44 protein-coding genes and 16 pseudogenes (1 of these 60 running past the window's edge) are annotated in these 57,671 nt (G+C 60.9%); 21 read left to right on the forward strand and 39 right to left on the reverse strand.

Annotated elements, in window-relative coordinates; all coding sequences use genetic code 11:
• The first annotated feature begins 632 nt into the window (after positions 1-632).
• A complete protein-coding gene (locus WDM24_RS43460; protein WP_176396404.1) occupies positions 633-1,355 on the forward strand; it encodes a 4'-phosphopantetheinyl transferase family protein in 723 nt (240 codons plus the stop codon).
• A 255-nt stretch (positions 1,356-1,610) separates the two neighbouring features.
• Here the strand turns inward: WDM24_RS43460 and WDM24_RS43465 are convergent.
• From WDM24_RS43465 to WDM24_RS44650, 4 genes and pseudogenes are all read right to left on the reverse strand, one after another.
• Positions 1,611-1,930 (reverse strand): annotated as a pseudogene (locus WDM24_RS43465) (ISL3 family transposase); the annotation flags it as partial.
• A 25-nt stretch (positions 1,931-1,955) separates the two neighbouring features.
• Positions 1,956-2,291, reverse strand: coding sequence for a hypothetical protein (locus tag WDM24_RS43470; RefSeq protein WP_176396405.1), 336 nt, complete (start codon positions 2,289-2,291; stop codon positions 1,956-1,958).
• Between the two features lie 146 nt (positions 2,292-2,437).
• Complete coding sequence (locus WDM24_RS43475) at positions 2,438-2,623, reverse strand: hypothetical protein (RefSeq protein WP_224944521.1); 186 nt, start codon at positions 2,621-2,623, stop codon at positions 2,438-2,440.
• A gap of 311 nt (positions 2,624-2,934) precedes the next feature.
• Positions 2,935-3,157: pseudogene (locus WDM24_RS44650) on the reverse strand (IS110 family transposase); the annotation flags it as partial.
• 150 nt (positions 3,158-3,307) lie between these two features.
• Between WDM24_RS44650 and WDM24_RS43480 the strand changes: the two are divergent.
• Positions 3,308-4,673: pseudogene (locus tag WDM24_RS43480) on the forward strand (IS701 family transposase).
• 878 nt (positions 4,674-5,551) lie between these two features.
• Here the strand turns inward: WDM24_RS43480 and WDM24_RS43485 are convergent.
• Positions 5,552-5,853 (reverse strand): annotated as a pseudogene (locus WDM24_RS43485) (integrase core domain-containing protein); the annotation flags it as partial.
• Positions 5,854-6,074: 221 nt separating this feature from the next.
• Between WDM24_RS43485 and WDM24_RS43490 the strand changes: the two are divergent.
• A pseudogene (locus WDM24_RS43490) lies at positions 6,075-6,284 on the forward strand (integrase core domain-containing protein); the annotation flags it as partial.
• Here WDM24_RS43490 and WDM24_RS43495 read toward each other — a convergent pair.
• Positions 6,254-8,324 (reverse strand): annotated as a pseudogene (locus WDM24_RS43495) (recombinase family protein). The pseudogenes WDM24_RS43490 and WDM24_RS43495 sit on opposite strands and share 31 nt — an antisense overlap.
• Complete coding sequence (locus tag WDM24_RS43500; RefSeq protein ID WP_176396409.1) at positions 8,314-8,553, reverse strand: hypothetical protein; 240 nt, start codon at positions 8,551-8,553, stop codon at positions 8,314-8,316. The pseudogene WDM24_RS43495 and the gene WDM24_RS43500 overlap by 11 nt, the downstream one beginning before the upstream one ends.
• 357 nt (positions 8,554-8,910) lie before the next feature.
• On the opposite strand from WDM24_RS43500, the pseudogene WDM24_RS43505 reads away from it, so the two are divergent.
• Positions 8,911-9,090: pseudogene (locus WDM24_RS43505) on the forward strand (IS3 family transposase); the annotation flags it as partial.
• A gap of 83 nt (positions 9,091-9,173) precedes the next feature.
• On the opposite strand, the pseudogene WDM24_RS43510 reads toward WDM24_RS43505, so the two are convergent.
• Together WDM24_RS43510 and WDM24_RS43515 are read right to left on the reverse strand one after the other, a co-directional pair.
• Positions 9,174-9,533, reverse strand: a pseudogene (locus WDM24_RS43510) (ATP-binding cassette domain-containing protein); the annotation flags it as partial.
• Positions 9,534-9,540: 7 nt separating this feature from the next.
• Complete coding sequence (locus WDM24_RS43515; RefSeq protein ID WP_166106965.1) at positions 9,541-9,822, reverse strand: LexA family protein; 282 nt, start codon at positions 9,820-9,822, stop codon at positions 9,541-9,543.
• Between the two features lie 39 nt (positions 9,823-9,861).
• On the opposite strand from WDM24_RS43515, the pseudogene WDM24_RS43520 reads away from it, so the two are divergent.
• Positions 9,862-10,992 (forward strand): annotated as a pseudogene (locus WDM24_RS43520) (IS630 family transposase).
• On the opposite strand, the gene WDM24_RS43525 reads toward WDM24_RS43520, so the two are convergent.
• A complete protein-coding gene (locus tag WDM24_RS43525) occupies positions 10,956-12,068 on the reverse strand; it encodes an ABC transporter ATP-binding protein (RefSeq protein WP_338702147.1) in 1,113 nt (370 codons plus the stop codon). The pseudogene WDM24_RS43520 and the gene WDM24_RS43525 overlap by 37 nt on opposite strands.
• Before the next feature lie 735 nt (positions 12,069-12,803).
• Here WDM24_RS43525 and WDM24_RS43530 point away from each other — a divergent pair.
• The 4 genes and pseudogenes from WDM24_RS43530 (at position 12,804) to WDM24_RS43545 (ending at position 17,520) form a co-directional block, all read left to right on the forward strand.
• Complete coding sequence (locus WDM24_RS43530) at positions 12,804-14,390, forward strand: hypothetical protein (RefSeq protein ID WP_338702149.1); 1,587 nt, start codon at positions 12,804-12,806, stop codon at positions 14,388-14,390.
• Between the two features lie 212 nt (positions 14,391-14,602).
• Positions 14,603-15,802: pseudogene (locus WDM24_RS43535) on the forward strand (IS3 family transposase).
• A gap of 1,085 nt (positions 15,803-16,887) precedes the next feature.
• The gene (locus tag WDM24_RS43540) at positions 16,888-17,196 is read left to right on the forward strand and encodes a hypothetical protein (RefSeq protein ID WP_224944639.1); all 309 of its coding nucleotides are present in this window, start codon (positions 16,888-16,890) and stop codon (positions 17,194-17,196) included.
• A 135-nt stretch (positions 17,197-17,331) separates the two neighbouring features.
• A complete protein-coding gene (locus tag WDM24_RS43545; RefSeq protein WP_224944638.1) occupies positions 17,332-17,520 on the forward strand; it encodes a hypothetical protein in 189 nt (62 codons plus the stop codon).
• 66 nt (positions 17,521-17,586) lie between these two features.
• On the opposite strand, the pseudogene tnpC reads toward WDM24_RS43545, so the two are convergent.
• Positions 17,587-19,029: pseudogene (tnpC, locus tag WDM24_RS43550) on the reverse strand (IS66 family transposase); the annotation flags it as partial.
• 111 nt (positions 19,030-19,140) lie between these two features.
• Positions 19,141-19,644: pseudogene (locus tag WDM24_RS43555) on the reverse strand (ATP-binding protein); the annotation flags it as partial.
• Between the two features lie 306 nt (positions 19,645-19,950).
• Here WDM24_RS43555 and WDM24_RS43560 point away from each other — a divergent pair.
• Together WDM24_RS43560 and WDM24_RS43565 are read left to right on the forward strand one after the other, a co-directional pair.
• Positions 19,951-20,139: a hypothetical protein gene (locus WDM24_RS43560; RefSeq protein ID WP_207835012.1), complete on the forward strand. Its 189-nt coding sequence runs from the start codon at positions 19,951-19,953 to the stop codon at positions 20,137-20,139.
• Entirely contained in the window at positions 20,120-22,189 is a 2,070-nt protein-coding gene (locus WDM24_RS43565) for a recombinase family protein (protein ID WP_173640842.1), read from the forward strand. The genes WDM24_RS43560 and WDM24_RS43565 overlap by 20 nt, the downstream gene beginning before the upstream one ends.
• Before the next feature lie 34 nt (positions 22,190-22,223).
• Here WDM24_RS43565 and WDM24_RS43570 read toward each other — a convergent pair.
• The 26 genes and pseudogenes from WDM24_RS43570 to WDM24_RS43695 form a co-directional block, all read right to left on the reverse strand.
• Positions 22,224-22,571 (reverse strand): annotated as a pseudogene (locus WDM24_RS43570) (ATP-binding protein); the annotation flags it as partial.
• Complete coding sequence (gene istA / locus WDM24_RS43575; RefSeq protein WP_422389058.1) at positions 22,568-24,100, reverse strand: IS21 family transposase; 1,533 nt, start codon at positions 24,098-24,100, stop codon at positions 22,568-22,570. The gene istA and the pseudogene WDM24_RS43570, both read right to left, overlap by 4 nt.
• Before the next feature lie 148 nt (positions 24,101-24,248).
• Positions 24,249-24,437 (reverse strand): hypothetical protein, encoded by a 189-nt coding sequence (locus tag WDM24_RS43580; RefSeq protein WP_338702274.1) that lies wholly within the window; start codon positions 24,435-24,437, stop codon positions 24,249-24,251.
• A 52-nt stretch (positions 24,438-24,489) separates the two neighbouring features.
• Positions 24,490-24,843, reverse strand: coding sequence for an IS66 family insertion sequence element accessory protein TnpB (tnpB, locus tag WDM24_RS43585; RefSeq protein ID WP_166073804.1), 354 nt, complete (start codon positions 24,841-24,843; stop codon positions 24,490-24,492).
• Positions 24,836-25,294, reverse strand: a complete 459-nt coding sequence (gene tnpA, locus WDM24_RS43590; RefSeq protein ID WP_166073826.1) for an IS66-like element accessory protein TnpA — start codon at positions 25,292-25,294, stop codon at positions 24,836-24,838. The genes tnpB and tnpA overlap by 8 nt, the downstream gene beginning before the upstream one ends.
• Positions 25,295-25,325: 31 nt before the next feature.
• Complete coding sequence (locus WDM24_RS43595) at positions 25,326-25,670, reverse strand: transposase family protein (protein WP_338702159.1); 345 nt, start codon at positions 25,668-25,670, stop codon at positions 25,326-25,328.
• A gap of 626 nt (positions 25,671-26,296) precedes the next feature.
• Complete coding sequence (locus WDM24_RS43600) at positions 26,297-28,453, reverse strand: peptidase domain-containing ABC transporter (protein WP_338702161.1); 2,157 nt, start codon at positions 28,451-28,453, stop codon at positions 26,297-26,299.
• Positions 28,454-28,482: 29 nt separating this feature from the next.
• Positions 28,483-29,646: an HlyD family secretion protein gene (locus WDM24_RS43605; protein WP_166217175.1), complete on the reverse strand. Its 1,164-nt coding sequence runs from the start codon at positions 29,644-29,646 to the stop codon at positions 28,483-28,485.
• A gap of 466 nt (positions 29,647-30,112) precedes the next feature.
• Positions 30,113-30,274: a hypothetical protein gene (locus WDM24_RS43610; protein ID WP_208073971.1), complete on the reverse strand. Its 162-nt coding sequence runs from the start codon at positions 30,272-30,274 to the stop codon at positions 30,113-30,115.
• Between the two features lie 237 nt (positions 30,275-30,511).
• Positions 30,512-30,814, reverse strand: a complete 303-nt coding sequence (locus WDM24_RS43615) for a hypothetical protein (protein WP_175612443.1) — start codon at positions 30,812-30,814, stop codon at positions 30,512-30,514.
• Positions 30,811-31,380, reverse strand: a complete 570-nt coding sequence (locus tag WDM24_RS43620; RefSeq protein ID WP_175612442.1) for a hypothetical protein — start codon at positions 31,378-31,380, stop codon at positions 30,811-30,813. The genes WDM24_RS43615 and WDM24_RS43620 overlap by 4 nt, the downstream gene beginning before the upstream one ends.
• Before the next feature lie 531 nt (positions 31,381-31,911).
• Positions 31,912-32,154, reverse strand: coding sequence for a transposase (locus tag WDM24_RS44620; protein ID WP_173644000.1), 243 nt, complete (start codon positions 32,152-32,154; stop codon positions 31,912-31,914).
• A 166-nt stretch (positions 32,155-32,320) separates the two neighbouring features.
• The gene (locus WDM24_RS43630) at positions 32,321-33,487 is read right to left on the reverse strand and encodes an LPD7 domain-containing protein (protein WP_176396325.1); all 1,167 of its coding nucleotides are present in this window, start codon (positions 33,485-33,487) and stop codon (positions 32,321-32,323) included.
• Positions 33,471-35,417 carry a type IV secretory system conjugative DNA transfer family protein gene (locus tag WDM24_RS43635; RefSeq protein WP_166217499.1) on the reverse strand — a complete coding sequence of 649 codons (1,947 nt, stop codon included), beginning with the start codon at positions 35,415-35,417 and terminating at the stop codon, positions 33,471-33,473. The genes WDM24_RS43630 and WDM24_RS43635 overlap by 17 nt, the downstream gene beginning before the upstream one ends.
• On the reverse strand, positions 35,383-36,414 hold the full coding sequence (virB11, locus tag WDM24_RS43640; protein WP_338832677.1) for a P-type DNA transfer ATPase VirB11: 1,032 nt from the start codon (positions 36,412-36,414) through the stop codon (positions 35,383-35,385). Before virB11 ends, WDM24_RS43635 begins: the two co-directional genes overlap by 35 nt.
• Positions 36,411-37,556, reverse strand: coding sequence for a type IV secretion system protein VirB10 (gene virB10, locus WDM24_RS43645; protein ID WP_166217169.1), 1,146 nt, complete (start codon positions 37,554-37,556; stop codon positions 36,411-36,413). Before virB10 ends, virB11 begins: the two co-directional genes overlap by 4 nt.
• Positions 37,557-37,567: 11 nt before the next feature.
• Positions 37,568-38,419: a P-type conjugative transfer protein VirB9 gene (gene virB9 / locus WDM24_RS43650; RefSeq protein ID WP_207841067.1), complete on the reverse strand. Its 852-nt coding sequence runs from the start codon at positions 38,417-38,419 to the stop codon at positions 37,568-37,570.
• The gene (locus WDM24_RS43655; RefSeq protein WP_166217509.1) at positions 38,416-39,087 is read right to left on the reverse strand and encodes a virB8 family protein; all 672 of its coding nucleotides are present in this window, start codon (positions 39,085-39,087) and stop codon (positions 38,416-38,418) included. Before WDM24_RS43655 ends, virB9 begins: the two co-directional genes overlap by 4 nt.
• Before the next feature lie 351 nt (positions 39,088-39,438).
• On the reverse strand, positions 39,439-40,425 hold the full coding sequence (locus WDM24_RS43660; RefSeq protein ID WP_207841069.1) for a type IV secretion system protein: 987 nt from the start codon (positions 40,423-40,425) through the stop codon (positions 39,439-39,441).
• 11 nt (positions 40,426-40,436) lie between these two features.
• The gene (locus WDM24_RS43665) at positions 40,437-40,682 is read right to left on the reverse strand and encodes an EexN family lipoprotein (RefSeq protein WP_207841071.1); all 246 of its coding nucleotides are present in this window, start codon (positions 40,680-40,682) and stop codon (positions 40,437-40,439) included.
• On the reverse strand, positions 40,679-41,401 hold the full coding sequence (virB5, locus tag WDM24_RS43670; protein WP_176396331.1) for a P-type DNA transfer protein VirB5: 723 nt from the start codon (positions 41,399-41,401) through the stop codon (positions 40,679-40,681). The genes WDM24_RS43665 and virB5 overlap by 4 nt, the downstream gene beginning before the upstream one ends.
• Entirely contained in the window at positions 41,398-43,764 is a 2,367-nt protein-coding gene (locus WDM24_RS43675; RefSeq protein WP_208074048.1) for a VirB4 family type IV secretion/conjugal transfer ATPase, read from the reverse strand. The genes virB5 and WDM24_RS43675 overlap by 4 nt, the downstream gene beginning before the upstream one ends.
• Positions 43,757-44,095 carry a type IV secretion system protein VirB3 gene (locus WDM24_RS43680; RefSeq protein WP_176396332.1) on the reverse strand — a complete coding sequence of 113 codons (339 nt, stop codon included), beginning with the start codon at positions 44,093-44,095 and terminating at the stop codon, positions 43,757-43,759. Before WDM24_RS43680 ends, WDM24_RS43675 begins: the two co-directional genes overlap by 8 nt.
• On the reverse strand, positions 44,095-44,391 hold the full coding sequence (locus tag WDM24_RS43685) for a TrbC/VirB2 family protein (RefSeq protein WP_025038371.1): 297 nt from the start codon (positions 44,389-44,391) through the stop codon (positions 44,095-44,097). Before WDM24_RS43685 ends, WDM24_RS43680 begins: the two co-directional genes overlap by 1 nt.
• 77 nt (positions 44,392-44,468) lie before the next feature.
• Positions 44,469-45,038, reverse strand: a complete 570-nt coding sequence (locus WDM24_RS43690) for a lytic transglycosylase domain-containing protein (protein ID WP_166217530.1) — start codon at positions 45,036-45,038, stop codon at positions 44,469-44,471.
• A 38-nt stretch (positions 45,039-45,076) separates the two neighbouring features.
• Positions 45,077-45,712, reverse strand: coding sequence for an acyl-homoserine-lactone synthase (locus tag WDM24_RS43695; protein ID WP_338832678.1), 636 nt, complete (start codon positions 45,710-45,712; stop codon positions 45,077-45,079).
• A gap of 206 nt (positions 45,713-45,918) precedes the next feature.
• On the opposite strand from WDM24_RS43695, the gene WDM24_RS43700 reads away from it, so the two are divergent.
• The 6 genes and pseudogenes from WDM24_RS43700 to WDM24_RS43725 all read left to right on the forward strand — a co-directional run bounded on the left by WDM24_RS43700 (position 45,919) and on the right by WDM24_RS43725 (position 52,316).
• Positions 45,919-46,644 (forward strand): helix-turn-helix transcriptional regulator, encoded by a 726-nt coding sequence (locus WDM24_RS43700; protein WP_166217536.1) that lies wholly within the window; start codon positions 45,919-45,921, stop codon positions 46,642-46,644.
• Between the two features lie 400 nt (positions 46,645-47,044).
• Entirely contained in the window at positions 47,045-47,959 is a 915-nt protein-coding gene (locus tag WDM24_RS43705) for a tyrosine-type recombinase/integrase (protein ID WP_176396335.1), read from the forward strand.
• Positions 47,956-48,924 (forward strand): tyrosine-type recombinase/integrase, encoded by a 969-nt coding sequence (locus WDM24_RS43710; protein WP_338832679.1) that lies wholly within the window; start codon positions 47,956-47,958, stop codon positions 48,922-48,924. Before WDM24_RS43705 ends, WDM24_RS43710 begins: the two co-directional genes overlap by 4 nt.
• Complete coding sequence (locus tag WDM24_RS43715) at positions 48,921-49,925, forward strand: site-specific integrase (RefSeq protein ID WP_207841077.1); 1,005 nt, start codon at positions 48,921-48,923, stop codon at positions 49,923-49,925. Before WDM24_RS43710 ends, WDM24_RS43715 begins: the two co-directional genes overlap by 4 nt.
• A gap of 287 nt (positions 49,926-50,212) precedes the next feature.
• Positions 50,213-51,099: pseudogene (locus WDM24_RS43720) on the forward strand (tyrosine-type recombinase/integrase).
• 11 nt (positions 51,100-51,110) lie between these two features.
• Positions 51,111-52,316: an IS91 family transposase gene (locus tag WDM24_RS43725; protein WP_176396338.1), complete on the forward strand. Its 1,206-nt coding sequence runs from the start codon at positions 51,111-51,113 to the stop codon at positions 52,314-52,316.
• A gap of 685 nt (positions 52,317-53,001) precedes the next feature.
• On the opposite strand, the pseudogene WDM24_RS43730 reads toward WDM24_RS43725, so the two are convergent.
• Positions 53,002-54,291 (reverse strand): annotated as a pseudogene (locus WDM24_RS43730) (IS256 family transposase).
• Between the two features lie 235 nt (positions 54,292-54,526).
• On the opposite strand from WDM24_RS43730, the gene WDM24_RS43735 reads away from it, so the two are divergent.
• The 4 genes and pseudogenes from WDM24_RS43735 to WDM24_RS43750 form a co-directional block, all read left to right on the forward strand.
• Positions 54,527-54,703, forward strand: coding sequence for a hypothetical protein (locus WDM24_RS43735; protein WP_176396339.1), 177 nt, complete (start codon positions 54,527-54,529; stop codon positions 54,701-54,703).
• A gap of 203 nt (positions 54,704-54,906) precedes the next feature.
• Positions 54,907-55,887: a DUF3991 and toprim domain-containing protein gene (locus WDM24_RS43740; RefSeq protein ID WP_338832680.1), complete on the forward strand. Its 981-nt coding sequence runs from the start codon at positions 54,907-54,909 to the stop codon at positions 55,885-55,887.
• A 255-nt stretch (positions 55,888-56,142) separates the two neighbouring features.
• Complete coding sequence (locus WDM24_RS43745; RefSeq protein ID WP_338832700.1) at positions 56,143-56,748, forward strand: DUF1419 domain-containing protein; 606 nt, start codon at positions 56,143-56,145, stop codon at positions 56,746-56,748.
• Positions 56,749-56,915: 167 nt separating this feature from the next.
• Positions 56,916-57,671: pseudogene (locus WDM24_RS43750) on the forward strand (helicase-related protein) (it continues 4,345 nt past the right edge of the window).

Below are 57,671 nucleotides of genomic sequence, written 5' to 3' on the forward strand. Positions count from 1 at the left end.
TCAATCGGCGTTTGACTGGGACCCCCCTATCGGCATCCATGCCGAAACACAGCCCGGTGAACGTTATTCCCGTCGACTATGCGAGCAAAGCCATCGTCACCTGTCGCTTGGCAGCTTTTGTCCGGACAGACATTCCACTTGCCAACGGCGCGTCTGTCGCTGGATCTCGATCCTCGAGGTGCTCGGTAGCTACGGGTATCAGTTTCAGTTGTCCCGTTCGCAACGTGGTGTGAGCGCGGCCTTTTTTGGATCGCGCCGTTGCTCGGAGGAATACCCCCAAGGTGCGGATCTTCCGGTCACCATCAGCTGCCAGAATACGTTGGCCGGCCTCTTTGGCAGTGATATCTCGTGTCCGTCAATCGATCGAGGTTTGCTCTCAACCTGCGTATCACATTTCATCGACAATGAATTTCTTCCTCGGGTCAGATCCTTCCATTGAGCCGCCAATACGACAATTTCTCCTGGCTCGGCATTCGGGCTTGACCGGATTTCCGAAAATGACGTTTTGCTGTTATCGACGTATCTGACCGGTTGCCGGGATTCGCACTCGAACGGCGGGCACCTCCAGACGCCTGCGGCCGGAAGTGCGGCGTGATCGTGGCGGGCCGGTCCCGCTCGCGTCAGGTGAAGTAATGATCTGCACCTCGAGATCGACCGAAGTCGCGGTGTGGTGGATGAGGCTGGGCTCTCCTTCGGCCGCAGCTGTCAAGCAATGGCGTGCTTGTCTGGACCCTTCTGAGCAGGCACAGGCGGACAAGTTCTATGTCCAGGCCGATCGATCGACATACGTCGCAGCACATTGGCTGGTTCGTAGCGCGCTTGCATCGGTAGGCAACTTGCCGCCCGCGAACTGGCGTTTCATCGTCGAAGAGCATGGCAAGCCCAAGATCGATCGAGCCCTCGGCCGGTCCGAACTTCGGTTCAATCTGTCGCATACCAGGGGCTTCGTTGCCTGTGCGGTCAGCGTGGGCGTCGACGTCGGGATCGACGTTGAGACGCTCACGCCGAGCCGGGCGAGCCTCGATATCGCTGAACGCTATTTCAGCCCGTCGGAGGTCGCCATCTTGCGCGGCGCACCGCCAGACGAGCAAGCCGAATGCTTCTTCCGTCTCTGGACCCTGAAGGAGGCTTTCATCAAGGCGACCGGCGAGGGATTGAGTCGCCCACTCGACAGTTTTTCCTTCTCGCTGAATCCGGCTTCCATCTCGTTTAGCCAGGGCGAGGCCGATGATGCGCCTCAATGGCAGTTCATCGAGCAGCGGCCGAGTCCGCAGCATGTGCTGGCCCTCGCGGTCCGAAAGCCAGCATCTTGTCCGCTGACCCTATCTGTTTGTCAAGTACGCTCGCCCGAATGAGCGTAAGCCCGTATGTCCGCCTCTGCCGATGAGGTGGCTCGCCCTACGCTGCGCGTCCGAGGGTTGCTCGGGCGGTCCGAGCCAATCCTCATCACAGGATGAGAGCCGTAGCAGATTTATACGGGAAGCATCGCGAAGCTGAGAAACGCCATCGCTATTGCGGAAACGGCGAAGGAGCCGAGTGGAGGTTTGACGCGAATTCCGGGTCGGACGACGCTAATCGAGCAGCCTCTATCTTCCTTGTGCTCCGTCAAGAGTTCGGCGAACGATCTGCTTGATTGGCGTTCCGCTTTTCGACAGGGTGCGGATTTCACGGATCGTGAGCAGTTTGGATCGATTGTTGTCGCTCCGATTGACTGCGGAATCTGGCGCCTCGATTTGCGGACGGCATCGAGGAATGCTCGAGTGGCGTTCTCCCAAGGATCTGCGACTTGAACCGCGTGCAGCAGAGCCTTTGCCGCAGCTTCGCCATATCCCCGCCGCGATCGCGGGCGACGATCGCGCGTGTGGGATGAACGTCGAGCCAGGCTTGTGCGGTTCGCTGGCTCACGCTCTGGCAGCAGGGTGACGATCCGGGTATCCGTCCGGTGAAGCTTTCAATTACACATTTCCAGCCGCGCCGAGTTCGATATCGGTGAGTCTTGAGAGGCCGCGCCAGATGACAACATTCCTGGCCAGGTGGCCACCCAATCGGGCAAGTTTGGTAAGGTAGAATGCCAGGGTCCCAGGGCGACATCGTCGATTGTCGGCGTCGCTGATGAGTTCATCGAATGCGATCTCGGTGTCCGTCAACACCATCTCGGCAATCCGCTTGAACTTAATTTCCAGCGCGGCTTTCATCATCGCACCCTTGTCGTCCCGAACGTCGATGTAATGCAGGCCTTTGACGCTGGTCTCTTCCATCTCGGCCGTAATCGTATGGCCGCCATCGCTCACCAACGAATCGACGCAGGCGCGGAGAAGGAAGTGAGCGCCAAGGTCTTGCGTCAGGTAAATTCACAGATGTCGCTTTCGCGGTCACCGATATGAATGCAATACTCCGGTTGTCCGAACCGATCGATCGATTGTCTGAGACTGTCGAGTCAACGAATGCTCTCCTTCTTCTCGATGAGAACGCGGGTCGGGTTGATCTTGTTCTTGCGCTGCGCCGTGTGTTCCTGAATGAGGAGAATCGGGCCTGCACAATCATCGTAACGCGTGCGCGTGGCGGCGAAGTGGCCGCTGAGAATGTCGGCTTTCTCTACGCGCCCGTTGGCGGGTGCTTTCATCACGATCATTCTGGCGACTATTCGAGCCGGTCGATCGACGAATGTCGCACCGCTTGAACACATGAAAGCACCTCGCCGTCGCGATTCAGGTGTTCAACAATGAATCACAAGCGATTCATCTGATTCAAGAGTCTTCGATCGAAGCCCCCGCAATTAAAGCAAGCACTTGTGGGTCGTTTAATCGGTCTCCGTTCAAGGTCAATTTGATCTGTCTTCGGTCTCTGCATTCGTTTCGGCGTAGGCGTGGCCGGTTTGTATGCACTCCTCCAGCTTCTGCTGCGCTGACGATTTCCGCTTGTCGGGCGTCACGAACTGATCAGTCGGACCTGATGGCCAAGCTCCGTGAGCACGCGAGCCAATAACGCGCCCCGTTGGAAGCCTCCATGCCGACCAGGCAGGCCGGTAACCTGGCGAAAAAGCTGGCCATCATCGCGACGCAACCTCTTTCGCACAACGACGTTCCCGTGGTTGTTCGACGCCGTGAACTTCGAAGACATACTTCGCCAGATCTAGACCTATCCGAACGACCTGCATGTGGCGTCGCGGACGTAGCGAGCGTGAATAGTCCGGCACCCGTTTTTCCACCGAATCTGCGCGGCCTCCTAATCTTACTGAGTCAGAAAGTCGCGGACGTTTTTGACGACGAATCGGCTACCCGAGGGACTCACGCGAGGGGGAGCTGGAATGGGTAGCCGAAGCGGTAACCAGGGTGAATCGCGATTTACGGCCTAATGTCGAGGGTTTGGCGAGCGTGATCGGGCACGCGGATCGGACGAGACCGCTGAGGGACTACTGTGTTGGCCTGATGCTGCCCGGGGATCGCAAAAGCGTCGAGCCGATGGCGGCGATAACAGCCCCGGAGCGAACGGCGGCCCAGCATCAATCATTATTGCATTTCGTCGGCGCGGGCGGATGGTCGGACGAGAAGGTCTTGAGCAAGGTGCGAGAGATGGTCCAGCCCAAGATCGAGCGACACGGTCCGATCGAGGCCTGGATCATCGATGATACTGGCTTTCCCAAGAAAGGGCGGCATTCGGTTGGCGTGGCACGGCAATACTGCGGTCAGCTTGGCAAGCAGGACAATTGCCAAGTGGCGGTCTCGCTATCGATTGCCAATCATCATGCGAGTTTGCCGATCGCCTACCGTTTGTACCTGCCGGAAAGTTGGGCCGAGGATGAGGATCGCCGAGAGAAGGCGGGCGTACCAAAGGATGTCACCTTCAAGACCAAGCCTGAGATCGCGCTGGAGCAGATCCGGTCGGCGTGTGCAGCGGGCATTGCACGCGGTGTTGTGCTGATGGATGCGGGATATGGGGCCGATACCGCGCTGCGCGGGGAAGTGACGGCACTGGGGTTGCGCTATGTTGCCGGTATCTTGCCGCACACCTCTGTCTGGCCACCAGGCACGAGACCGCTGCCACCAAAGCGATGGTCTGGGAATGGGCGGCCGCCAAAGCTGATCCGGCGCGACGACAAAAATAAGCCCTGCTCAGTCAAGGCGCTCGCGCTCGCGCTGCCGAGAACGGCCTGGCGCAATGTCAGATGGCGCGAAGGCAGTGCTGATTGGCTGACCTCGCGCTTTGCACGCGTTCGGGTCCGTCCCGCTAATCGCGATTACTGGCTGAGCGAGCCCCGTGCGGAGGAATGGCTGTTGATCGAATGGCCTGACGGCGAGGCGGAGCCGACCAAATACTGGTTCTCGACACTGCCTGAAAACATCTCCTTCCGCGCCCTGGTCAACTTCGCCAAGCTCAGATGGCGCATCGAACGCGACTACCAAGAGCTCAAGCAGGAGGTCGGCCTGGGGCATTATGAAGGGCGTGGTTGGCGCGGCTTCCATCACCACGCCACGTTATGCATCGCCGCCTACGGCTTCCTGATCTCCGAAAGGGAGACGATTCCCCCCTCACGACCTCGTCGGCCCGCGTTCGTCAAAGAATTTGCGCTTCCCAAAAATCAAAAGCCGCGGGGCGCTACCGCTCAGAACCGAGCGTCATATTCCGAATTCGATCGCTACCATGCGGCGGCGCCTTACCAGCGCATTGGTTAGCCGGCTACGTAGATGTCCGTGCTGCGCAGTCCAAATCCAGGTCGATGCGCCGTCATGATTTGTGACGCAGTAAGACTAAGCGGCTGCCGGTCTGCCCTATCCATCTGACGACTGGCCCGGGAAAGCGGGGGATTGCCGGCGAAAAATGCGGTATTATGGCGCAAACGCACAAGCTAAATTTGTCTGGCTGAAGCCAGCTTTTAAGTGAACGGTCCCGGTCGGGGCTGGGGGGCAAAAACCGGGACCGCCCCGGGCACGCCCCAGCGCGGGAAGGCACCCAACAATTCTAATGGTTCCGGTTCATCGATGGTTCCAAGCGCCCATTGCTCTCCGCCAACAATCTTTTTCTGGCGATGAGCAATTTTATACAGACGGCCCCGATCTATCCTGTCGTTGGCCACGGTTTTCCGCTGTACGACTTCCGTCGCCCACGTGGGGCATCTGTCTCCGCCAATCCCCTTGGATCGGCCTGATCGCGCGGCTCGATTGACCCCTCCCCTGGGCGTAGCGAACTTTGCGCCACCGTATTGATGTTGATGTTGGCACGTTCCGCGCCTCTGGCCTTGGGTGTCTCCAATCGACAAGTGAACTGCTCGTTCGAAAGTACCGAGCCGGGCCAAGAACGACTCGCTCGACGACGGTGAATGAGGCGTATCACTGCCTCTATCAAACTGAGCCGTGGCATCATCATATGAAACGGGGGGGCCTGGTGCTTCTAAGCTTGACCGAATGCGCTGATCCGAGTGTGCGGGGTTGCAGATTGATTGCGCGCTTACGCGCGACTGCAACCCTGACACCTGCAAAACTCGAATCGGAATTTAAGTTGTGCATCTATCGAACCACAATGTCGGCTTCTAACCAATCTGGAGGAGCGATCATGGATTCACGAATGGACCTGCCACTGAACTTTCATCCAGCGGCATTAGAGTGTCGGGATCTTGGACGCCAAGTGGCGCGGTTGGAGCAACGAACGATCGGCGAAGCTGGTCGGGGTTGCGTAGCCGATCGTCCGTTGCGGTGAGGTGGGCTGCATAGGCCGCGGAGGGTAACATATTACAGCGACGAGTGAGGCTGCCGGAGATTGTCATCGTCGACCCTGTTCTTCGATCTTGGCGCGGGCGCCGCCAAGATCGAAGAACAGGGTCTCGTTGAGCAGCTCATCGCGCATCCGGCCATTGATGGGGAAGACGGCCCCGCTCCCTCGGCGCCGGCGATATGCTGGCGATGGACGAACCCGCTAACAGCAGCAGTTCACCAATGGAAGTCGCGACAATTGGGTTGGACGTTTCGAAGCACGTATTTCACATCCATGCCGTTGATGGCCAAGGCCAAGTGGCCTGTCGCCAACGCCTCCGGCCAGGCGAGATCGTGTCGTTCTTCTCCTCGCTCGTACCTTGCCTAGTCGCCATCAGTATGGACGGCCGGGGCGCCTGGCGGGACAACGTGTTCGTCGAGCGGCTGTGGCGCAGCGTCAAATACGAGGAGGTTTATCTGCGGGCCTACGAGAACGTCAGCGAAGCTCGAGCCTCGATTGGCCGATACCTCAACTTCTACAACCGCGCATCAGAACACCCATCTGTCTATGTTGTTGAAGAGAAGAGAGTTTGCTGATCGGGATGCGATCCTGTGGGGTATCTTGGGTTCTGTCGCGCTCGTTCGGCGATAGACTGAGCGGCAGCTGTTATCAGCGAGGCGCGAGCAAAGATCCACGGGCCGTCCGATAGCGGATGGATGGCTGCGATTTCGCCTGCTTCCGCGGCCAGCCGGAGCGTCTTGGGCGCGACCTTCAGGAGCTTTGCGGCGTTGCTCAGGTTGAGCCAGGGTTCGATCCCGTCATCGGCGGGCTTGAACACCGGGAGGTGGTAGCTCGAGCGCATCGATGTGACGCGCTCGCGGGTCCAGCGATTGCCGTTGCCCGTCTTGAGGCCGTTTCGGTTGAGGAGGCCGGCAATCAGATCGTCGCTGGCGATCAGCACCAGTTGATCGCACGGCTTGGATAATATCGGCGGAAGTGCTGTTGCGCTGTCCGCGCCGGCGCTTGGGCAAGCGCAACTCGCTGTGAGCGCCACCCACCCAGTGGACGATGAGAACGATCTCGGACGCCGCGTCGTCTATATCGGCCACGACCTCATGGACGAGGGTGCGTACAATGCGCTTCTTGAGACGAGCATCCGTCGTCGGCGCATCCCAGACCGTTTTGAGGTTCGAGGCCAGTACGCCGAGCGAAGCTGGATCGGCAATGGGTGCGGGCGTGGCCGCATCATGCATGGCGATCTTGCCCTCGACCTCCGCCGCGTGAGCGAGTGCCCTGTTCCAGCGCGCTTCCAGCTCACTCGCCACCAACCGGTTCGCGGGGTCAGCGGCATCGTATTGCCAGAAAGCCCGGTCGGCGGCATAGCGCGCCGCTTCCAGATCGCGACTGAGCGCATCGCGCACCTGATCCCGCCGTTCCCTGGCTTCCTTGGCGGCAGCGGTTGCAGCGGCGATAGCGCCCGGACCGACGACGCCAAGCAGTGCTTCCTCGATTGCATCATCGACACGCAATCCGCCGAAGGCGATGCAGTGAGGACCGCCATTGTCCATCCAGGCGCGGCTGCAGCTGTAGCGTGGGATATGGTGCTTCATGCCGGAGTACCGGAGTGTGAGCTTGCGGCCGCAGCGCTTGCACCGGATCAGACCGGCCAGCAGCGCGTCACCATGCTTGGGTGCGCCGTGATGCCGACCGGTGGGAACGTTGCTGCTGACCATGGTGCGGATCGCCTCGAACCTCTCCCAGCTCACATACCCGTCGTGGGTGTTGGGCTTCAGCGCCAGCCATTCGTTCCGTGTCTTGCGGCGGATCTTCACGCTCACGCCCCCGGCGCTGTATCCCGCCGCCACAGCCGTCTTACCATAGGCATAGGCGCCGCCGTAGACCGGGGTCTCAATGATCCGGTGGATGGCGGAGTAACTCGGTCGCCGCCAGGCTGTGTCGCCGTTGGACTGCTTCACTGGTAGATCGAGATTGTACTCGTGGAGCCAGCAGAGCGCCTGTCGCGCGCTGCCCAGTTCGTCGACCTTGTCGAACACCAGCTTGATCGCTTCCTGGACACGCCGATCCGGATCTTTCTCATAATGGTCGCCGGCCTTCACGAAGCCGACGGGCGCCGCCACAACCAACTCGCCCCGGCGCGCCTTCTCGTAGCGGGCCGAGAGCGAGCGTTGGCGCAACAAATCCAGTTCGTACTCGTTGAGGCTGCCCTTGAGCCCGAGCAGCAGGCGGTCGTTGCCGTGCCTTGGCGCATAGATAGTCTCCTGATCGACCAGAACGGTATCGACCACGCGGCACATCTCGATGAGTTGCTGCCAATCCCGGCTGTTGCGGGCGAAGCGCGAGACCTCGCGGGCGCAAACGGCACCGACCTTACCGAGGCAAACCTCCGCTACCATTCGCTCGAAACCGGCGCGTTGCACGCCACCGGCGGCTGAACGACCGAGATCATCATCGATCACTTCGATCTCTGACCACCCGAGTGCCGTCAGCCGGTCCCGCATGGCGTATTGCAATGCGCTGCTCTCGCGATTGTGCAACACCTGATGTGCTGAGGATTGGCGCACGTAAAGAATCGCCTTACGCTCCAGATGATGAGGCCTGACCTTGTCAGAGATCATGATCGCCCCCCTTCGCGGGCGGCGTCGCTGTCATCGCAGCATGGTCGAGCATCAACTGCGTCATCAGGCTTGTGAGGGCCGCCCGCGCTTCCCCCGGCAGCTCCGACCATGCCGGCGCGCCGAGGGCGCCGTTCGACAGGCCGCCCCCGAACAGATCCATCTGCTGCTGCAACCGCGGTTGTCGATTGTGTCGGTATCCGCTCCCTGGCATTGCCGTCTCGCGTGACATGAGTCGCTCCCCGATTCTGGTCGTGAGAGCCTCTGGATGCGCCAGAAAGCGGGGCTGCTGATGGCGTTCGATCCTTCAACGCCAGATCGAGAAGCGCAGCGAGCGCCGCAAGTGCATCGATGCTAACAAACGGCTGAGCTGTCAGAAGCTCGGCGTCAGGGCAGGCCGTCCGGTCGAACATCCATGCTGGAACTTCCAGCCAACGGTCTGCTTGCGATCCGTCCAGGGTGCAGCGAAAAACGACATCGTCAACCTTGTCGACCGCCCCATGAACGCAAACTCGGCGACCAAACCAGGGATGATGCCGATAAAGAACCTCGCGAAGAACGGTCCTGTGGGCGTTCTTGAGCCTTGTTGTATAACTACACACGACCGCACTCACAGCTCGGATGGAAGACACCCTCCGAGTTCGCCTTCACCTGCCACCCGCGCCGGGATCTGGCGCTGCGCTATGCCGATGGCTCCGCGCCAGCTCCCGTCGCTACCACCGCCCAACTGGGCAAATCCAATGGCTTGAGCGAACTCAGAACTGGATAAAATCTGGGGGCAAGGTCACATCTCGTCCAGCAATGCGCCTGCAGTGCAGACAATCAACGCGCCGGGCTGATCATCCCCTTCGCCTATGTCAAGGACAAGCCGCAGTCGGTCAGCTCGACCACGACGTCGGTTGTAGAAATGACCCCTTTGCGATGAGTGATTGCCAGCACGGTCACATCTTCCGCTAGGCTGCGAATATGGTCCAAAATGTCCCGCTCGGCTCGTTCGTCAAGCGCGGAGCTGGCCTCGTCGAGAAGAAGGATCGCCGGCTCGCCATAGAGCGCGCGGGCAATAGCAATACGCTGGCGCTCCCCGCCTGAAAGCTTCAAACCGCGTTCTCCAACGGTTGTTTCAAATCCTTCCGGCAGAGCCTCGATAATGGGGAGAATAGCGGCTTTTTCCGATGCACCGCGAAGGCGCACCTCGTCGCGGGGCCGTCCTAGTGGTTCATCACAGTGATTTTGACGTTTTTATTCCGAGCCATTCGAGGATCGGCAAGCTTTCCGGCGGCACGAGAATTTCGATGCTCCTTGGGACGCCGGGTTGACGACGGATGCATCCGTTTCGTTCGAGAGTTACGATCATTTGGTGGACCGAAGGCGGGCTGACGCGGAAGTGGCGCTGGATGTCTTTCTCGGCGGGCGGCTGTCCGAACATGTTGGAATATGTGTAGATGAAAGCGAGGTAGTGCCCCTGCTTCTGGGTGAAGCGCGCGCCTGATTTTTGACTCATGGATCGATTCGTCCCGGTCTTCCGACAAGGAGGCAAAGGATGAATGTCCGTTATCGGGTCGAATTGAGCCAAGCCGAGCGAGACGAACTGACGGCGATGCTCGGCGGCGGCAAGTGCGCCGCCCGCAAGCTCAAGCGGGCGCAGATTTTGCTGGCGGCCGATGGAGGGCGCCGCGACGAGGGGATTGCCCGGACCGTAAGTGTCAGCCTCTCCACCGTCTATCGGACCAAGCGCCGCTTCGTGGAAGGCAATCTGGAGCGGGCCCTGAGCGAGGAGCCGCGTCCAGGGGCGGAACGCAAGCTGACGGGCAAGGAGGAGGCCCTGCTGGTGGCGACCGCATGCGCCAAGCCGCCGGCCGGCCGCAAACGCTGGACGCTGACGCTGCTGGCCAACGCGATGGTCAAGCTCACCGATCACGACAGCTTGTCGGGCGAGACCGTGCGCCGCCGGCTGGCGGAGAACGACCTCAAGCCATGGCGCAGGGACATGTGGTGCATTCCTCATGTCGATGGCGAATACGTCGCCCGCATGGAGGACGTGCTTGACCTCTACGCCGAGAGGCCGGATCCGGCCCGGCCGCTGGTCTGCTTCGACGAGACCCCGGTCCAGCTGATCGGCGAGGTGCGCCAGCCGGTCTCCGCCAAGCCCGGACAGCGCGAGCGCTACGATTACGAGTACCGCCGCAATGGCACCGTCAATCTCTTCGTTACCTTCGATCCACATCGGGGGTGACGCAACGTGAAGGCGACCGAGCGCCGCGCCGCCGTCGACTACGCCCATTGCATGCGTGAACTCGTCGACGTCCATTATCCCGAAGCCGCCTGCATCCGTGTCGTGCAGGACAATCTGTCGATCCATACCGCCGGTGCGCTGTATCAAGCATTTGCGCCCGCCGAAGCCCGGCGCATCCTGCGCCGCCTCGAATTCCACTACACCCCGAAACACGCCAGTTGGCCCAACATGGTTGAGTGCGAGATCAGCGTGCTGCAGCGCCAGTGTCTCGGCCGCCGCATCGACGACCCCAAAAAGCTCCGAAACGAGATCGCGGCATGGCAACGGCAGCGAAACAAGGCGCAAGACCGCATCAAGTGGATGTTCACAACCGACAAAGCCCGCGCCAAACTCCGCCGCGCCTATCCGGCCGTCGTCAAAGAGTCAAAATCACTGTGATGAACCACTAGCAGAATGTTGTCGGCTAGCGACTCATTGAGCAACATCACCTCCTGCGGCACAACAGCAACTGCGGCATACCAATCCGTGTGATCGATGGTCGCTATATCGGTTCCATCGACCAGAATACGGCCGCAGTCTGGCTCAATCGATTTCAGGACGAGCTTGAATATTGTCGACTTCCCCGATCCGGATTCGCCGACAAGGAAGGTAATGGCGCCGCGCCTAGCCAGAAACGAGACATTCGTAACGCCACGACCGTTGTTGTAGGCATAACCAATGCCCTCGAAGGATAGCTGGCCAGCGGAGGGCGTGAAATCATGAGCATGAGATGTTCGCCGCTCTTCTGGTGCGACCCACAGTCTGGCGAGAGGAATGAGGTCGGCTCGCGACCGCGCCGCGTCAGAGATCGCGCGCGCGACCATCTCGAAGGGCATATTGAGTTGGAGTAGAAGCGTGTTGAATAGCACAATATCGCCGATCGTGACCGCGCCGGCCCGGTATTCAGGTATTAGAAGGAGAAGTGTGACGGCAAATTGTAGCGCGATGGCTAAGCCGAGCACGGCTATGTAGGCCAATCGTTGAAACACGTAGGTTCGCCAGTTATCGCGCACTTCCCGCGCCTTCATCGTAAAGCGCTGGCTCGTCCAGGAATGACTGCCGAAATGGCGCAACGTGTCCATGGAGTTCATGACGTTGCCGACGAAACGCGCATTCTCCTGTCCGGCTTCGATGGCCCGGTCCAGAAACACGCGCGCCCGACGCGTGGAACTCCACCCCAATGTAATCGCGACAGCCCCATAAGCGACGACGATTGCAGCGATCTGGATATTGACGAGCACACCGAGAATAGCGAGCGTAAGCAGAAGCTGCGCTGCAGCCGGGATGAATATCATAATTCCAAGCTGGACCAACGTCGTCAACGCGCTGCACCCGCGCGCAGCCGCACTCTGTATCTCCACGGGATTGTGCTCAAGAAGAAAGGCTGAGGTTTTTCTCAGGATGCGATCGAAAAAGCGAGTTGCAGCGATGAAGCCCAGGTTCTCGGCTGTCATGAAGAAAAGATACTGCAGCATGCGCTGCAATGCGGAGGCTATGCCGAGCAGGACCGCATAGCCGGCGAATCCCCAGGCAAACGCGACATGCCTTCCCCCCGCGGGAGGCGATCAATGAGACCCGAAAATACATAGGGGGCTGCGACGCTGCTCGTGCTGGAGATCAGCACCACTGTGGCAACGATGAGAAGCAAGCGCCGATCGGATCGCCAGTACGCATGCAGAAGTTCGGAAACCGGCGACAATGTGCTGTCGTTGACCTGATCTGCGGCGGATCCAGGGAATGGGGCTTTGCTTGCACTGAGAGAGCCGACATGGCCTTGCGATCTGGATTCCATACGATCTCACGTAAAGATGCGGCTCTGCGGAATTTGCTGCCGTTTACCGTTACTAAGCTCCAACCCAATTCTGTCCAGCACCGTCATCCAACCCGCAAATCTTGGTAGGTTGTCGCCCGGCTTCTCACATGAGAGACGCTATAGAGTGGCTCGACACGCTGCCGCGCCACACGACGAGAAGCCCGATCACGCTATCAATAGGAACACGACATGAAGAGCGCAACTGCAGACACGTCTAAGCGGCCATCGCGGCCCGATACAACTGACCTCCCCTTACCGGTGCTGCCACCTCCCACTACTTCGTATCCGAAGGGCCCCTTCCCTAGCGACAGCGCTAACGAAGGTTACCTTTAAGATCATTCTTCACTCTGTTACCGCCTCTCACACGAGAGGCGGTAACGTTTAAGTCGAGGAACAAATGCTCAAGGCCACTCTGAAAATAGCCGACCTGGAAAACTTCGATCCTGTTGTCAAAGGCTGTTCGATAGAGTTTGGTGAAAGCTGCATCTGGCCTTTCCAACATAAGAGTCTTGAGAGCTCGTTAGTGAAGAGCACTGAGCAATGGTTCTTCGTCATACGTGAGCGTCAAGGAGCGGCGGACGGGGCTGGCGTTCATTCGGTCGTAATAGACCATGCGTCTACAGATCAGTTTCGTCAGCACTACCAGAAATGCATGCACTGGCCGCTCGATTTTATCGTGATCGAGGCCGCTCGCCGGGGTCCTCGGTTGCGTGTACGAGCAGGCCATATTGGCAGCCTCCCAATTTACTTCCACGTGGAGGAGCGCGCTCGCACGGTTACGCTCTCCTGGGATTTTGTCGAGTTTTTGGATAAATCGCGAGCGATTGATGCAGAGATTATAGCGCATCACCTGTCGATGAGAACGTTCTACTCTGCGCGACAGGCCTGCGTTGGCGTTAACCTGCTGACTGCTGGCTCCACCTTGTACGTCGACAGATCGGAAACGTCATTTGAGTACGGCGCGACAACTTCATCAGCTCCTGAGCTCTCCGGACGAGAGGAGGGCGATCATGTCCTTGAGTTTTCTGATACTCTTCAGGCGGTTGTTCGTTCGCGGCCGACGACCTTCTGCGCAAGCGCTGTGGAGCTGAGCGGAGGAATGGACTCCGCTTCCGTCGCAATTGCTGTTGGCGAGAGCGTAGCATCGCTAGCATGTGGCGGGATACTATTGGGCGACGGGAGTAGCCCCAAGCAGATTGATCGCCGAGCGAGCACTTTGAGCGCACTGAACTGCCGCGATCACAAAGTTGAAATGTGCGCCCACATGCCGGCGATTGATCTAGATCTTGACCTGAAAGGACGCCTGCCACTCAATTCAGAGTATTACCTTGAGGCGTTCGGGTCACTCTGGGATCGGTTTCGCGGCGATGGCTGCGAAATAATCTGGTCCGGCATAGGAGGAGACGAGCTTTGCGCTCGCTTCAGCAGCGACGAGGGGGAACCCAGATCTCCCTCTTCACCGCATCTGGATATCGCGCTTGGGGTTGCAGAAGACCTGTTGACGAAACGTGGGCTCGACGCCGCTCGTTCATCCTTCCTTTTTAGCGCCCCCCTCAGCGCCACTCTATCCACAACTCTGCTCGCAAGTCTTTGTCATGCTCGCCCACTCGCGACGCGAGGTCTTTGGCCCGTCCGCCCATTCGGCGATCCGAGATTGATCAATTTTGGAGCGAAGCTTCCGTTTGCACTTCGCTCGGGCAAGGAACTCCTCCGTTCTTACTTGCGTGAGCGCTTGGGCTCTGACGTATTTCCACACGGATACGCAAAGGAGACTTTCGCGCTTGTACTGCCAAAGGCGATTGCGGCTCGTGCGGACATAATTTCATCACAGCTTGCTTCTTGCGCCTTGGCCGACTTCGGCTTGGTTTCGCAAGAGGCTGTCATGGCGCTCTTGAACAGGGTGATAACAACACACGAATTTTCCGCAACAAGCACCTTGGCTCGCTTTTTATGGGCGGAACGTTTCGTTCGACAACTCTGTTGATTGCGTTATGACGAACGATCACGCGTCAGAACACCTGCTACAGTGGAGAAGGGTTGCAATTGGGCGTTCTCGCTAGTGGTTCATCACAGTGATTTTGACGTTTTTATTCCGAGCCATTCGAGGATTGAGCCGGTCCCGCAAATCTGAACAGTGCGATAAGTGGAGTTTCTGCCTGACGGCGGGCAAGATTGACCCGCGAATCAGGAGAGACGATGAGCAGACGAGCACGGCGGAACCACACTCCGGCTTTCAAGGCGAAGGTGGCGCTTGCCGCCGTCAAGGGTGACCGCACGCTGGCGCAACTAGCGGAGCAGTTCGACGTTCACCCCAATCAGATCACATCGTGGAAGGGCCAGCTCGAAGGCCGCGCTGCCGATGTTTTCGGTCCGGGCGGCGGGAGTCGGATCGCCGAACCCACCGTCGACGTGAAGTCGCTGCATGCCAAGATCGGCGAGTTGACGCCCGTTTATATCCCACAGGGGGCGCGCAGCGCCCGCTCAGTTTTTTAGAAGGAGCGCTCACCAAGGCGGGATTGCTGAGCGCAAAGCGATGATCGACCGTGAACACGATCTGCCGATCGGCAAGCAGGCGGAAGCTCTGAACATCAGCCGCGGCAGCGTCTACTATCTGCCGCGTCCAGTGCCGCCCAAAGACCTCGCGCTGATGCAAAGGCTCGACCGGATGCATCTGGAGTTTCCCTTCGCCGGTTCGCGAATGCTGCGAGGCCTGCTGGCTGCCGAGGGGTGCAAGATCGGCCGCCGGCATGTCAAAACGCTAATGCGGCGGATGGGGATAGAGGCGCTCTATCGCCGTCCGCGCACCACGCAACCCGAGCCCGGCCACAAGATCTATCCGTACCTGCTGCGTGGTATGGAGATCACGCGTCCGAACCAGGTCTGGGCGATGGACATCACCTACATCCCGATGGCGCAAGGCTTCGTCTATCTGGCCGTGGCGCTGGAGCTGGACTGGGCGACCCGCCGGGTTCTGTCGTGGCGGCTGTCGATCACCATGGAGGCTGCATGATGATGTCGCGCTCTTGACCGCTGAATCGACAAGCGACGACAACGCGTTGAGCGCTTCCAGGCTGACAAAGGGCTCTGCCGTTAGGCTGCCACCGCGAGCACATGCCGCGCGGTCGAACATCCAGGATGGGATCTCCAGAAAACGCCGCGTCTCCGATCCATCCAGCGTGCAGCGGAAAACAACGCCGTCCGCCTTGTCGATCACACCATGGACGAAAACCTCGCGGCCTGCCCAAGGGTGATGCCGGTACAGAACCTCACGGCATACGGTCCCGTGGGCGTTCTCAAGCCTTGTTGTACAATGGCCGGCGTCCCCACTCGAGCCTTGACCGCGGCGCTCCGGATCAAGCCTACTTCAACTCGCTGCCGCTCCGCATGGCAGCCTAACCACGGCAGACGCTCCACCTATCAACGCGGAAATTCTGTCCAAACAACCGGGGCCAGCTCTGTCATTGATCGGCAGGCGTTTGAGGCCAGCTTCTACGCATTGTTGGAAAAGTGGAGGCTGCGTCGGTACACGCCGTGATCAAAATAGACGTCAGTGCAAATCAAGGCGCTTGAGCCGGCCTTACGATCAATTGCAGACCGATGCGTGATCACCATTCCTATTTGGTGGCGCCTGCTCCGGCGCGATCGATGACCCAGGCCACCATGTTGCCCTTGGCCTCTTGAGCCTGCACGTGCCGGAGGGCCTCGGAGTAGGTTAGTAAGGGCGTTTTGTCGCGTCCGTGACACGGTGATGTTCGGCGGCGTGCCGCCGCACTCAGTTAAGCCGTTGAATAGATAGCAGAACGCTTTTCTGGGCTGTTCCTATGCAGTTGGCACGATTCTTGATTTTCTTGCCAGCATCGCTCACTCATCCTAAGATTTGGAAAGGACACAGCAATGAAGGCCGATATCTCAGCCTTGGGTCTAACTGAACTAACTCCTGAGGAAGCATCTGCTACTTCGGGAGGCGTGCTTTGGGGGGTTGTGTTTGCAATTGTCGGCGTTGTTGGGATGGCAGCTGCCGCAATAGGTGGATATATAGGGGGCGGTCCACGTTGAGGATAAGCTCGGGACGCTTACAGGCGAAATCGTTGCCAAAACCGCATTGCCTCAAACGGCGTTGATGACGGTAAGCCGGTCCCTCTTATCCACGCGGGAACGACAGAAGGACGTTCGCTTTGTCAATCGGCGTGTCCAATTTTGGCTCGCGTATTGCCGCATTAGCGAATGTTACCCTCATGGCGCCATCGTACTGGTCGATACGACCTTGAAGGATTGGCCGCGCCAAGTGGCTTTTCCGGCTTGCTCGACGACCGGCTTGCTCGACGAGAGGGGCTGTGGGCGGGTCGGGGCCCTACATAGCCCGGGCCGTCCACAGCCCCGGGCCATGGGGCAGCGGTTGTGGCGTCGTCGAGCGGGCCCTGGGCGACCAACCGTTCGGCAGCCCTTCGTCTGAGCGCCCTCAGCAGACGTTGCACAATCGAATGCTGTCTCTTTCCGAACTCCTCGGGGTGTTTCTCGCGCAGCCGGCCGACAATTGCGAGTGCCGTCAGCTGCGGCTGCTCTGCGAGCCACGCTTCGATCGCGGCAATATGCGGGTCGAGCTTGGACGGCATGCGAACTCTGGTCTTATAGGGTCGACGAGTTCGCCGGTGTGTAGCACGCGGCTCGCCGACCGTCACGCTCTTGCCGAGCGTCTTCGCGAACGTCGCTGCGGTCGCTGGCAGGATGCTAGTGTGAGCGGGTTGCGGGCCGCGCGCCTGTCCGGCACGACGATCGACGCGATTGCCTAGTTCCTCTTGGATCGCGCGAATCTCTGCCAACAGCGCGACCGGATCGAGCGAGCGATACTGATCGCGTAGCCGTTTCTTCACGGCCGCGGTCACCTTGGGATGCGCTAAGGCACGCTCTTAGGGCGTCGATGGGAGATGATAGCGCTTGATCACTTTAGCTCCTTCGCGACGCTTCTCCTTCAGCTTGAACGACGGTTGGAAGAAGTTGATGTGGCCCATCATACGCGCCGTCTCGACGCCATCGAAGCGGCCATAGCCCATGAGGCGGCGGACGACGGCACCACTCTTCTGCTCGACAAACGCCTGATCATTCTTCTTGTGTAAGCGCGATTTTCTTCGCACGCCGGCGGTTTTGATGGATTGCCCTGGTATCGGGCGATACCGAGCCGTTCAGGCAGTGGCGGCTTTGTGGAAGTTGAAGGGCAGCAGGTCTGTAATATCGGCGTCGCCGGCGCGCTGAGGCAATTCGGTGAGGACGTGGCGCAACCACGCTAACGGCTCGACACGTGAGGCGCGGCAGGTCAGCATCAGGCTATAGACGACGGCACTGGCCTTGGCTCCGTCCACGGTATCGCTGAACAACCAACTCTTCCTGCCAGTTGCAAAAACCCTGATGTCGCGCTCCAGAAGATTGTTGTCAATCGGCATGCTGCCGTCCCCGGTGTAGCGCGTCAGATATTCCCATTGGTTTCGGGTGTAGGATACGGCGTCGCCGAGCTTGCTGTCAGGCAAGACCTTCGGGGCCATGTCATCGAGCCATACTTTGAGAGCATTGAGGATGGGGACACTATGTTGCTGGCGGAAGCGGCGAATGCAGTAGGCCTGTGTTTCACCCTTCTCCGGTATTCCGTCCCACGCCCGCCTTTCAACCCGGTAGAGCTGTTCAAAGAACCGCAGCGCTTGCTCGGGCGGACCGCCGCCCTTCTTCCTGGCTTTGAGGGCATCGACAAAGCGCCGCCGGGAGTGGGCCATGCATCCAATGTGGGTGGCCCCTTCCAGCGTGCGCCATGCGGTATAGCCGTCACTCATTACAATGCCACGGTAATCGCCGAGGAAGGCTTGCGGGTGGATTTGGCCGCGGCCCGGCTGATAATCCAGAAGAACGATCGGCTCGTGGCTGCCCTTGCCGCTGCGATAAGCCCACATGTACGATGTGCTGGTGGCCCGTTTGTCCTTCTCCTTGAGGACCTGAACCGTTGTCTCGTCGCCATGGATGAGAGGTTGTGATCTGAGCCGCAGCTTCAGGGCGTCGTAGATGCGATGCAGATGCTTCTCGCTCGAACCAATCACCCAGTGGCCCAAAGCGCCGCGGCTGACAGGAACACCTGCACGTTCGAAGGCCTGCGCCAGGCGGTAGAGCGGCGTGCCATCGACATATTTGTGAACCAGCGCGAACGCCAGCGTCGAGGGCGTGGCAACGCTGCCCGGCAATGGTTGCGGCGGCATCGGCGCGGTCACGACAGGGGCGTGGATCCCGGTGCGATCGCAATGGCGGCACGCATATTTGAAGCGCACATTCTGTAAAACCTTCGCCTTCACCTCGATATGAAGTTGCTCGGTGACAGCCTCGCCCATGCGATGCATCTGGCCACGGCAGCAAGGACACGCCTTCTGATCGTCGGACAGGTCATACTCGACGCGCTCACGAGGTAGGTTCCCCGGCAGCGGCTTGCGGCCGCGCTTCTTTCCCATTGTGTTTTCGACGGGTGGCAAGCCCGTGTCCGGAAGTTCGGCGATATTGTTCGTTTCACTGCCGGCGTCCTCCTCATCGGAGGCCTGCTCGGCTTCATTGAAGAGACGATCAACATGCTTTTCGCTGCGCGGTATAGCGCGACAATCAGGATGAGAGCGGCGCGTCAATCAAGATGAGACGAGGCGGCCGAGTCAGGAGATAATTGACGCTGGCCGCCTACTTGGCAAGCGTTGATTGACGCTGCGCGACAATCAAGCGGCGCTGCCAGCGTCAATCACAGTCTTGTCGAGTTCGTTGGGGGTCGTGTGAACAGGTGGCCGGCCTGGACCGCGCTTGCGATCGAGGGCAACTTTTCGACGGTAACTTTCGACGTTCATCTCGAGGATCGTGGCGTGGTGGACCAAACGATCGATGGCAGCCAACGTCATTGCCTGGTCCGGGAAGATACGCCCCCATTCGCCAAATGGCTGATTGGCCGTGATCAGCAGCGAGCGTCGTTCGTAGCGGGCGGCGATCAACTCGAACAGCACACTGGTTTCCGCCTGATCCTTGCTCACATATGTGATGTCGTCGAGGATCAGGAGGTCATAGCGATCGAGTTTGGCGATCGCGGACTCCAGCGCCAGCTCGCGCCGCGCGACCTGCAGCCGTTGCACCAGATCAGTGGTGCGCGCGAAGAGAACGCGCCAACCGTTCTCGACGAGAGCCAGGCCGATCGCCGTGCCGAGATGGGTCTTGCCGCCGCCCGGCGGGCCAGCGTCATAATGCCGGGTGTCTGGGATCTGAGGTTGAGATCCTCTACCCATTTCATCCGCGATGTGGAGCGTTAGTCGTCGTTGTCGCCCGCAAGCGGCTCGGGAGTGAGACGCATTTTGTTATCAGACAACCTGATGCGACGTTAACGCTTCTGCCGGCATGGATGACGGCCCCCGCCGCCGCTTCCTTCCGACTGACGGCTGATCCGCGGCTTCCGGTGGATCGTCTGCTGGAGGCGCGCGTTCTTGCCGACGCGGTCTTAGCCTCCTCTCCCAGGGAATCGTCCCAATCGCGAGGAGGCGGTCATGGCGGACGCATCACGTCGTCAGGGGGATCTTTTCGGGAGCCCTCCAAAATACAGCAGCATTCCAATCGAAGCCCACCAGCAAATGTTGGAGCTGTTGAAGGAGCTTCTGACCGAAGCACTCACCGACAGCGCGGTCGACGCAAACGACGTGAACCGGGAGGACAGCGGTGAGCAAGATCACGCCTGAGCACCTTGCTCGCCAGGCCGTCGTGTACGTTCGTCAGTCGACGGCCGACCAGGTTATCAACAACCGAGAGAGCCAGCGCCGCCAGTACGGCTTGGCCGACCGTGCGCGGCAGCTGGGCTGGAGCGAGGTGGTCGTGATCGACGATGATCTCGGTCGCTCTGGTGGCGGCACCACGCGTCCCGGGTTCGAGAAGCTGCTTGCCGCCATTTGCGAAGGGCGAGTTGGCGCTGTGGTCTCGATTGAGGCCTCTCGGCTGGCCCGCAACGGCAGGGATTGGCATACGCTCCTGGAGTTCTGCGGGCTCGTCGGAACACTGATCGCCGATGAGGACGGCGTCTATGATCCGCGCCACCCCAATGATCGCCTTCTGCTCGGCATGAAGGGCACAATGAGCGAGATGGAGCTGTCTATCTTTCGGCAGCGCTCGCTTGAAGCCTTGAAGCAGAAGGCCCGCAGGGGGGAGCTCTTCCTCAACGTTGCAATCGGTTATCTCAAAGTCTCCCACGATCGGATCGAGAAGGACCCTGATCGGCGCATTCAGGAGGCGCTCGCACTCGTGTTCACCAGGTTTGCTGAGATGCAGACACTTCGCCAGGTCCACCTGTGGTTACGGCAAGAACGAATCACTTTGCCCGCGGTCAGCCATGGCCCCGAGGGTCGCCACGTCGAGTGGAAGTTACCAGTCTACAATACGATCTATCACATCCTTACCAATCCCATCTATGCTGGCGCCTACGCCTTCGGGCGCTCGGGCAGTCGGGTGACGATCGAGGCCGGCCGCAAGAGGATCGTGCGGGGCTTCCGGCGGGAGCGCAGCGACTGGGAAGTTTTGATCAAGGATCACCATGAGGGCTACATTACGTGGGCGGAGTTCGAGAGGAATCAGCGCTTGATCACCGATAACGCCAATGGGAAGAGCTTCATGAGTCGTGGCTCGGTCCGCTGCGGCGAGGCCCTTCTTGCAGGGCTCCTTCGTTGCGGTCACTGCGGTCGCAAACTTCACGTTGCCTACAGTGGCACGCACGGCACTGTTGGGCGTTATCATTGCCGCGGTAGCCAGATCAACCATGGCGGAGATCCGTGCATCTCATTCGGCGGCCTGCGCGTGGATCGCGCAATCAGCGCGGAAGTCATCGCACGTTTGCAGCCGCTCGGTGTCAAGGCTGCGCTGGCTGCCATGGAGGCTCGCGGCCGTGAGCACGCCGAGAAGCTGCGCCAACTTGAACTGGCTCTGGAGCAAGCGCGCTATGAGGCCACTCGTGCTCGTCGGCACTATGAGGCCGTCGATCCCGACCATCGCTTGGTAGCTGGCGAGTTGGAGCGGCGTTGGAATGAACGCCTGCTGGCTGTCCGCGCGCTCGAGGATGAGCGCGGGGCGTTTTTAGCCAAGCCGGAGACGACTCTGAGCGAGGCGGATCGCGAGCGGTTACTCGCGCTTGGCTCCGATTTGGAGCGAGCCTGGAACAGCCCTGGGGCGACGCCTGCGACGCGCAAGCGGATCATCCGAACTGTGATCCGCGAGATCGTTGTGCGCGTCCACGATGAGGCGATCGAGCTTGTCATCCACTGGCAGGGCGGCGATCATACAGCACTGAAGACCAGGAAGAACCGTACGGGTCAACACCGCTGGAGGACGTCCGCGGATGCCATCGATCTCGTGCGTGTTCTGGCACGGCAGATGCCCGACAACACGATCGCGGCAGTCCTCAACCGGGCCGGCAAGTCGACGGGGCGGGGTAACAATTGGACCCGCGCCCGCGTTTGCCACTTGCGCAACCAGCAGGCTATCGCGCCCTACCGAGAGGGCGAACGCAAGGAGAGAGGAGAAATCACTCTGGATGAAGCCGCCGCAGCCTTGCAGGTCAGCCCATCGACGGTTCACCGTCTGATCGCGGAGCAGAGCTTACCTGCGCACCAGCTGTGCAAAGGCGCACCTTGGGTGATCAAAGCGCTTGATCTGGAGCAACCCGAGGTCAAGAAGGCCGCGCAGGCGCGACGCTTCCGGCGGCCGCCGTCCGACGATCTGCGCCAAAGAGAGCTTGAACTATAACGGCATAGCGAGGTGAGCAGTATGAATCGGACTCGGGTGGACCGAACAAGAGCAAATTGGCGCCGGCCTTCAACCAGGCGTCGCCAGCGGCGAGCGCCATCGCCTGTGCCTTTGATAGCATCGGCACGCTTTCGAAGTCGAAGGTGGCGAGCGTCTTGCCGGCGGGCAAACGCGCTTCCACCATGTGTCGCTCGATCCGACGGCGGGTGCGATCGGCCGCCTCGTGCTCGGCAAGGGCGGCGAGGAAGCGGGCGGCAGGCCACCCTTCCTTGTCCGACTGTGCGGCGAGCTTCGGCCAGATCGCCTTGACGCCCGGCAGGCGGAGCTCATTGAGAAGCAGCTCGACACGGGCAGCATCGACGGAGGTAGCGATACCGGTCATGCTGCCTCTCCCAGGTTCGAGCGGCCCGACATGACGCTGACGGAGGCGAGTTCATCGTAGACGTCGAGCGGCGCCAGCTTGACGGCGACACGCGGGATCGAGGCCGCCTCGGGTCGGAAGCGGTCGCGCAGCGCGGCAAGATCGGGTAACTGTCCGGCGTCCAGATCCATCGCGATCACCTCGGCGAGTTCTGCTTCGCAGGCGCGCTCGTGAGCCAGCGCCAGAAGCTCGACCGTCACCTTGCAGGCGCGCCGGTCATCACCATGCTCCCGCAAGGTCTCGAACAGACGTTTGTAAGCTGCACGCGGGAAGAGTTGGTCGCGATAAACGAGATTGAGGAGCGCCATCGGCTTGCGCCGCAGGGCATGGATGACGTGCCGGTAATCCACAACATGACCGCCCTGGCTCTCGGACACAGGCCGACCGCGCCGCAGCGTCACGACCGGCGTGACGCCAAGGAAGCATTCGAGCCGGTCGTCGAAGATGCGCACACGCAGGCGATGGCCGATCAATCTTGAAGGCACGGTGTAGAATACGCGCCGCAGGATGAAGCCGCCTGACGACGTCACCGGGATCACTTTCTCCTCGAAGTCGGTCGTGCGGCCTTTTGGCAGCGGCGCCAAGGCCTCCTTCTCGAGCGCGATCGGCTTGGCGAGGTTGGCGTTGCGCCGGCCGACAATCTCGTCGACAAAAGCCCGGTACGCATCGAGACTGGCGAACTCGCGCGTCCCCCGCAGCAACAGCGCATCTTCCAGTGCCCGCTTGAGATGGCCGTGCGCGCTCTCGATCGAGCCGTTCTCATGTGCGATGCCCGCATTGTTGCGCGTTGGCGCCATGCCATAGTGGCCCATCAGCCCGGCGTAGCGCTGCGTCAGATCCCCCCGTGCGTCGGCGGCCAGATTGCGGAATGCTGCCGACAGGCTGTCGCTGCGATGCTCCCGCGGCACGCCGCCAAGCGCCCACAGCGCGTTCTGCAAGCCCTCCGCCAGGGCGACGAAGCTTTCGCCGCCGAGCACGACATGGACATGCTCGAAGCCGGAGAACGCCAACCGGAAGTGATAGAGCCGGTGATCGAGCGGCTCACCCGCGATGGTAATACCGAGCGCGCTCACGTCGGTGAAGTCGGACAGACCCAGGCGGCCGGGCTCGTGCTGCTGGCGGAAGATCACGTCCTGTTCGGGGCCGTTGAGCGCCCGCCAGGCGTTGATGCGCCGCTCCAGCGTGCGGCGGATGTTCGGGTTCAAGTCATGATGCCGTCGGCGCAGCTCGTCCAGCACGCCGATCACGCGGATGCCGGGCGCAGCCTTCAGGATCGGAACGATCTCGGCGTCCCAATACTGCCCGAGCGGATCGGACCGGCGCCGGCCCCTCGGCGTCTTCTTCTGCGATGGCGGGCGACAATCGCCCTCGATTCGATACGCGCTTGCCTTCGAGAACCCCGCCTTGGCCGCGGCGGCCTCGGGGGACAGTGTCAGTCGGTACGTCATGTACAGCCTCATCTGGTGGTCGGTGATGTGGAGGCCAGGCAAGGCATCGATTCCCTCTTGTCGAGACGAACCAACAGCTTGCACCAGCCGCACCCGGCCGCCAGACGGGTCCAAAAACGCGCGACGCCGATGGGGACGGTCCTCCGGTCGGGCTGCGCCCTCCCTTCGGTCCGTCCCCATCGGCGCAGTCTCACCTTGATTGTCGCTGGAGTCTCACCCTGATCGCCGCCGCGCAGCGCGGCGCAAAACGATGCAGGCGTGCCAGCGCCAGTTCTTCCTCGAGCTTGGCGACGCGGTCGGCGAGTTGATGGTTCTCCGCCTGCAGCGCAGCAATGCGTGCCAACAGCACTTCAACACTCGGATCGCCGGTTCGATTCATCGAATTCTTGAATCTGAACCGTACCGACGCGTCAACCGCTCAACTCGAGAGCTCAGCCGGCAACCTGATATTGCCGCACCGGATGGCGGACCATCGCATCGATATCGATGCCGTCAAGGATCCAGTGCAATTGCTCCGTCGTCAGCGTGACGATCGCCTCCTGGCGGCGCGGCCATCGGAACCTGTCTTCGGTCAGCCGCTTCAGGACCAGTACAAAGCCGGACCGATCGAAGAACAGAAGCTTCATCCGGTCGCAACGGCGATTGCAGAACGCAAAAACCGCCGGAGTGAATGGATCGAGCGCCATCGTCTCCTGGACCAGGACCGCAAGGCTGTTGATGCCAGCCCGGAAGTCGATCGGCTCACGGTGCAGATAGACCTGCAGGTCATCGCCCAGTCTAAACATCGCCCAGCGCTCCGATGATCGCCGTCAATGCATCCACATCGCCGCATTCCAGCGCGAGCTTCACGCCATTCGGCAGCGACACGCTCACTTTGGCCGGAGAACAAAAAGCTGGAGTCCCTTTGGGTTCCGAACCACGCACTTCATCGTAAGCCGGCAAATCAACCGTCGCCACGCTGTCTTTTCGCGACAGGTCCCGCTCGGACTTCCCCTCAAGCTGAACCGGGATGAACGCCGGGCGTGAGGACGGCGGCAGCGACCTGGTCGCGCTGTGCTTCTTGATCCACTTCCGAAGGAGGTTCGCGTTGACCCCATGTTCGAGTGCAAGCCTCGATACCGAAACCCCAGGCTCAAGGCAGGCCGCGACAAGACGCTCTTTCGATGCCGCCTCGTAGCGCCGGCGACCGTTCCGGCCGACAAGCCTGACCCGCAGTTTCTGATCATCGTCGCTCATCACAAGGTGTCCACCTATTTTGGTGGACACCTCATGCATCAGGACTCTCAAAAGCAAAAGGTGCGGAGAAATTCGCGCTTACCTTCTTGTAGGCGCGCGAGCGAGTTACTTCGAGCTTCTGTTCGCGACACCATGGCACGACGACATCGTTCATGAAGGCGCTGTCGTTGTCGAAGTCCACGCCGCGCAACAGCCAGGGGAATAGGCTCTGTGCGCGGTTGATCGCCTCGACGACGAGCGAACCTTCCCGCGTCAGCAACGGCAGGCACTCCGTCCAGCCGGTGGCGACATCGACCATCGTGAGGGTCTGGATGAACGAGCCAGCCACCGACGTGCCGCCATGGGCGACCATGTCGACCTCGCCGAAGCCGGGCACCGGGCTGTTCCAGTCAGCGAACGTGCGGATCGGGACCTCGCGCCTGATTGCCGAATAGAATCCGGCACGGCGCCGCCTGAACGCCGCTCGCCGCGATCTTCACATCGACGAGCAGGCGATCGATGGTGGCGGTCCATCCCCCGACGGAAATCGACCGGCTGCGTCGCGATCCAGATCGACAACCCAAGTCCTGCGTCGCGCCTAGCAATGGCGAGCTCCTGCTCCACGGCATCGCCTGGTGCGCACGATGTGGTCATAAGATGTACGTCCGCTACAAGGGCGGTGGAGTTTCCCTTCGCCGGTTGGCGAATGCTGAGAGGGTGGTGTCGGCAGCAACGGAGCGTTACCGGTCGGCCAAACGAGGGGAGAAGGGACGGATCCTCGACGAGCTGTGCGCGACGACGGGCTGGCATCGCAAGCATGCGGTGCGCGCGCTCCGGCGACGCGAGACGGTAGGATCGGGCAAGCTCGAGACAACAAGAAAGCGAAGACGCAGATATGGCGCGACGATCAAGGACGCGCTGACGGCGCTGTGGGAGGCGTCGGATCGGGTGTGCGGCAAGCGGCTCAAGGTGATGATCCCGACCAGTGTTGCTCAGATGCACACAGCAATAACAGTAGAAATGTTAGCCGGTTCCAAGTTGTGCCCGCCACAAGCGAGCGTAAGCACCTTCAGCTGCCAGCAGATCAGGATGCCTTCCTTCCGCAACAACCCGTCCATTGTCCAGGACCACGATCTTGTCGGCCTCGCAAATGGTGCTCAGTCGATGAGAGATGGCGATGATGATCTTACCGGCCCGACGCAATTCCTCAACCACCCCTACGACAAGCGCCTCGGCGACCGAATCGAGAGAGGAGGTCGCCTCATCGAGGATCAGGATTTCCGGGTCCCGGTACAGGGCGCGAGCCAGGGCTAGACGCTGCTTCTCGCCGCCGGACAGGCGTACGCCGTTCTCGCCCAGATAGGCCTGGAAGCCACCGGGCCAGCGGTCGACCACCGACCGCAGCCCTATTTGATCGCAGATCTTCACGATCTTCTCGATGTCCGGCTCGAACTCACCAAGGGCGATGTTATCGATCACCGAGCCGGAGAACACGTCGACCGACTGCGGTACCGCAGCGACAACTTTACGCAGGGATTCAGTTGAGAGGTCCTGGAGGTCATGCGGGCCGATCCGGATACATCCACGCTCAAGCGGATAGAGATTCTGCACCAGCGCTGCAAGGGAGCTCTTGCCTGAGCCGCTTTTCCCCACCACGGCCGTCATCTCGCCTCGGCGGAAGGTGATGCTGAGATGCTGGAAAAGCTCAGGCTGCGCGCCATGGCGAAACGTGACGTTCTCCAGGCAGATATCGCCAAGTTCGGACTTGGTGGCATCGATGCTGCCACCGCTTGCCGGCTCCAGGTCGAAGATCTCGAACAGGCGATCCGCGGCGATAAACGCATCCTGAGCGATCCGATTGGTTTGGATCAGGCTGGCAACCGGCCGGGTAATATAGCCAAGCAGCGTATAGCAGGACAGTAGTTCGCCGGGCGTGACGCTCTGATCGAGGACAAGCGTCGTACCGAACCACATCAGCACGACGGTGAATAGGTTTGAGAGGAGGGTTGAGGCATTGTCTCCGAAGACCGAGATAAGGCCGGCGCTATAGACGGAGTGTAGCATCTTGATGAAGCGGGTCTCCATCTTAAGATTGGCCAGGCTCTCTATACCGAATGTCTTGATCGTGGAGACCGCTCCTAGTGATTCAACTAATTGCGCTTCCAGATCGGCGGCATTTTCCATAATGGTGCGCTGGCGCTTCCTATTCAGCCAATTGATGGTCCAATAGGCCAATAAGTATAGTGGGATAGAGGTCGCCACGACCAAGGCGATCTTCCACGAGTAGACGAACATCAGCCCGAACGAGAACAGTATCACGAGCACGTTAACCACCATGGTGATCGAGACGTCGTTCAGGAAGCTTCTGATCTTCATTGCGTCGTTCATACGGGAGACGATTTCACCTATACGCATGCTGTCGAAAAACTTCTGAGGCAGGCTCAGGACGTGATCGTAATAGCCGAGGATCAAGCAGACATCGATCTTCTGTCCCGTTTGCAGGAGGAGCCGATTTCTGAGGAGATTGATCAGAGTCTGCGGCAGCAGGATCAGCAGCATGGCGACACTCATCAGGTTGAGTAGGTTGTGGTTGCCCGCTGCGATCACATGATCGACGATCTTCTGGACGTAGATAGCCGTTGAGAGGCCAAGGATCGTCGTCACCAGTGACCCGATGAGAGCCTGCGCCATCAGCTCCCTATGTGGCGCAAGCAGACGGGCGAAGCGGACGAAGGATGAGGTTGTCTCGTCGCGGCGCTGGAATATGTCTGCCGGAACCAAAAGCACTAAGACGCCAGTCCATTGCATCTTAAATTCCTGGTGCGACAACTTGCGGATTTCGCCATAGGCCGGGTCCATGACGATGATCGACCGGCGGTCGATCGCCTGTATGACGACGAAGTGGTGTAGGACCTCCTTAACGACTAAATGCGCGATGGCGGGCTTGGGAATCTTGTAAAGGCTGTCGAACCCACCCTTCACCCCTTTGGCGATGAAGCCTAGCTGTTGAGCCGCCTGCATGAGGCCCGACACCGTGGTGCCGGAGCGGCCGGTCGACGCATACTGGCGGATGCGTGACAATGGCAGCTTGTAGCCATAGAAAGCTGCGACGGAAGCAAGACTGGCGGCTCCGCAATCCGTGGCGTCGCGCTGTTTGTACTTGATGACGTTACTCGACATTGACGCTCACTGTTTCTGAAGAGGAAGAATTAACCGCCTGCAAGGAGCGGATTGAGCCAATCGTCGACCTCATTGTAGAAGAGTTGAAGGAGGCTGCGGTCGGCCACGAGGAAGCGGGCTCGCACGGTCATGCCTTTTTTCAACTGACCGATGACTCCGTTCTTGAGCGTGAGATGACTGGCAGAGAGCGCGCAGCGGACCTTAAAGATCGGGCTTTTATCGTGGAGGGTGAAGTCCTGGGCCACGTTGAGCACTGTCGCCTCTAGAACGCCCCATTGATTGTAGTTGAAGGCATCCACCTGGAGCCGCACTGACTGGCCGGTTCGCACGAAGCCAATGTCGTTGGGGGAGACGTAGATCTCCGCCACCAGTTCGCCATCCGGCGAGACGCGAGCGACAGTTTGCCCCGCCTGGACGTAGCCACCAGGGGTGAGGCCGGAGAATTGCTCTAGAGCACCGGACACGGGAGCTCGAATCCGGGTCAGATCTCGTTCGTTCTCGAGCTGATGCAAGCTGGCAGTGAGTTCCTTCAAGCGCAGATTCGTGTCGAAGAGCTGTTGGTTCCACTCGGCGGCTTTGCGCCGGGCGAGGATCTCGCCTTTGACCTCAATGCTCTGGAGAGCGAAAGCCCGTTCGTCGACCGCCTTTGCGGGCGCTGCAGCAACGGAGAGCAGCCGCTTGGCGCGCTCGAGTTCTGCCGCGGCGTTACTGCGGGCATATTCATTCTCCCGCAGCAGGTTCAGAAAATGCAGCCGCTCGGCCGTGGCGGACTCGGTCAGCAGCTGGATCGGGTCCTTGGCTTCTGTTCCGGAGGAGATTAGGGTCTCAAGGTCACGGGCTAGATCGCCCTTGGCGCGAATTTCGCCTGTAACTGCTCTGAGCTTCTCCTCAACCACCACGGCATCGAGGGTGAGGATCTCTTGCCCCAGGGCAACCACATCGTTCTCAACGGCAAGGATACGCGAAATGCGCCCTGAGACGGGCGCGATCAGGGGAGTCTTCTCGATGGTGGGACGAATGGTGCCGGCGCTTTGAACAGAGACCGTTACGGTAATGAGTGGCAACGCCACCAATGCGGCGACCACAGAAAGCACAATGATCTTGTAAATGAGAAAAGATCGTCCTGATTGCCGGGAGAGGATGCTTTCGGCCGTGTAGCTCACAATTTCAGGAGGAAGTAAGATATTGGTCATTGTTCGATTATGTCACAAGGTTTGCAATCGTTAATTTGGTAGCGAAACTGCCAGTCTGCACCATGCGACGTCAGGCGGTTGCGCATCTAACTCGCTTCAGATGCAAGTGCGGCGGATGACAGCTGCCACGCAGCCATAGCCGCGAGTGCAGTTGCGACAACTACTCCCTCCGGAAGGTTCAGATGCTTCTTCAACTGTTAATTCAGCCACATCTCAGGCTTCATGGCTCCCCTCTTTCCAGATGGTAAGCACCGTCAGCGATGCCGATTGGCGGGCTTCGGCCTCCGCCGCCGGTCGAGATTAGTCATCTTGAGGTCGCGAGCAAGATCGGCCTTCGCGCGAATCTGGCCTCTACGACGCATCCGAACGGTTGTTCCCGATGGAGTTCTCATGTTACGAGGGCATAAGAATAAGCCTGCCAGCGAACGCGATTTATGATCGCGTCTCTGGCAGGCTTGTAGTCAGTTTACATCAACCCTCTATCCCCGGCGGGGGGCAGGGGATTGGCATCAATGGTTCCGCCACCCGGCGGCGGCTCAAAAATGATACATTTGTCGCCTCCCGACGTTGAACATGCTTCTTCGAGAGTCAGTTCAGTTACATCATAGTCCGACATGTCGCTTTTCATTTCTTGACTCCTTTTCCGTGAGGACGGTCAGCGGCCGCTGCCGTCACGAAATGACGTCTTCAATGTTCGTGCCAGTTGCACAGGATGAACTCCAAAAGCCGCTCTCCATTTTGTTCAGTGACTTGGCTGAGCGCGTGGTGGCAGACTCTGAATGATCGTGTTGCGACCGCGACAAATCGACAAAGATAACGCCAAAACGACATATCTCGCTCGGCTGGTTGCTCACCGGTTGTCGTGCTATAAGGGCCGAGCAGTTCGGACAACATCCTTGCCCATCCCAAGGCGCTCGGCAGGCGGGAAGTGGGAGTTATCATTCGCCGAACTGAAGAGTTGGCGCAGCGCCCCTTCCATCCATAGCTCGGATTTTTTGTCGATCGCGTCCCGAACAAATTGCCGCAGGGCCGGCAAGCCGGACTGCAAGCCGCGCAGTTTATGAAGCAACAGATCCGCATGGAGCATGCGGAAATGGAGGTCGTCCGGCATCACGGCGACAGCCTCTTCGACGGCCGAAAGCGCCTTCGCCCAATCCCCGGCCTTCAACGCGGGCGGCCAAGGGTCCTGACCGCGTCGTTTGGTTGTTCACTGCATCTAATCTCCGCAATGCGGTGCGGCAGTTCATTGGTGACAAAATCGCTGAGCAGGCCAAGCGAGCGTTTTCGCTGCCGGCCAGCAATGCTAACGCACTTGTACGAAAATAGCCCCTGCGCCGGGTGCGGCGACTGCTCGCGAGTGGAAATGGAGAAATTCGCGGTGAGCTGAACGGGTGGGTTGGTATTCATCTGGTCTGCTTCCGGGGCGCATATACTCAGCAGCGCGTTGCAATAAAGCGCGAACGACAGCGCGTCGGGGATCGGCGGTGGGGCACGCCCCACCGTGTCCAGGCCGAGGGGCGCGCGCATGGTCGCATTCTGCCGACAGGCCTGCGCCATCATCGATGGCGACAGCCTGATACCATTGAGGAAGTCCAGCAGGTCTTGCTCCACTGGCGCCAAGGCAATCTCGGAATCGAGCCTCGCAGCCAATCGTTCGTGAAACTTGACCAATGCCTGGCTTGCGGGCTCGAGCCTCCGGCCGCGCAGTGAACTGGGGTACGGCGCGATCTCCAACTGCGGTTGACCCTGCTTGCCCTTCTCTTTAATTACAGGCTCACCCCCAACGTCATAAAGCGCGCATGCCTTGTGTGGATCTGGCTGGGCCGTCCTTCAATTTGGAACTGAAAACGAAGCTTGGCATCACGGCATCACGCGAGACTTTCGATGATTGGAGCCGCTCCGATGCGGCCGCAAAGAGCCCGTCACCGCGATAGAGTCCCACCACGATACAGATCGAATTCTAAGCCGAATAGTGGCTTCCGTAAGCTGCAACTTCTTGTAGTTGACCGCCCTTCGGGCCGAATCGCTCCAGATCAACGTCCTCTCGATCAGAGCGTGTGTCTGCATCTTGCCGCTTGCTGAAACCGTTCACCAGGTTCGCAAGGTCTTGCTCAGCAAAACGAGCGAGCCGGCGACGCGACGTTGGTACTTTGCCCATTGGGCTCGTCGGCGAGCTACCTCGGGGCGATCGCGTTCGCCAGCCGCCACGCTTTTTTGAAGCTGAGCTTCTCGGCATGCACGAAGTCCCACACCGATAGTCGATCTTCAGGTCGCGACCGGCAAGCTCGGCAAGAGACTGCGTTTGGTGAAATCGCCGTCCCTGATCCGCTGCGACAGCCAGACTGCGTGGTCTCCCGAAACCGCCTTCGGCTTGTGACCGCCCATCTGGCCAGGCTCAACGCTGCCGCTCTCCTCGACCCGCTGCATCCAGCCGATGGCAGTACTGATCGCCACCCCAAACTGCTTGGCGGCACGATTGCGCGACATCCCGCGCTCGATGGCGGCCACGACACGCACGGAGATCCAGAGAATAAGGCTTGCCTATCCATGCTGGCCATGCTGGCGTCCAATCCAGCCAGCATGGTAAATCAGAAACACGCTGATTTTTGGATTGTCTTCGGGCGGGGTTACTTTCCCAAAAGCCCAATGCGGCCCATTGATGGACCTCGTGCATTCAGCGCTGACGCTCACGCACTGTCGCGCGTTCACCAGTCTGAGCTATTCGGATCTCCTTATCTCGTTCCGATGGATGACGATCTCGAACCGGTTCCATGACTGCTGCCCGCGAAAACGAATGCCCGTTCTCAAGATGCTGGGCGATGCGCTCCCTGGCGAAAGCCATAATGTTCTGGCGAGCATTCTCATCGTTCGGCAGAGCGCGTTCGACAAGCTTGTTGATGACGGCGATCTGGGATTGGGCAGCGAGCAGGTCGGAATCATGCGCGGCCGCCGGTCGGTCTGCACGGCGTGCCTCCACCGTCACACTCCACCTGTTGCGCCACATCTGCCGCCGCTCAATGCTAGCGAGTCCTGTGGCGGCGTCTATGGATTTGATTGCCCTGATGACGGGTTCGACGCCATCCCTGCGCAAAGAGATGCGGTCGCCAGGCCTGCCGCCGCTATTTGCGACGTCCGTTTCAAGCCCGACGCCCCACACCTGATGTCGCCGGCCATCATCCAGTTCAATGGCTACATAGGTTGATGGCTCGGCGTCGGCGCGGTTGCGGTAGGGGCCATAGCCGACCTCCATAAGACGTCCGGAAACGCCCTTGTCGTAATCGAGCCTATCCGCCTGCAGCGGCCTGTCGGAGGCGGAGCGAGCCTCTGCATCGTTGGCCCGGGCCCGGGCTCGATCCCATGCGACTCGCCGGTCAGCGAGCGCCTGGCGATCAGGCTCGCTTGGCTGATAGCCTTTGACATCCATCCCGCGCGCGCCAGCCTCGAGCCAGGCCTCGCGTCGGAACTCGACAGAACCACGGACGTGAAGTGCCTCCCAGTGGCGATATTGTGCCACGCTGACCATGTCCCGGATCACTTCTGCGGCAGCTATGCGGGTGACCAGGCGATCGTCAGTGGCCTTGAACGCGAGGTACTCTTTCCGCTCATCGGCATAGAGCCGGGCTTCGCGGTCGGATCCATCCTTTTGGGGTTCACTGGCCACCACGTAATATCTCCGACGGATGCGGTCCGGAAACGCAACTTCCGTGACCTCCGCGGATGAAGGCGTGTTGGGGGCTGTTGCTGTGGACTCGGCGTCCCCCTTGCCTCGGGTGAAAGCGCGCCCCGCGCGACGTTGCCGCTCCAGGCTGAAATCCCCGCTGTGGTCACGCGTGTCGTTCATGCTGTCGTCCGTTCTGCTTGCGGCTGGACCGTCGCGCCGGCGGGACGGCTTGGGCGTCGATGTAGTTCTGGACCCAGGCTTTCAGGTCGTCCTCAGAGAGTCCTTCGAGGTCGACGTCCACGTCCCCGAAATCAAAGCTGGCATTGGTTGGAATTGTGGAGGGGTCGGCTACCTCTTCGTCAGTCAACGGGCGGGACCGAAATACCGCGCGTAGCTCCGCAACCTCGGAGCGCAGCTCCTTGATCTCGGCGTCAAGCAGCGCGGTCGAGCGGCCGCCCGGCAGCTGCTGGACCGGTGCGGGTAGCAGGCGTGTGAGGAACGCCTTGTCTTCGTAATAGACGATCTTGTCGGCGACGACCGGGGGAAGGCCTGTGCCGAGGATGAAGGCCTTGGATCTTGGAAGAAGCTTCAGCTCCTGCGGCAGCATCAGGGCGCGCCGTTGTTCAGAGACCGTCTCGCTGGTCGAGCGCATCGCGAGCCCTTTTGGCCCGCTGCGGCTCCGCGCTTTCACGGTGTCGTATCCGATGCGTTCGGAAAGCTCATTTGCTACGTCCTGTTCTTTCGGCGCGAACACCACCTCGACGGCATGGTTGGTCATGAAATTGCGGGCAGCGTCGACCCCGTAAATCGAGCGCAGCTGGGCCGGACTCTGGACCACGGTCAGGAGGCGGATGCCGTAACCGGCGATGAACGCGACGGATTTCGCGAGTACGTTGACATTGCCCAGCGCCGGAAATTCATCGAGCAGCAGCAGCACCTTGCGATTGAGTTTGGGATTTTGTTCCGGCAGCTCGCGGGTATTGAGATCGACCACCTGCTGAAAGAACAAGTTCAGAAGCGGCGCCATGCGGTCGAGATTGTCAGGGGTCACGCCGAGATAGATCGACATCGGTTTTTGCCGCAGCTGCCGCAGATCGAAATCGTTGGTCGATGTGGCGGCATCGATGCGCGGGTTGAGCCAAAGCCCGAGCCTCGCCGTGACGGTCTTGCGCACGGAGTTCATGGTGTTTTCAGAAGCCGCGAGGAAGTCGTTCAAGGCCGTGATGCAATTCCGCGACAGTGGCGAAGGGCCGGACTTGCGCGCGGCGACAATTTTGTCGAAATGTGTCTTGAGGTCGGGGGCAGCGGACAGCTGGTGCAGGATTTCTCCGATCGTCAATGGCAAGCCCGGCGTTTCCGCGACATAGCCGCCGATCGCCACAAAGGCCGAGCGGGCCGCCTCGAACCAGAACGGATCGCCTCGGCTTTCGGCCGGAAACAGCATCACCGCGATGCGTTGCAGATCGTCATAGAGATCCGCGGGATCGCCGCGCACATAACCAAGCGGATTGTAGCGCGCGGTGCGACCGTTCTCCTCGAGCGGATCGAACAAGTAGACCTCCTGCCCGTGAGCTGCGCGAAATCCCGCAGACCGATCCCAGTTTTCCTTCTTTACATCGAGAACGACCACCGAATCTGGCCAATTCAATAGGTTTGGAATGACATAGCCGACACCCTTCCCCGCCCTGGTCGGAGCGTAGACCAGGACGTGTTCCGACCCGCCGAAGCAGAGCAGTGCACCGTCCTTACGGCCGAGTAGCACGCCTTCCTTGGATCGCAGGCCAGCGGCCTTGATCTCTCGCTCGGACGCGAAACGCGCGCTGCCGTAAAGCGGGAGAGGACGGTGCCGGAAGAGTGCGCCGAGCAGGCCAAAGACCACAACCACCCCGGTGAGAGTCGACAGAGTCAGCCAGCGGTCGAAACGTGTGTCAGCGCCGTAACGCGGCCAGCCCGTCGCTATCTCCGACCAATGCAGTCCTCCATCGTGAAGCCGGAGCCCCAGCAGCAGAACGTTTGAGGCGACCAGCAGGAACAGCGCGCAGCCCGCGAGCGCGACTGCCAGGCCCTGCGCGGCCCTAATTGTTCTGGTCGCGTTTGCGAACGGGGTCATAATAAATCTCCGAAATGCGGTAGCGGCCGTCCCGCTTCTGCATCTGGATGACGACGTCGACGAGAAGCAGCAGCAGTGAGCGGATGTCGTCGCGATGCAGGTCGCGCCCTTCCGCGCTTTCCTTGACAAGCAACGTCAGCTGCTCAAAGGCGAGCCTGGCGCTGTCGGCATGAACCGTTGTGATCGATCCGGGGTGGCCCGAGTTCACATTCCTCAGATAGAAGAACGCCGTCCCGTCGCGCAGCTCCTGCAGCAGAATGCGATCCGGCCGCATCCGCAGGCAGGACTCCAGAAGTTCGCGCGGGCCAATTCTGGCAAGACCCTGCCCGTCCTTGGCGTAGAGCAGCCGCACGCAATTCTGATGAGGGACAACAAGCTCGGCGGTGTCCTCGATGGTGATGAGCCGCTCATGTGCCGGGATCGCCGAGATCAACGCCTTGGATAGCGTGGTCTTTCCCGAACCCGTCGCGCCGGAAATGATGATATTGCGCCGCGTTGAGACGGCAAGCTGGAGGAAGTCGCGCCAGGCACCGGCCTCTTTCAGGGCCAGAAGCCGATGCTCGTCGGTAGTGAGTTCGTTGTTGGCGGCGCGGACTTCATCGAACAGTTTTGCCTGGTCAAAGGCGTCCAGTGTCATTGTCAAAGCCGACGGCTTGCGGATGGTGAGGCTGACCGTTCCTGTTGGCACCGCCGGCGGCACCACGATCTGGCAGCGCTCGTCGCCGATCAGGGTGGTCGAGACCACCGGATGCTCCGGGCCGATGTCCTGACGGGTGTGGCCGGCGGCCGCGGTCGCCAGGTGTGATAGGTAGGCATGCGTCAGAGCTGGCGCTTCGTGCCGGGTCCAGCCGCCGGGACCTTCCACGAAGACCTCGCCGGGGCGATTGACGACGATTTCGGTCAAGGATTTGTCCGCCAGAAATGGAGCCAACGGCTCGAGATAGCGCGCTAGCACGAGCCGGCTGCCATCGCGCTCGATGGAATGTACGGCACTCACTTTGTCACCACCGCCGGGGCCACGAGGCCCCCGGGGACGGTGCGGTCCAAAATCTGCGTGCGGGTCTCGACCCGCCGCAATCGATAGACCGAGGAGAAATCAACATCGCGCGCGACAAAGATATTGACGAGCTCGCCCTGATTCTTGTTCAGAGTGGGCGGAATGTTGATCGACTGCTCGACGGCGATGCCGGCGGCAGTGTTGGTGGCTCCCGTGGTGTTGTTGATCTGGATCGAGCTGTCCTGCAGCTGCTGACGCCCGATTGAGGAGGCGTCGCTGACGATGGACAGCAACAGCGCCGAGCCGAACCGTTCAAAGAAGTGGGTGTCGATGTCACCGTCAAAACCGGCGCGACCCAGTGCGTCCGTGGCCGGCGAGGCCAATGCCGCAATGACGCCGGTCGGCGTCTTGGCGCGGGTCCACAGCACGAACAGGCGTTTTGATCCGCGCCGCACATTGCCGCGATACTCGCCAACCACTTGCGTGCCTTTTTCCATCAGCACCACGTTGCCGGAATCGGACATCACGTCCCGCACGACGACGCAGGAGACGAAGCCGGCCACGTCCGAGGACATCGCCGTCTCCAGCACGCACGGGATCGAGGTGCCCTGGGTGACCAGCAGATTGCGGTTGGGGAGCCGCGCCGCGCGCACGCCCTCGATCGGGGTCGGCTTCAGCTTGTCGGCGAGGTCGTTGCGCGGCTCGCCCCGTCCGAACCCATAGGGGTCGGTGACGACACTTCCGGTCACGCCGTCGTGGGCCGCGCGTCCTACAGAACTCGGCCTGTTATAGGCCAGCACCGGTGCGCGCCGGGCACTTTCCAGAAGCTGGTCGGAGGCGGGCGCGGGGACCGCTGGCGTGGCTGAGACCGGCGGGGCTCCAACTGAGGCCGTGGTAACAGGCGCGGCCGGCGCTTCCGGGATGGGTTCGAAAGCTGCCGCCTGGCGGATTATCAGCTTTCGGGCGGAATCGCTGACAGGCTTCTCGCCCTTCCAAGTGCCCCAGATGATCAGAGCGGCAAAGGCGGTGAGCGCCAGCGCGCCGAAGCCGCGTTTGAGCATCGTCGCGCGAGCATTGTCCCCTCCTCCCACAGGCGTAATGGCACGGTCGCCGGCGATCTTCTCATCATCATGTTCGGTCATATCGCCCTCGCCTATCGTGGCCTTGGAGTTGGTGCTGATTTCTTCGCCCGCCGCTCAATAGACGGGCTTGTGGTGTTGGTGCCCGGATTAATTCCCACCGCGTCGAATGCTTCGTTAAAAATGCAGAGCACGGTGTCGCCTTTGCGCAGCCGAAACTCCCGCGCCGTGGCATGGACCACCACGAGCTCGCCGCGGACATCCTTGGGCACCAGGCTCTCCGAGCCGTCGGAGTTGATCAGGTAGATCGCGGGGACTTCGCGGTTGCCTGCAAAGCGGAACGTGGTCTCCTTGCCGTCGTCGAAAACGGCTTCGGGCTCGAGGTCGACCGAGCCCTGTGCTGAAAAGCGCCAGTTGCGGGCGCCATAGGCATGATGCAGGTCAAAGGTCTGGTCGATCAGCGCGCCTTCCCGCTCCGCGCCACGGGCGGCCGCCTCCGCACGCCGACGCTCGATCTCGTCGCCGGGATAGGCGAAGCGGACGACGAAATAGCTGTCCGCCAGAGTCGTCTCGGCGATCGACAACTCGAACTGATACGAGCGCTTGCGGCCATCAGGGCGCGTGGTGACGACCTGCAGATTGGTTGGCGGATGTTTCTCCCGGGGTTTAAGGAACAGGATTGAGCCCGCCGGTGCGACCTCCCATGCGATCGCGTCGCCGATTGCGACATGCGCGACCTCCTCATCGTCGGCAAACAACACCTGGGTTGACGCCCGAATCACGCCGTTGACCCGGACCACGTTGGCTGGATCGTAGGTCACGGTTCGCACGCGCGCATCATGTTGTCCGGGTGACGGCTGTTGCAACGCAAAAGCCGGCTCCGCGAATCCCAGGACAAAGGTCATCAAGAGAACGAAAGACTTCATGGCACGACCTCCGGATCGGCGCGATATTCCGAGACCAGAAAGCCGAGGGGGTTGATGAGACGGTCGGCGGAGGACATTGGCGCGTTGGCATAGGAAAACGTCAGGGTGGAGATCCAGTGGGTGATGCGGGTTTCCTCGCCCTTGCGGCTCTCCTTCATGAAACGCACAGAGGCCACATTGTCGGCCAGGAGCGAGATCGCCTTGATCCGTACTGTGGCGACCCCGAAACGGCCCTGAACGGCCTGGGGGCTTTCGGGATTGGAGCCGCGGTACCATGCCGCGAAGCGGGCCTGTTCGCCCTGCCCCGAGAGCAGCGAAATCGTCCGAAAATTGGCTTCTGCCTCGGGGTAGCTGTAACCTTCACGCGCCCGAACGTAGCGTCCAAGAAAATACTTGGTGACGGCTTCGTCATAACGCGCCGGCGTCGAACTGAGGGCGGAGACGGTGTCCACAATGCCGGTGGCATTGTCGACCCGGATCACGAACGGCTCGACCGTCTTTAGCGGCGCCAGTGCCGCGACCGCACTGAGCGAGGCGATCGCCAATGCGCAGGCGCCCGCGGCAATCACCCATGCCGTTCTGCGCGAGCGATGGGCCGCCAGCAACAGATCCTGCTCCCATCGACGCGCATTGTCGAAATAGGCTTTCAGCTCATCGTGCCCGACCATCTCATGCCTCCTTGCCGCAAGCGCGGTAAGAGGCTGCAATGGCGGCCTGGTGGTCTGATGCAGCCAGTTGCGTGGAGGGCGCTGCCGGGGCGATCTCACCCTTGCGGATGTCTGGTGCCGGTGCGGACGGCGGAATAGGCGGCTCCGGCGTCGCCAATGGCGTACCCGTCTCCCAATCCCACAGCGAACGATTGAGCGGCCGCCGAGCCTGGCCATCACATGATGGCGGTCCCTTTGACCAGCTCGCGCAGCCGCCAAGCTGAACTGCGATTAGGCAGATGATGAATAGTCGACGCCACATCGTTCTGATGCCCCTGTTTGTCTTTGTCGCCTGTTGCCGGCGATGATTGTCTACGTCGCGGCGGTCCCCTGCGATCGGGTGCGCTGCATACTGCCGCCCTGCCGGCTCGCTCTTAGTGCGGCGAGACCCCGGCTGGCTGACCAGCGCGCGCCGGCATAAGCGCCGCCGGCTGCGGCCGTCGCGTTGGCAATCATTGGGCTCGTGACCAGCCGGCTTGCGAGCGAAGCGCCACCCCCGGCGAGGCCGCCTGCGATGACCGGCAGTTGAAGCGCGATGTATCCGGACAGACCGAGCACCGCGCTGATGGCGACCGCAGCTACCACCATCTCGCCGGCCGTGCCGGCGTTTGCAGCGAACCTGTCGATGAAGCCGCTGACGGTGGTCAACATCAGCCCGACCAGAGCGACCACCAGCACCAGCAGGATCACGAAATTCGCGACCTGCCGAAGCCAGGCCTCCGTGAACGGGCGCGTGGCCTCAAATAGTCCAAGCGCAATGAAGAGCGGCCCAAGCGCGATCACGACGCCCAGACCAACTTTGGCATAGAGCAGGATGGCAAATTGTAAGAAGGAACCAACCGCGACAAAGACCAGAAGAATGGCGGCAATCAGCGCTGGCGCGATGTTGGTCAGTCCGGCCTGTTTGTAGATCTTATTTGCTACGTCAATTCCTTTGGTCAGAAGCTGATCGAACGGAACCCCCGAATTGGTATTCAGTCCAGCACCAGCCAACGCATTGCCAATCTCCTTCGGCAAGGAATCAAAGAACAGCCCCGTGACGTATTGCTGAAACGCGCTTGAGTTGGTCGCTAGCAGCACCACGACTACGATCCGCATTGCCCGCCAGGCAAACTCCATGATTGGCTCGGAGATTGCGCCCCGCATCACCGCAAAGCCGTAGAGGATGACATAGAGCATCACGGCCGTGCGAAGAGGACCATCAATGTAGGAGGCAAGATTCGATACCGAGGTCGACACGAACGTCGTGATCGGCTGCTCGAACTCCTTCAGAAAACTGTCAAAGACGTTTATGGCCATCGCGGCGATCCTTACTTTAGGGCGTCTTCCATCTCTTGGACGGTAATCTTGTTGCGAGCCTCGTTCGCATTGATACAGTTCGGCGTCTTTGCGAACTCCCCGGGATTGTCGCCGCACGTGTTGAGAGCCGCCGCAAGCTCGTCCCGATGGTCGAGATACCAGCCGACCGTATTTATGCGCTGACTCTGGTCGGCCTCGTTGCAGCCCGTAAGCACAGCGGCGAAAGACAGTGCAACTATGGACGTGTTCAATTTCATTGCAGAGCCGCCTTCATTTCATCAACCAGTTGTTCTTGCTTCTCGCGTTCCCGCTGGCCATCCATGTCGGTGCGGGCCTGCTGGATCATCGCAAGACCCTGCATCCGAAGCACATCGTTCTGCAGCAATGCCTGTTCGGCCTGCAGCCGCGCCGACAGATCGAGAGTCTCCTTGACGTCGGCTGCCGAGCTGATGCGTGTTCGTAATTCTTCGAGCGCATCGATACGCTGCGAGGCGGTGTCGTAGACCGCCTGGCCCATGGAGTGCTTGGCGCCAGTCTGCCGTGCGATCCGGTCCAGCTCGCTCTGGTAATACGAATTGCCACTATTGCCTGCATAGGTGCGGTTCTGTGAAAGATAGTGGTTCATCGCGTCAGCGAAGTTGCCGCCACCCTGCCCCGCCACGAGACGTTCGATGTCAGAGAATTGTTGGGGCAGCACTTTCCGGAACTGGGGCGTGTTTAGAAGCGCGCCAATGTCGTTGGCGTTGGTCCGCTTGTTGAAACTGTCATAGAGCTGCTTGGCCTGGTTCAGTTGATCCTGCGCCACCTTGAGCTGCGACGTCAGGGTATCGACCTGCTTCTTCAGTTCCGTCAGTTGCTCGAATTGCCGTGCATAGACGCTCGGATCGAACACAATCTCCGCTGCTGCGGGAAATGCCGTCAGGAGGGCCACGATAGACACGCAGGTGAAGATTGCCGGGATACGCTGAACCATCATCGGACGTCCCTCCGCTCCGCTTGAAATACGGGCAGCCATTGGGCTGGATCGTCGCCGACCTCCGCCCGGACGCGATCGAGCAGCTCGACAGTTTCCGTCCGTCCCGACAACACGGCGAGCGCATCATCGAACCCGCCGAGGTCTAGCTCCGCCACCACCGAGTTGTGGCCTTGTTTGACCAGGAACCGCCGGCTTTCGGGCGCGAGCTCCTCCTTGATCAGGCGGAATTCGGTGTCGGTCAGATGGAAGCCGTCGACATAGTCCGAGCGCATTCCCCGCGCGTTCGGCAGAAAAATCTGGGTCGGGCATTGCTCGACAATGGTGTGTGCGATCGGGGAGGCCAGCGCGTCGCGCGGCGACTGCGTGCCGAACACCATGACGCCGTTCTGTTTGCGGATGGTTTTGAGCTTGTTGTTGGCGAGATCCCGAAATGCTTCGTCGCCAAGCGCCTTCCAGAACTCGTCGATGTCGATGATCAGGCGCCGGCCGTCGATCAGGCGCTCGACCCGATAGAACAGATACATCATGAGCGGCGTGCGAACGGTCGGATGATCAAGCAGATCGGTCATGTCGAAACCGATGAACCGGGCGTCTAGCCCGATTGCATCTTGCTCGCCATCCAGCACCCAGCCGAAAGGAGCGCCTCGGCACCATCGCTCCAAGCGAGCGCCGATTCCTTCGCGATCCTGCTGGCCCAGAAAAGCCCGCAGCGCTCCGAACGAGCGCTCCGCCTGCCGCAAGTGAGCAAGGGCTCGCAATCCGGAATCGATCCGCTCCTCCTCGATCACGGTCAGCGGACGGTTGTCTGGCGTTACGAGCTTCCGGACAAGCTCGCCCAGGAACGAAAGATTGGCTGGCGTCAGCTCCAGCGCCTTGAGCGGCGCGCAGCCGGTCTCAACGCCGTTGCGGAGTGTCAGATAAGTGCCGCCGGCGGCGCGAACGAATATCTCCGCACCGCGGTCCTTGTCGAAGAAGACGTAAGTGGCGCCGAGCCGCTCGGCCTGCGACAGCAGGAAATTCTGCACGACGGTTTTGCCGGACCCCGAGGGGCCACAGATGAAGGTATTGCCGAGGTCGCCGTGATGGAACGAGAAATAAAACGGCGAGCCGGATGCGGTTTTGAGCATCGCAACCGCTGGCCCCCAGTGGTTGCCGGCAGGCTGTCCTGTGGGATAGGTGTGGAATGGGGAGAATGCCGCGAAATTGCGTGAGCTGATCGCCCCAGTTCGTGCGCGATATTTGAACAGCCCGGGAAGCTGCGCCCAATAAGCCGCTTCAAGGCCGAGATCTTCGCGCGCCACCACGGCGCCCGCGTCGGCCAGAGTGCGCCGCGCCACGCTCATGTGATCCTGCAGCTGTGAAGGCGTCGCGGCATAAATCTGCAGCGACAGGTGATGGTCCCCAAGTGCGAACCTGTTGGATTCGAGATCGTCGAGCGCGTCACCGAGCTCGTCGATCTGTGAGGCCGCCGGATCCTGAGCCGAGACCAGCTGGTTCTGCTTGCGTGTCAGGACCGTCTTGGCGTCGGCTTTCGACAAAAACGCGAAGGATTGCGTGACGACAAGTTCGAAAGGCGCGGAAAGCAGCGCGTTCAACAGGCCTGGCCGGGTGGACGCCGGATATTCCTTGAGTCCGAACATGCCAGCGAAGCGCGAGCCGCCGGCGCTGCGGATTTCAATGGCTTCACGGCCGAAGATAACACGATTTGAGTAGAGTGCGGGGCCGATCGGCCCTTGCGGCAACGGCATTGGCATCCACTCGCCGGAGGCCACGGCGTGGAGTAGCTCCATTGGCTCTGAGAAGGTGATGCCGTCGCGCTCGGCCAATCCGAGAGCATGAGCGCCGTAGCGCTCCAATGCCGCGACCATATCCCGCGTCGCATCGTTGAGCCGCTTCAAGGCGTCGCTGTCGACCTCGATGGAAGCCGCAGCGCTCCGGCCAAGCCGCCTGAAGAACGCAGCTGCGGCATCGGCGGGGGCGCGAGCAGGATGCCAAACCAGCGTCAGATAGAGATCATTACGAAATAGCGCTGCCTTGCGAAGCTGCTCGCGATATTGCGCGTCGAGCGAAGCTGCAAAGATCGATCGGAATGCCCCGTCTGGATAGTCTGACGTCCGGCGCCGCACCAGATGAGTCCAGAGCGCCAGCCGCGGATCCGCAACATTGCGTAGAGTGAGATTCAGCTTGGCGTGAAGGTCATTCAGGTCCGCCGTCTCGGCGGTCTCGAACGAGGTACCGTCGAGCCGGATCACCGTGAGCAGCGCTCGCGTCGTGAGACTAATCACCGTATCCGTGACGTGCCGCCCGAACGGCAGGTAGACATCTGGCCCGATCTCCCGGGTTGTGAGCGCCGTGTTACGCATAGCCGAGGTCTCGTGCTTGATATCGCCGAACGAGCTTGAGGGGTGTGCAGGATGATCCGCCCCAGAATAACGCGTTACGCGTGCGTCCACGGGTTTCGATCCAGGCGAGCAGAATTCGGAACATATTGGGGTCATGCCGACAGATGATGCGGCAAAGACCATGGATCGGAATCGCGACCAAACCGTAGATGATGCTCCCGGCTACCAGGAACAGGATGCAGGAAAACATAACGTTGAGCGCCATGGCTTCCATGGTGACTCCGGCGACCATGGCAGGCCGCGTGCAGGCGAGGAACAAGGTGTCCTCCGTGAGACGCCCGGCCTCGATCATCAGCGACCTCCGGTCAAGGTCGAGACCACCTCGGAGGCGCCGAACGTGATGGCGACGCCGAGCACGACGTAGGCGGCCTTGCGCAGGTCGAGATAGCCGAACATCCAGGCGATGCCGACGATGATGACCGCCAGCGTCGCCAGCAGGCGCGCGACGTTGCCGGTCAGCATGTTGACGATGTTCTGCAACACGCCTTCGATGTTTGCCGTCTGCGCCAGCGCCGGCTCAACCAAGGCGATGCTGAGTACGGCCCCCATGCAAAGCAGGGCAGCAGAGTGTTTAAGAGGAGAAGTCATGGCACGGCTCCGATTGGCACTGCAGCCGGACCAGCCCGGACCGCGGTGATGAGTTGAGGGCGGAACAGAAGAATCCCTTATCGTTCATAGACGAAGGCTGATGTGCCGAGACCTGAGCGGTAGACGTCCCAGTTCGGGCGCTCCCTGACGGAGCGAGCTGGCATGTTGCTTGTCGGCATGTCAGCGTTGGAAATGTCGGCAGCATCGGCCGGCAGGGTACGGGGCTCGGGCGTTGTTCGGGGAGCTTTGGCTGCAAAGCTCGCAACAACCCTGGCAATAGCCTGATCGCGGCCCGCGGCGTTCACCCTTGCCGCTTGCAATCGGGCCTCGAACAATCTGCCAAGGCCCGCGATATGCTTGCAGGCGTCGAAGGTCGTGGTAGCCGTCAACCCGGCCTGCTTGGTTTCATCTGCATCAAGTTGCGCGAGACCGGTCTGGACCGACTGGCCGGCGGTAATGGCCTCAGTCGCGAGCTGGATCGCTTCGTCACGGTCACTTGCCTGAATAGGAATCGGTTTCCGCCCCTGAATTGTGATGAGCAGCGGCTCGAACGAGCTCGCTTGCCGCACAATTGCCGTTAGCGGCCGCAAGAGGTTCGGCGTCGGCGCGCACTGTTCGACCAGAGCTGAGAATGCAGCTGGATCCATTGTTGATGACTTTGTTTCGGGAGTTGAAGACGCGGACGCTATGCCGCGAGCGGAAGGCTTGACGGCGCTTCAATTGCACGCCCCGAAATCTTCCCGGCCGCTCGGATTGCGCCGAGAGCGTCATTGGTGACCGGCAACAGTCCAGCCACTGCTTTGGTCGTCCCGATTTGACGGGGGGCGCCGAGGCGGTCGAGACGCCATCCGGCCCGGCGCAGGATGCGCTCCATGCGCAGATCAGTGACGGTCGCGATCGCCTGCAGGTCGAGCTGCTGGCCCCATTCAATCATTGCCGCAAAGAGCAGGTACGTTGCTTCCCGCAAGCCGTTCTCAGCTGTCACCGCGACGTGTTTGGTATCAACGCAAAAGCGCGAGCTCTCCCAGATCTTGACTGCATTCGGTGCCGTGTGGCCATCCAGCAACACCGGGAACGTATCCGCCAGCATGTTGCGTCCAGTAGTGGGCAGCAGGCGCACGCAACCGACCAGCTCGCGCTGCTCGAGCGCCAATAGATAAGTCGGCTTGAATGAGTCGTCCTGATCGATCTCCAATCCGCCCGCGACAGAGACATCCCAGTCGAGCCGCTCCTTGAACACGCGCCCTCGCAGACGATGCATTCCTGTCGCCAGTTCAAAATCGCGCAGAAGCGCCGCACGCGAGCGCACAATGACCTTCATTCTTAACCTCCTGCTTACGAATCACAGCTTCGAGATCAAGAAAGCAGGCACGATCACAGCGTTGCGCTGTCAGTTCTGACAGGGCGTTTTGGAATTGTTCTTGCCGCAAAGCTGCCGCAACGTCGCAATACACGCCCACACGCAGCGCGCGAATCAAGCGCGTTGTTCGCTTTAGGGAATTCAGAACAGTTCAAAAAAGGGGCGCAATGAAAGGTGTCAAACGAGCATGCGATGAATTTGTCGATTGTCTTCACTCTGCCCATACGGAAGATGATTTTCGGCGAGTCGCGGAACGAACTGCGCATGCATTGGGTTTCCGCTGGTTCGCCTATTTTGGCCACCGTGCGAACGGCCCCAAACTGATCTCTTCCTATCCGAAGAGTTGGACAAGTCACTATTTTCGCGAAGGGTACGACAACATCGATCCCGTTCTTCAGGAACCGCGAAACACAAGCCGGATGCTGCTGTGGGATGGCCGTGAGGCGCGAAGCGCAAAGTCGCCGAGAGAACGCCGACTATTTGACGATGCGCTCAGCTTCAAGATCAGGACCGGTCTGACGGTTCGCATGCCCGCAAGCCAAAACCAGGTCGCGGCCTTTACGCTCGCGGTGGACGACCGCAGCCTTGGGCTCGAGCGTTTCATCGAGACCTCACAAGACATGTTGCAAACGGTGGGTCTCAACTTCCATGCCCACGTGAGTGCCAAGATCGGACGTACGTCATCAGGCGGGATAGGAAGCCCACTAACCCAGCGCGAGCGGCAGTGTCTCGCGTGGATCTCTGACGGCAAGACGATGCAGGACATTGCGGAGCTTCTTGACGTCACGCCGCGAGGCGTGAAGTTTCATCTGGACAATGCCAGGCGAAATCTTGCCGCACTAACCCTTCCACACGCTGTGGCCCTCGCGCTTCGGCAGGGATTGCTCCCGTAATGCATAGAACAGCCGTGAGGGTTGGCAAGCATGGCTCAAGATCGGCGGTTAACCCGAGTGAGCGTGCCAAAGAGGTGCAGCGGCCTCATCAAGTGAGTTCGGCGCGCATCATTTGCGGTATTCAGCTAAAAGCGGATCGCTGCTCGCAGTGTCTTCGAGCAGGATGGGCGTCGCCCTGCGGGCCGGGCTGTTGACTGCGCTGAAGCCCCGCAAGCGGGTCTTCCCCCTTGCGGGCTGCCTTATGCCAAGTGCTCGATTATGCCGAGCACTCGGCTTTATCGCGTCGATTCGTTAGTGAATCGAGCAATTTCCTGTGCACGACTCGGGATAATCCAGGGTCTTTCTCGAATAATCCAAGAGCTTTCCCGGTTGGCCATCCTGGCCACGGGAGAGAACAACAATGCATTTCCAATCCGAGATCGATGCTAACTCATGGTTGCACAGCTATGATTGCTACTTGCGTGACGTCGCCGGTGCGGCGGCGACGCGGATACGATACTGGCGCGTCGTACGCCGGTTCGTTGCCGCCTGTTTTGATAACACTGACCAATGGGCCACGCTGTCGGTTCAGCAGATCACTGGCTTCATCTGCGAGGAAGCGGCATCGAAGAAGGGGTGTGGCCGCGGAGTGCCGGTGACCGCGGTTCGGTCATTCCTACGGTTTCTAGCTTGGCGCGGCATCGTACCAAGCGGGCTCGATCGCGCGATTCCGAGGACGCGGCTGGCGGCGCATGCGAGCTTACCGCGGCGCCTATCAGCCGACGACATTTCGCGCTTACTCGACGCGGTTATGACCAGCAAAGCGCCGTGCCGCGATCGGGCAATACTACTCCTGGCCGTGCAGTTGGGGTTGCGCTGCGCCGAGATCATTGCAATGGAGATCGACGATATCGATTGGCGAGCCGGTGTCATTCGTACCCGCATTCGCAAGTCACACCGCGAGAGGGCGATGCCCTTACCTCAGGATGTAGGGACGGCGCTTGCAGCGTATATTGAACAGGAGCGCCCCTCTGGGTCGGGTCGCGGCTTGTTCATAGGCGTCAACAATCCGCCCAGCCGCCTCAGTAATACCACTGCGATCACCCAGATCGTCAAGCGCAACCTGAGGCGTGCTGGGATTCCGCTCGGTCGGCTTAGCGGCGCGCATATGCTGCGCCATACGGCAGCGAGCCGATTGATCAACGGCGGTGCAAGCTTCAGCGAGGTTGCCGACCTGCTAGGCCACCAACGCCTCCAAACCACTGCCATCTACGCCAAGCTCGACCTCGCCACACTATCGCGCGTCTCGATGCCATGGATCGGAGGTGCGCGATGACCGGTCCGCTGGAATTCGAGCGACACGTCGATGACTATCTGGCGATCCGCAAGGCTGTCGGCCTGACAAACACGAGACATGGGCGTGGGCTACGAGATTTCATCGCTTACGCCAAGAACATCGGCGCGACCGATGGATCTCCAATTCGAGCGGCGACTGCGGTCTCATGGGCATGGGATCACGCGCCTGCGACGTGCGGCATCAGGGGGCGAGGCGATCGGCTTATCCTCGTCCGGGGCTTTCTCAATTATCTGGCTGCGATCATTCCGGGAACAGAAGTGCCGGGCCCGCGCGTCATCGCCGCAGGTCGGCGGCGTCGGCCGTATGTGTTCTCCGACGAGGAGACGACGACTCTTATAAACTCGGCCAGACGGTCACACTCGCGTGTACCGATTCGACCAATCGTGCTGTCAACAATGCTTGGTCTGCTCGGAAGCACCGGGATCCGCGTAGGCGAAGCGTGTCGTTTGACCATGGCGGACGTGCGCCTCGACGATGCCCACCCCCATCTTCAAATTCTGCAAACGAAGTTCCATAAATCGCGGCTTGTGCCGATCCATGCGACTGTTGCTGCGGCCCTAAGTGGCTATTGTGAGGAACGACGTGCACACGAGCGTGATACTTGGGGCGATCGACTGTTCGTCAATCGGGATGGCCGTCCGCTCGACGTCCACGATCTCGGACGTTGGTTCGCGAGTCTGTGCCAGAGCCTTGGGATCGCGCCGGCGAACACGCATGATCGCCGCCCATGTCTCACTTCATTTCGCCATACGTTTGCAGTGCGGCGGTTGTGCGAGTGGCACAGCGCGGGTTTGGACGTGCAATCACTGCTGCCAACGCTGGCGGTCTATCTTGGTCATGTTGGGCCAGAGAGCTCCTACTGGTATCTCTCCGCCACACCGGACCTCCTGAGAGCAGCCGGAACGCGCTTTACACTCGATCGTTCGGCGGGAGGCGAGGGATGAGTGCACCTGTCACTCTTGTTGGTCCGCACCTTCAGCGATTCTTCGCCGAGCACTTGACTGTGCACAAACATGCCAGCCCTCGAACAGTGGCTTCTTACCGCGACACCTTCCGCCTCCTGTTACAGTTTGTGCAGGATACGACCGGGATCGCGCCGACTGCCCTTCCCATTGCCAAGATCGATGCCGATGCCATCCTCGCGTTCCTAAACTATGTCGAACGCGATCGTCGCTGCAGCGTCCGTTCTCGCAACGCCAGGCTCGCAGCCTTTCGAGGCTTCTTTCGCTTCCTGTCCCTCCACGATCCGAGCTGTTTGGGAATGGCAACTCGGATCATGGCGATCCCAAACAAGAGGTTTGAAAAGAAGCTTGTCGGTTTCCTTAGGCGCGCCGAGGTGAAAGCGTTGATTGCTGCGCCAGACGGCAGCACATGGTCGGGTCGACGCGATCACGCATTGCTCCTGGCTCTCTACAACACAGGGGCCAGAATCTCCGAGATCATTGGGTTACGACGCCGTCAGCTGCATCTCGATGCCGGCCACGCAAATATCCAGCTGTTGGGAAAGGGCCGGAAGGAGCGCGTCATCCCGCTCTGGGACGAAACAGCTCGCGTTTTGCGTGGATGGCTTCGCGAGATCGACGACGCGCCGGATGCAATCATCTTTCCAAGCGCTCGGAACCAGCCACTGTCACGCGATGGAGCCGACTACATTCTACGCCGAGCTGTCGTCAAAGCGACGGCGTCCTGTTCAAGTTTAGCGAACAAGTCGGTGTCGCCACACGTCATCCGCCATAGCACCGCGATGCATCTGCTCCAGTCGGGGGGCGATCTTGCGGTCATCGCTTTGTGGCTCGGTCACGAGAGCATCCAGACGACGAACATCTACATAACCGCCGATTTGGCTACCAAAGAAAAGGCTCTCGAAAGGCTCGATCCTGTACCCGGGAGATTCTCTCGCTACAGACCCACGGACAGGCTCATGGCGTTTCTCGCTACCCTGTGATTATGCCGAGTCACGCGTGCCAAACTGCTCGACGCCTTAGGCGAACCGACGCGATAAAGCCGGGTGCTCGGCATAATCGAGCACTCGGCATAAGGACGCTTGGACGAACCCGCTCCGCGGGAGGGTATCCGTGTTGAGCGTGGGGTATCCCCCTTGAAGCCAGCCCGTGTCTCTGACCCCGACACCACCCGTACAGCGACGTAATCCATTCCATTTCAGACGCGCTTGCCCTTGGCAAGATGGTGTTGCTGCCCGCGCGCAGCGTCCCCCTTGCCAAGGAGTTCGCTATGACCTCGCTTCGGTTACGCATGATGGAAGACATGCAGGTACGCAACCTGTCGCGACACACACACAGGATTCGTATTTGCTGCAGGTTTCGCAGTTCGCCCGGCATTTCGCTAAATCGCCGGCTTTGCTAGGCCCGGAGGATATCCGAGCCTACCAGGTCTATCTGACGAACGAGAAAAAGCTGGCGCCACGTTCGGTGCACGTGACCGTCGCAGCGCTTCGATTCCTCTACCGCGTCACGCTCGGCCTCGATTGGGATTTCGACCAGGTCATTCCGTGCCCAAAGGCGCCAAAGACACTGGCCGTCATTCTCAGCCCCGAGGAGGTGCTGCACTTCCTTGGCTGCATCGAGAGCTTCAAGCACCAGGCGATCCTGACGACATGCTATGCCGCCGGCCTGCGTATTTCCGAGGCGACCCGCCTGAAGCCTGAGGCCATCGATCGCCAGCGCATGGTGCTGCGCGTCGAACAAGGCAAGGGACAGAAGGACCGCTACGTCATGCTATCGGCCAGGTTGCTGGAGGTGCTGACGGACTATTGGCGCGCCGTGCGACCCACCGGGGGTTGGATGTTTCCCGGCGCCGTTACTGGAGAACCGATATCGACAAGCGCCGTGGATGCCACCTGCCGCAAGGCACATCGGGTGTCGAAACTCTCCAAGCCGGTGACGCCGCATTCGCTGCGGCACGCATTTGCGGTGCACCTGCTCGAAGCCGGAACCGATCTCCGCACCATCCAGCTCCTGCTCGGCCATCGCAGCCTGTCGACGACCGCCCAATATTTGCGGATCGCTACCAACAAGGTCTGCGCGGCGACGAGCCCGCTTGAACTGCTGCCGCGCCCAATCCCCAAGGCTTCCTCGCCGCCAACGCCCGAACATTTCTGACGGCCAACCTCATGGGCCGCTCAAGTCCGGAGGTCGCGGATATATTCCGTCGCTACGGTGCTGCCTGGCGAGAGCAGCACCGGGCCTCGCTATCGACCGAACGACGCGCAGCGATGGCTGCCATCGAGCGCTGCCGAACGTCGGCGCTCGGAGGGCATGTCGAACAGTGTGACCGCTGTAGTGAACGACGGATCGCGTACAACAGCTGCCGTTCCCGCAGTTGCCCCAAGTGCCAGTGGCTCGCCCGAGCGGAATGGATCGAGGCTCGGCGGGAAGAGCTTCTCGATACGCAGTACTTCCATGTCGTCTTCACCGTTCCCGACGAGATCGCCGCGATTGCCTTCCAGAATGCCAGCACGGTCTACAAGATCCTGTTCCACGCAGCCGCCGAGACTTTGCGCACCATTGCTGCCGATCGGCGACATCTCGGCGCGGAGATCGGGTTTTTCGCGGTGCTTCACACCTGGGGTCAGAATCTCAGCCATCATCCCCATCTCCACTGCGTCGTGCCCGGCGGCGGGCTGTCGCCTGACGGGAGCCGCTGGATCGCGTGTCGTCCCGGCTTCTTCCTACCAGTCGCCGTGCTCTCCCGACTCTTCCGGCGATTGTTTCTCGAAGGCCTGCAAAGAGCATTCGATGCCGGTGAGTTGCGATTCTTTTCGTCATTGGAACGGCTGCACGATCCCGTCGCATTCCGGCGCTATCTGGATCCCGCCCGCCAGGTCAACTGGGTGGTCTATGCCAAGCCACCCTTCGCGGGCGCTGAGCAGATTCTGGAATATGTCGGACGCTATACACACCGGGTGGCAATCGCCAACAACCGGATCGTCGATATCGAGGATGGCAAGGTACGCTTCCGGTGGAAGGACTATCGCAACGAGAACCGGCAAAAGGTGATGACGCTCGACGCCGGGGAGTTCATCCGGCGTTTCCTCGTCCATGTCTTGCCCGAGGGATTTCAGCGCATCCGTTATTACGGTTTCATGGGCAACCGCTACCGCAAGCAAAAGCTCGCCCGCTGCCGCGAACTGCTCGGAATGCAGCAGTCCGATACGCCGGTAAAACCGAAGGAAGGGCGCGATTATCGCGACAAGGTCGAGGAGCTGACCGGAGTTTCCCTGCGAGAATGTCCCTTTTGCCGTCAAGGGCAGATGGTGTGCATCGAGGTGCTCGCGCCCGTTGCGTCACACGACCCACCTCTTATGGACACTTCATGACGGTCGGGCGTTTCAACTCATTGATCATCGTGCTTTCCGTCTGCCAAGGCAGACAGCAGGCGTCCTATTGTCACGCCTCCGACATCGAGCCCTCCAGGCGCTGGCGTCGCCGGTCCTTTCGTCCGGGAGACCATATCTCGATTAGAATGTTTCGCATCAAGACCGCATCCAGCATGTCCCCGAAGCCCCGGCGACGGCGCTGTCCATCGGGAAGCAGCATCCAATTTCCATAGCGGCAGCTGCGCGCTAGGCGGCTTCGTCCAACACGTTTTTAGATTACCGGCGCACTCGCAGCTGCGCACTTTGAAGTTTCGGTACCGCGCCGCCAATCTAAAAACGCTCTCTATTATGCCGAGCCCGGCATAAGCTGCCATCCCTGACGCAAACGGCCCGAATCCCCGAACAACAATACCTGCTGATCTAATCGGAAGCAGCTTCACACGTACTCGGACCGGGAGTTTATCCATGCGTGCGTGCGTGCGATGCCGACGACCATGAGTGCTTTGAATGGGACAATTCGCAAAGCAGGCTCGGCTTGGTTATCCGCGGGATCAAATATGTGCGTTTTGGCAGACCATGCTTCCGTTGAAGGACCAACCCCGCTCTCGAATGGGCTTTCCTTGGTTCAGGTACGGCCTTCTACGATCAACGAGCTATCGCCAAATTGTGGTGACGGCGCGGCCGGTCAGGCGGCGGCGGTTATGGGCTGACGGTCAGTCGGTTTGGCGATGAGCTCGATCTCGTCGTTGAATGTCACACCGAGAACGAGTTTTGGCAACTGGTTGTGGCCATCGAGACGACGCCGGCTTTTCTGCGCGGCCTCAAGCAGTTTGAAGACCATCGCGGGCGCCGTTCTGTTGGACAGGCAGCCCTTCGATCGGATCGTGCGGTGGCGCACGGTAGCGAAGGTGCTTTCAATGGGATTGGTGGTCCGCAGGTGTTTCCAGTGTTCGGCCGGGAAGTCGTAGAACGCCAGTAGCGTGTCCCGATCCTTGCTCAGGCAGTCGGCCGCCCTCTCGTATTTGGGCGTATAGCTCTCGATGAAGGCGTCGAACGCCAGCTCGGCGGCGGCCTTGGTTTCGGCCATCCAGATCTCCTGCAACGCGCGTTTGGCTTTAGGCTGCTGGCTCTTCGGCAACTTGGCGATCACGTTGGCGGTCTTGTGTACCCAGCAGCGCTGCTCGCGCGTTTTCGGCCAGACCTCGCCGGCGGCCTTCCAGAACCCGAGCGCGCCGTCGGCGGTCGGCGATGGTGAGGCGCGGCGGCACGCCGAGCCCGCGCCGCTTCAGGTCGAGCAGCAGATCGCGCCAGTCCTGCGCGCTCTCGCGGGCGCCATCGGTGAAGCCGACCAGTTCCTTGCGGCCTTCCGGCGTCGCGCCGATCAGCACCACGATGCACTGCTTTTCGTCTTCGAGGCGTGCTTGGAGATGGATGCCGTCGGCCCAGATGTAGACGTAGCGCTTCGCCGACAGATCGCGCCTCTGCCACGCGGTGTGTTCGTCAAGCCAACCGTCCTTCAGACGGCCGATGGCGGATGCCGACAACCCGGCAGCATCCTTGCCGAGCAGCGCCGCCAGAGCCTCGGAGAAGTCGCCGGTGGAGATACCCTTCAGGTAAAGGATCGGCAGCAGCGTCTCGATCGATTTCGAGCGGCGCATGTAGGGCGGCAGGATCGACGGAGAGAACCGGATGCGGTCGGGATCGGTAGCCTCCGCCTCGCGATCGCGTACACGCGGCTGGCGGACGCCGACCGGACCGATACCGGTCATCACCTCGCGTTCCGGCAGGTGACCGTGGCGCACGAGCGCTGGTGGCCGTCCGCAGTCCTCAAATCGGCATGCTTGCCGAGAAAGTCCGCGACCTCGGCCTCGACCGCCTGGGCCAACAGAGCACGCGCCCCATTGCGCAAGATTTCGGTGAGTTGATCGTCGACGTTTCCTGGCTGAATCAACTTGATGATGTTATCTTTGGACACGGCATATCGCTCCTTCGGTGGAGAAGTGGAGGCGTCAAGCACCCCCACGATATGCCGCCTTCCCGATTCCCGCCGTCACCAACTTTCAGCGATAGCTCACGATCAACCCGCAAGGGGTTAGCTACGCAAGCGTGCGACCTCTTCGGCTTCGCCTCTCGAGGTGACCGCAGCCGCCCCCGAACACGTCGGCGCCTGTCGAGCGGGGATGGTCCCCGCCGCAAGACGGGAGCCTTCAATGTCGCACAATCTTACTCTCGCTCAGAACCATGCCTTCGATCTGGCTCGCACGCTCATGGTGCCGGTCATTCTTTTCCAGGCTGATAACGAATTCGGCGTGATGGTCTCCAGCGAGTACGACGGCGATCAGGACGCCATCGTTCATGAATACGCCCCCTGGAGCCCGGCTCATTGAGCCGGGTGACCGGCTGCCGCTGGCGCCATGCCGAATGCAAGGGAGGCTTCGCCGCGCCTGACGATGCGACGACTGACCGTTGGTCAGCGCGCCCTTGCATTCGGCAGGCTTCGCGGCCGGTCGGGGATGTTCCGCAAGGCTAGGAGCAAGAGAGTCCAACAGAAGAAGGGGCGGACCCGCCTGCGCGAGTCCGGTGCAGACAAATGGACAAGAGAGAAATCGAAGAGCTGCGCCAAAAGGTTGGCTGCGCGGCCCTGCTGGAGAAAGACGGCTGGAAGGTCGACGTCAAGGAAAGCACACGACGCGCGATCAAATATCGCCGCGACAGCAATATCATCATCGTCATCCACGAAGGCCGCGGCTGGTTCGACCCGTTGTCGCCGGCAAAAGGGGACGTATTTTCGCTCGCCGAACATCTTGGATCTGTCGGTTTCTTTGACGCATGCGACCGTGTTGCGGAAATGATTGGCTTCGTCCCCAGCACACCGGCGTGGCAGCATCCGACAACGCCGAAGGCGCTTGGGTCTATTGCTGAGCGGTGGGGACATCGTGTCAAGCCGCGCCCCGGCTCGCGAGCCTGGCGCTATCTCACCGATGAACGCGGGCTGCCGGCCGATATCGTGAGGCAGGCGGTCGTCTGCGATCGTTTGCGTGAGGGGCCAAAGGGCAGTATGTGGGCGGCACATAGCGATTCTGCTGGAGTGCTCACGGGGTGGGAGGAGCGTGGACCGGCATGGCGCGGCTTCGCCAGTGACGGCGCCAAGGAGCTGTTTCGCTTCGGACCGGCCAGGTCCGAGCGGATTTGCATTACTGAGGCGGCCATCGATGCCATGAGCCTCGCCGCGATCGAGGTCCACCGCTCCGACACCCTTTATGTCAGCACCGGAGGCGGCTGGTCGCCGGCGACCGATGAAGCTATCCGCAGCTTGGCCATGCGCGCCAACGCCCGGCTTGTGGCAGCAACCGACAACAATCGACAGGGTGACGTCTACGCTGATCGCGTTCGTGCCATCGCCGCGGAAGCGAGCGTGCACTATGCGCGATCGCGACCGTGCGCCGGCGACTGGAATGAGGATCTGACGGGGCTGGCGAAGAGACGGAGAACAGCTGAGCAAGTCGACGGCGGAGGCCCGCCCGACGCTGCGGACCTCGCGGGTGGCTGCGGCGTCAAGGCTCCCGCATGATCGCGATGGCGAGGCTTGCACCTGAGCGATGCGACGGGGAAGTCCGAATAAAGAGGGAGAAAATAGGAAGAGGGTAAACCGCTGCCGCATGCCCGGCCAGCGCGTCAAGGGTGAAGCTTCGCCCGCGTTCCGCGGCCCTTGACCCGCCGGACCTTCGATGCGGCCGGCGAGGAGGTGTGATGAAGGACTGAAGTGAACGAAGAGATCACGCCGATCGCTCGCGCTTCAGTCCGGCCAGGCCAAGAGGAGCCGCCGATGCACACCTCACCCACCATCCGTAAAGTCTTCGAGGGCGTCGCGACGCGCCCCGAGATGTACGGCATGTTCAACCGGCATCGCGGCGATCCGGCGATGGCCGAAGGCGACGCCGCCCAACTCTTCGCTGGCGAATGGTTCGAGCTCGCCGAGCGCGAACACGACTACATGCTCGAGATCCTGCCGCCACTGTGGATGCGAGGCGATATGTTCGCAATGCGTGAATTCATGACGGCAAGCGTGACAAGCGTTTTCCTGTCACCGTTGATTGACGGGCAGATGCGCTGGTTCCACGGCTACTGCGACCTGTCGGACAGAGCGTCGCCGGAGCGGATGAAGGCCGCGATCATCGAGCGCGAGTCTCGTCCCGTCCGCGCGATGACGCGCGAAGAGCGGCTCGAGCACATCTGGTCGAGTACGCACGACTACTACCGCGGCTATGCCGGCGAGCGCTGGCCCGCCGCCGTGCGCGGCCGCCGCACCGTGCTCGTCTACGCCGGCCGGCATGGCACCGCGCTGAAGCTGCTGGACGAACTCACCGAAGCGGAGATCGCAGCGAAACTGCCGGTGCAGCTCCGCCACCTGCCGGAGGCAGTCGCGGCCTAGCTGGGCGCGCGCCCTCCTTGACCTGCAAGCAGCCCGGCCATGCGCCGGGCTTCGCAATTCGGCACCCGGCCTTCCGCCGGCCCTCGCCTCAACCCCGCAACGCCGTGCCGTCCGCCACAGCCCGCTCGCGCGCGCGGTTGCACGCGCCCAGCAGAAGGACATTTCCAGTGGCTCAGGACGACCCCTTCACGATCGACCTCTTCGGCAACACAGCCCTCTCGTCGGGTCTCGGTCTCGGCGTCACCGCCTTCGCCGCCGACTTGGACGGCGACGACCATGACCGCGACCCGCCGCCGTCGGCCCCGGCTCCCGCCGCGCCGGCGTTCACCCCCGCGCGGGCTCGCGAGCCGAATGCCGTGAAGCGCGGCGACAACTTCCACCTCGCTGGCGACCGCGGCCTGGCAAAGGGCTGGAAACAGCGCGCCCGCGACAGCGTCGCGGCCATTCGGCTCGCCGTGCGGATTGAAGCGGAGCAGCTGCCCGCCTCGCCGGACGAGCAGCGGCAGTTGATGCGCTTCACGGGCTTTGGCGCTTCCGAGCTTGCCAATGGCGTCTTCCGCCGGCCGGGCGAATCCGAGTTCGCGCAGGGCTGGGAGGAGATCGGCGCCGACCTCGAGGACGCGATCGACGGCGCCGGCTACGCCTCGCTGGCGCGGTGCACCCAGTACGCCCACTTCACACCCGAGTTCATTGTCCGCGCGATCTGGTCAGGCCTGCAGCGCCTCGGCTGGCGCGGCGGCCGCGTGCTCGAGCCCGGCGTCGGCACCGGACTGTTTCCGGCGCTGATGCCGGATGAACTACGCGAGACCTCCCACGTCACGGGCGTCGAGCTCGACCCCGTGACCGCACGCATCGCCCGGCTGCTGCAGCCGCGGGCGCGGATCGTCGCAGGCGATTTCGCACGCACCGAGCTGCCGGCCAGC

Origin of the sequence: Bradyrhizobium sp. 27S5 (assembly GCF_037217225.1) — a bacterium.
GTDB lineage: Bacteria > Pseudomonadota > Alphaproteobacteria > Rhizobiales > Xanthobacteraceae > Bradyrhizobium > Bradyrhizobium septentrionale.

What these genes read in the sequence shown, in the direction of transcription:
- WDM24_RS43460 (WP_176396404.1), top strand. Translation starts at nt 633, where the DNA reads ATGATCTGCACCTCGAGATCGACCGAAGTCGCGGTGTGGTGGATGAGG.
- WDM24_RS43475 (WP_224944521.1), bottom strand. Translation starts at nt 2,623, where the DNA reads ATGAAAGCACCCGCCAACGGGCGCGTAGAGAAAGCCGACATTCTCAGC.
- WDM24_RS43500 (WP_176396409.1), bottom strand. Translation starts at nt 8,553, where the DNA reads ATGTCACGCGAGACGGCAATGCCAGGGAGCGGATACCGACACAATCGA.
- WDM24_RS43515 (WP_166106965.1), bottom strand. Translation starts at nt 9,822, where the DNA reads ATGAGTCAAAAATCAGGCGCGCGCTTCACCCAGAAGCAGGGGCACTAC.
- WDM24_RS43525 (WP_338702147.1), bottom strand. Translation starts at nt 12,068, where the DNA reads ATGCTGCAGTATCTTTTCTTCATGACAGCCGAGAACCTGGGCTTCATC.
- WDM24_RS43530 (WP_338702149.1), top strand. Translation starts at nt 12,804, where the DNA reads ATGCTCAAGGCCACTCTGAAAATAGCCGACCTGGAAAACTTCGATCCT.
- WDM24_RS43540 (WP_224944639.1), top strand. Translation starts at nt 16,888, where the DNA reads ATGCTGTCTCTTTCCGAACTCCTCGGGGTGTTTCTCGCGCAGCCGGCC.
- WDM24_RS43545 (WP_224944638.1), top strand. Translation starts at nt 17,332, where the DNA reads ATGATAGCGCTTGATCACTTTAGCTCCTTCGCGACGCTTCTCCTTCAG.
- WDM24_RS43560 (WP_207835012.1), top strand. Translation starts at nt 19,951, where the DNA reads ATGGCGGACGCATCACGTCGTCAGGGGGATCTTTTCGGGAGCCCTCCA.
- WDM24_RS43580 (WP_338702274.1), bottom strand. Translation starts at nt 24,437, where the DNA reads ATGAATCGAACCGGCGATCCGAGTGTTGAAGTGCTGTTGGCACGCATT.
- tnpB (WP_166073804.1), bottom strand. Translation starts at nt 24,843, where the DNA reads ATGTTTAGACTGGGCGATGACCTGCAGGTCTATCTGCACCGTGAGCCG.
- tnpA (WP_166073826.1), bottom strand. Translation starts at nt 25,294, where the DNA reads ATGAGCGACGATGATCAGAAACTGCGGGTCAGGCTTGTCGGCCGGAAC.
- WDM24_RS43600 (WP_338702161.1), bottom strand. Translation starts at nt 28,453, where the DNA reads ATGTCGAGTAACGTCATCAAGTACAAACAGCGCGACGCCACGGATTGC.
- WDM24_RS43605 (WP_166217175.1), bottom strand. Translation starts at nt 29,646, where the DNA reads ATGACCAATATCTTACTTCCTCCTGAAATTGTGAGCTACACGGCCGAA.
- WDM24_RS43610 (WP_208073971.1), bottom strand. Translation starts at nt 30,274, where the DNA reads ATGAAAAGCGACATGTCGGACTATGATGTAACTGAACTGACTCTCGAA.
- WDM24_RS43630 (WP_176396325.1), bottom strand. Translation starts at nt 33,487, where the DNA reads ATGAACGACACGCGTGACCACAGCGGGGATTTCAGCCTGGAGCGGCAA.
- WDM24_RS43635 (WP_166217499.1), bottom strand. Translation starts at nt 35,417, where the DNA reads ATGACCCCGTTCGCAAACGCGACCAGAACAATTAGGGCCGCGCAGGGC.
- virB10 (WP_166217169.1), bottom strand. Translation starts at nt 37,556, where the DNA reads ATGACCGAACATGATGATGAGAAGATCGCCGGCGACCGTGCCATTACG.
- virB9 (WP_207841067.1), bottom strand. Translation starts at nt 38,419, where the DNA reads ATGAAGTCTTTCGTTCTCTTGATGACCTTTGTCCTGGGATTCGCGGAG.
- WDM24_RS43655 (WP_166217509.1), bottom strand. Translation starts at nt 39,087, where the DNA reads ATGGTCGGGCACGATGAGCTGAAAGCCTATTTCGACAATGCGCGTCGA.
- WDM24_RS43660 (WP_207841069.1), bottom strand. Translation starts at nt 40,425, where the DNA reads ATGGCCATAAACGTCTTTGACAGTTTTCTGAAGGAGTTCGAGCAGCCG.
- WDM24_RS43665 (WP_207841071.1), bottom strand. Translation starts at nt 40,682, where the DNA reads ATGAAATTGAACACGTCCATAGTTGCACTGTCTTTCGCCGCTGTGCTT.
- virB5 (WP_176396331.1), bottom strand. Translation starts at nt 41,401, where the DNA reads ATGATGGTTCAGCGTATCCCGGCAATCTTCACCTGCGTGTCTATCGTG.
- WDM24_RS43675 (WP_208074048.1), bottom strand. Translation starts at nt 43,764, where the DNA reads ATGCGTAACACGGCGCTCACAACCCGGGAGATCGGGCCAGATGTCTAC.
- WDM24_RS43680 (WP_176396332.1), bottom strand. Translation starts at nt 44,095, where the DNA reads ATGATCGAGGCCGGGCGTCTCACGGAGGACACCTTGTTCCTCGCCTGC.
- WDM24_RS43685 (WP_025038371.1), bottom strand. Translation starts at nt 44,391, where the DNA reads ATGACTTCTCCTCTTAAACACTCTGCTGCCCTGCTTTGCATGGGGGCC.
- WDM24_RS43690 (WP_166217530.1), bottom strand. Translation starts at nt 45,038, where the DNA reads ATGGATCCAGCTGCATTCTCAGCTCTGGTCGAACAGTGCGCGCCGACG.
- WDM24_RS43695 (WP_338832678.1), bottom strand. Translation starts at nt 45,712, where the DNA reads ATGAAGGTCATTGTGCGCTCGCGTGCGGCGCTTCTGCGCGATTTTGAA.
- WDM24_RS43700 (WP_166217536.1), top strand. Translation starts at nt 45,919, where the DNA reads ATGAAAGGTGTCAAACGAGCATGCGATGAATTTGTCGATTGTCTTCAC.
- WDM24_RS43705 (WP_176396335.1), top strand. Translation starts at nt 47,045, where the DNA reads ATGCATTTCCAATCCGAGATCGATGCTAACTCATGGTTGCACAGCTAT.
- WDM24_RS43710 (WP_338832679.1), top strand. Translation starts at nt 47,956, where the DNA reads ATGACCGGTCCGCTGGAATTCGAGCGACACGTCGATGACTATCTGGCG.
- WDM24_RS43715 (WP_207841077.1), top strand. Translation starts at nt 48,921, where the DNA reads ATGAGTGCACCTGTCACTCTTGTTGGTCCGCACCTTCAGCGATTCTTC.
- WDM24_RS43725 (WP_176396338.1), top strand. Translation starts at nt 51,111, where the DNA reads ATGGGCCGCTCAAGTCCGGAGGTCGCGGATATATTCCGTCGCTACGGT.
- WDM24_RS43735 (WP_176396339.1), top strand. Translation starts at nt 54,527, where the DNA reads ATGTCGCACAATCTTACTCTCGCTCAGAACCATGCCTTCGATCTGGCT.
- WDM24_RS43740 (WP_338832680.1), top strand. Translation starts at nt 54,907, where the DNA reads ATGGACAAGAGAGAAATCGAAGAGCTGCGCCAAAAGGTTGGCTGCGCG.
- WDM24_RS43745 (WP_338832700.1), top strand. Translation starts at nt 56,143, where the DNA reads ATGCACACCTCACCCACCATCCGTAAAGTCTTCGAGGGCGTCGCGACG.